Genomic DNA, 57,671 nt, shown 5'->3' on the forward strand with positions numbered 1-57,671 from the left:
ATAAATAAAGGGGCAGACGAACTTTACCGTTTTTGGCATAACTTCGAGAATCTACCCAGATTCATGAAACATCTTAAGTTCGTGAAGGTGTATAACGATAAGCGTTCTCACTGGATAGCCAATGCACCCTTGGGTCAAAGTGTAGAGTGGGATGCAGATATTCTAGAAGACCGGGAAAACGAGTTTATTTCTTGGGCATCGGTAGAAGGGGCAGATGTTGACAACTCTGGTTTTGTCCGTTTCACAAAAGCACCAGGCGATCGCGGCACTGAAGTCAAAGTTGTGATGGAATATAATCCGCCTGGAGGAGCGCTAGGAGCTGCCATAGCTAAACTTTTTGGTGAAGAACCAGAACAACAGATTGGTGATGAGTTACGCCGTTTCAAAATGCTAATGGAGGCAGGTGAAATCGCTACAACCGAAGGACAGCCAAAAGGGAATGGCTAATAGCTATTAGCAATCTAAAATTTAAAATCTAAAATCCAAAATTGATATGAAAGCAGCCTGCTGGCATGGTGCCAATGATGTACGAGTAGAGATAGTTCCTGATCCAAAAATTTTGAATCCGCGTGACGCTATTCTCAAAATTACATCAGCTACTATCTGCGGTTCTGATCTGCATATTTATGATGGCTATATCCCAACAATGCAAACTGGTGACATCATCGGTCACGAATTCATGGGAGAGGTAGTCGATATTGGTAGTGAAGTCAACCTTTTAAAAAAAGGCGATCGCGTTGTTGTCTCCTCAATTATTGGCTGTGGTCAATGCCACTATTGCCAACATCAAATGTGGTCATTATGTGATAACTCCAACCCCAACGCTTGGATGCAAGAAAATGTTTATGGGTTTGGAACATCAGGTATCTTCGGTTATTCCCACGCCTTTGGTGGTTATGCAGGAGCCTTTGCAGAATACGTGCGCGTGCCGTTTGCTGATTTTGGTGCAGTGAAAGTTCCAGAAGGGATTTCTGATGAAAAACTACTGCCTATTTCCGATGCTTTCCCCACTGGTTACATGGGAGCGGATCTGTGCGATATTCAACCTGGGGATATTGTAGCAGTTTGGGGTTGCGGTCCTGTGGGATTATTCGCCATGCGTAGCGCGTATATGTTGGGTGCAGAACGAGTGATTGGTATCGACCGTTTTCCTGAACGCCTACAAATGACCAAAGACTTTGCCAAAGCGGAAACCATTAATTATGAGGAAATAGATGCAGGCGAAGCCCTCAAAGAAATGACAGGAGGACGCGGCCCTGATGCGTGTATTGATGCAGTAGGATTAGAAGCTCACGGCACAGGTTTAGAAGGATTTTACGATGAAGCCAAGCAGGCAGTTCGATTGGAAACCGATCGCCCACACGTGCTGCGGCAAATGATGCTTGCTTGTCGCAAAGGCGGCACTCTCTCGGTAATGGGAGTTTATGGTGGCTTTATAGATAAAATCCCAATGGGTGCAGCCTTCAATAAGGGTTTAACTTTCAGAATGGGGCAAATGCACGGTCAGAAGTATATGCCCTTGTTGTTGGGTTATGTCTTAGAAGGCAAAATTGATCCGTCGCAAGTTTTTACCCATCGCTTACCTCTAGAAGAAGCGAAGCAGGGCTTTGAAATTTTCAAGCATAAGAAAGATAACTGCATCAAAGTTCTGCTGAAACCGTAAACAGATTTGGTTGGTGTTAATGACGAATAGTTAATGATTAATTGCAATTAGTTATTAGCTATTAACAATTAGCAATCAACAACTATCTACTAACTAGCAAACGATTTAATCGGAGGATATTTATGAACAAATTCATTTCTGTAATCAAAAATCTGTGCTTGCATAAAATTCTCATGATGCTTGTAGTCGCCCTATCTGTCTTGCTCATGCAGGCTTTTGGCAATACAGCACAAGCTTTCGCTGATGAAACCGTGAAATCTCCATACGGTTATTATTACAAAGGCACACCTGATGAAAATATTTCTACTCAAAACAGAAATATTCTTAATCAAGATAGAAATGCTTTCAATCAAGACAGAAACGCGAATAGATACAATAACCAACAGTTAGAACGTACTGAGAGATACTCTCAAGGTAGTTTTAATAAAAGTGGTGAAACCGTGAAATCTCCATACGGTTACTATTACAAAGGTACACCCGACGAAAACGTTTCTAATCAAGTAGTAGACAGTGCGAAAAGAAACTTGAAAGATACTGCTGGTAACGTCCGCGAAAAACTCAATCTTGATGAGCCCGTACCTGAAGCGACAAAAGACTTTATACAGTCAGCCAAACAAAAAGTTGGAGAAGCAGTTGAGTCATTAACTGGCAGTCAACAAAATCAACAAGATTATTCCCGACGGCAAGAGTATCAAGATCCAAGGTATTACCAAAAACCACTCGATAAATAATCTCGTTTCTTAGTGAAGTTGCGTTCTATATATAACCTCCAACTTCACTATACCCCCTGCTAGAGGCTACGGTTTACACACAAATGATTTAATTACCCCAAATCCCGTTTTTTCTCTTTACCCAGGCTGGAGCCTGGGGTAACCATGATTGAGGCTCTGCCTTATGAAGAGGAAGCGTAGCCCCCCAGTTTTCATTATTATGCAGAGCATGGTAATGAGAAAAAATAGACTTGTGTGTACACGGTAGCCGCAAGAGGGAGGTCAAATTTTGAAATTTACATATTAATTATGAAAGCTGTTTGCTGGCATGGTGCCAATAATGTCCGAGTTGAGACTGTTCCAGATCCGAAAATATTAAATCCTCGTGATGCAATTGTCAAAATTACTTCCACGGCGATTTGTGGTTCTGATTTGCATCTTTACGATGGCTTTATCCCCACGATGGAAAAAGGCGATATCCTTGGTCATGAATTTATGGGGGAAGTCGTTGAACTGGGTAGCCAGGTAAAGAATGTGAAAGTTGGCGATCGCGTGGTCGTTCCTTTTACTATTTCTTGCGGTAATTGCTTTTTTTGCAACCGTGACTTGTGGTCACTGTGCGATAATTCCAATCCCAATGCTTGGATTGCTGAAAAGCTGATGGGACATTCGCCAGCTGGTCTATTTGGCTACTCACATATGTTGGGTGGCTATGCAGGTGGACAGGCAGAGTACGCCCGCGTACCCTTTGCCGACGTCGGCTTGTTCAAAATTCCCGATGGTTTAACAGACGACCAAGTACTGTTTCTCACCGATATTTTTCCCACTGGTTATATGGCAGCAGAAAATTGTCATATAAAACCAGGAGATATTGTTGCAGTTTGGGGTTGCGGCCCGGTCGGACAATTCGCCATCAAAAGTGCTTTTCTTTTGGGTGCAGAACGTGTAATTGGTATTGACCGCATTCCAGAACGCTTGCGTTTAGCTGAGAGTTATAGCGGTGCGGAAACTATCAATTATGAAGAAGTCGATCCAGGCGAAGTCCTCAAAGAAATGACTGGCGGGCGCGGGCCTGATGCTGTTATTGATGCGGTAGGCATGGAAGCACACGGTACCAATTTCGATGCTTTGTACGACCGGGTTAAGCAAGCAGTGCGCCTAGAAACAGACCGACCAACAGCACTCCGGCAAGTACTACTTACCTGTCGTAAGGGTGGTCACGTATCGATTCCGGGTGTTTACGGTGGTTTCCTTGACAAAATTCCAATGGGTGCAGCTTTTAACAAAGGGCTGACATTTAAAATGGGACAAACCCATGTCCATAAATACTTGCGCCCCTTACTAGAACACGTTCAAAAAGGTGATATCGATCCGTCATTCGTGATTACTCACCGCCTACCCTTAGAACAAGCGCCCCACGGCTACGAAATTTTCAAGCACAAAAAAGATAACTGTATTAAAGTAGTGCTCAAACCATGAGGCAATCTCCCAACCGCAGAATTGGAACTCTGCTAGCTCGCAATTGGTGGACGTTAGCATTTCGTGGTGTGTTGGCAATTCTCTTTGGAGTGGCAGTTTTTATTTGGCCGGCAATTAGTATTGCTGTGCTGGTAGCATTATTTGGTTTCTTCGTGCTGCTAAGTGGTATCTTGGCTACGATCGCTGCATTGGGAAGCCGAGGATCAGAAGAAAATAAATGGCTATTGCTGTTTGAGGGAATAGTGGGCATTATCGCCGGTGTGCTGGTCTTCTTCTGGCCTAGAATTACAGCTCTAATACTGCTTTACTTTATTGCTGCTTGGGCTATTATCACTGGCATTCTCGAAATTATTGCTGCCATTCAACTACGCAAAGAAATTGAGAATGAGTGGTTGCTTGCGATCGCTGGAATCGCCTCAGTAGTTTTTGGCATTTTAGCAGCAATTTGGCCAGGTGCAGGTGCTTTAGCAATTCTTTGGGGTATAGGAGCTTATGCAATTATCTTTGGCATCACGCTCTTAATTCTTGCTTTGCGGTTGCGAAATTGGCAAACACCAGGCCCGCCAGTTGTGTAGTGAGATAGATGCAATTAAAAAACAAGAGGAAAAAAAATGTCTGATACAACTGTTACAAAGATTGACTCTGCTCATTCTCCCAAAGGTGAACATGGGGAAAAATATCTCGCATCTGGCAAATCTATTTCTATGCGTCTGTGGGAAGATGAACAACCCGGTGAACCTAAAGAGCAAACTGCGCGAGAGTATGAAACCGTTGGTTATGTGATTAAAGGTCGCGCCGAATTACATATCGAAGGTCAAACAGTTTTGCTGGAAGCTGGAAATTCCTGGGTAGTTCCGAAAGGGGCTTCTCACACCTACAAAATATTAGAACCATTCACGGCTGTAGAAGCAACTAGCCCACCAGCCCAAGTTCACGGACGAGATGAGAATTAAGTTGTAAAATCCGCCCTATCAGCTCCCCGACTTCTGGTAAAAAGTCGGGAAATTGTATTTTTTCGGATACAGAAGGGATTTTCAATCCAAAATCCAAAATTGTATAACCTCAGTCAGGATGGTTATTTTTACGTACTTTTTTATGTAACTAAAGAATGATGTCGAGCAAAGATTTAGTGGGTTTCCTATAAAGAATAGGCAGCACAAATTTCAGAGAAATTTCAGAATTTGAATTTGTGCTAGCCCAACAAGTTGTAATTAATTAAGGAATAATAATGTTTTACCACACAAAGAAGCTACAGTACTTCAAACCGCCAGAAAAACCAGATGCAGTCTACGCGATGAAGATTCAAGAACTCATCGGTGGCACCTTTGGGGAAATGACGGTAATGATGCAGTACTTGTTTCAAGGCTGGAATTGCCGAGGCCCTGTAAAATATCGGGATATGCTTCTTGATATTGGTACTGAAGAAATCGGTCATATTGAGATGCTGGCCACAATGATTGCTCACCTACTGGATAAAGCACCGGTAAAATTGCAAGAAGAAGGTGCAAAAGATGCAGTTGTGGGTGCAGTTATGGGTGGTAGCAATCCACGGGATGTAATCATGGCAGCAGCGATGAATCCTCAGCACGCCATTGTTTCCGGTTTGGGTGCCATGCCAGCTGATAGTGTTGGTTTTCCTTGGAATGGTCGTTTTATCGTTGCCAGTGGTAACCTAATGGCAGATTTTCGGTCAAATCTCCACGCAGAGTCCCAAGGACGTTTGCAGGCAGTACGTCTGTATGAAATGTCCGACGATCCTGGGGTGAAAGACACCTTGAGTTTCATGATCGCTCGCGATACCATGCATCAAAACCAATGGTTAGCAGCTATTGAAGATTTGAAAGCAGAGGGGCTAGAAGATACTCCTGTTCCCAGTTCCTTCCCATTGGAATTGGAAAAGCGCGAGTTTGCTTACCAGTTCTGGAATCATTCCGAAGGAACTGAAAGTGCTGAAGGTAGCTGGGCAAAAGGTGCTTCAATGGACGGTAAAGGAGAATTTCAGTACGTTAAAAATCCTCAACCGTTAGGCCCAGAACCAACACCACCCCAACCCGAACCAAAACTGCACGGTACACCCCAAGCTAGAGAAGTAGAGGCTAAGGGGCAACAGAATGCGAGCGATCGCGTGATTATCGGTGGTTAGGATTGCCGATATTCAAAATTGAATAACGCATTTGCTCAACAAAATACCTTATAAACTGGCAGCTATGAGTAGATGCCAGTTTTCTTATTACTGTTTTGTTTGCAAAGACTTTCAAGGTTCAATTAAGTAGGTTGGCGTTAAAAATTGTCGTTATGGCAAGGTTGAGGGCAGAAGGAAAGAGGGTTTTAGTTAAATTTACTTTTCGTAATATAGTTCTGTTTATTTGCACAATTCTAATTATATTATGTCCAGTTAATCAAACTGAATAAAAATGTTTGCTCGTAGTTAGGACTTTAGTCCTCAAGTCGGGATTGAAGTCCTGACTACAAACTGTTTATTATGGGTGATTTGGCGGACATCATACTTTTGCTGTAACTTGCCTGCGCTGCTTAATTTGGTTAAAGTCGAGTCAAACTTCAAAGCTAGTTTGGCAAGCATTATTTTGTTAACAATCTTTGCATACTAGAGATCTACAGATAAGTACCTAAACAAAATTAATTACACATTTTTTTGCTGTTCCCTTGCTTCCACCCATAACTTTAATTTTGCCTAACCACTTATATCTATGAGCGCTCAAACTATTACCCAACTTCCCATTCCCACCCATTTCGATGCTCGCCGTGTTGGTGAAGTATGGCGCGTTCCTTACCAACAAAGAGCAGCACAAGCAAAAGATTGGGCAAAGCGGCACCAACTCCAACCTGCTGCTGAGGATAAAACTCGCATCTTCCTAATGGCGATCGATGTCCAAAATACCTTTTGTATTCCCGATTTTGAGCTATTTGTCGGCGGACGCTCTGGTATTGGTGCGGTGGATGACAACGTGCGGTTATGTGAGTTCATTTATCGCAATTTAAACGTAATAACGGAAATTGCCCCGACAATGGATACTCACACGGCTATGCAAATCTTTCACCCGATATTTTGGGTGAACGATGTTGGAGAGCATCCCGCACCCATGACGATGATTTCCTTAGCTGATGTGCAGCAGGGTAAATGGCAGGTGAATCCAGCAGTAGCCTACAGTATTGCTGAAGGTGACTACATGGAATTACAATCTTATGCTCTGCATTACGCCCAAAGCTTGAGTAAAGATGGCAAGTACCCACTCACTATTTGGCCTTATCATTCCATGCTGGGCGGCATCGGCCATGCTTTGGTGTCAGCAGTTGAAGAAGCCTGTTTCTTTCATGCGATCGCTCGCCATAGCCAAACCAATTTTGAGATTAAAGGCGGTAATCCACTCACAGAAAATTACTCTGTACTTCGACCAGAGGTGTTAGAGGATATCAACGCTCGCCCTATTGCCGATAAAAATACCCGCTTTATTCAAAAATTACTGGAATTTGACGCGATAATTATCGCTGGCCAGGCAAAGAGCCATTGTGTAGCTTGGACAATAGATGATTTGCTGACAGAAATTCAAGCACAAGATCCTAAACTAGCCCAAAAAGTTTATCTCTTGGAGGATTGCACTTCTCCGGTAGTTGTTCCAGGTGTAGTAGATTTTACTGATCAAGCGTGCGCCGCTTTTCAACGCTTTGCCGACGTAGGAATGCATTTAGTGAACTCTACGGAGATGATCACATCTTGGACAGGTATCAAAATTTAGGGTCAGGATAGTGGTGATTAGGTACTGGGAAGAAGAGGACACGGAGAGGGGGAGAAGGGGAAGGATCGTGACTCACGTCTTCTCTCCTTCCAGATCACCTTCCCCATCCTCTTCCTTCTCTTCTGCCCTCTGCCTTTTGCCTCACTAACTCTGCCACGCGTTGAGAAACTTATTCACAACTCTATTGAAAGTTTGTTTGAGTTGATGCTTGCGATACCAATTTTGGAAAGCGATTTCGTACTCTTCGCCTTTAATTTGAAAAGTATTCCAAGCGTCAAGACCTATACCCAGTCCCCAAAATAGTAAAATATACAGTGACCAAGAAAGACCACCACCACCAACTAGATCTACAAGCAGCAAAACACCGTTGACAATGCTAAACTTGCCAAAACGCTTTTTGAATTTTTCTGTGCGGTAAATATTAAAAGCTTGTCGCTGTTGAATTTCTCCCTGAGTTACTTGCCAGTCGCGTTCTGCTAGTTTCAGCGTTTCTGGGGAAATTTCTAATTCTGCGGCAATTTCCAAAAGTTGTTCGTAAGAAAATTCTTTTTCTTGATCTTTAGATTGATGAGCGATCGCCAGCTTGAGAATTTGCTGTACATCTTCTTGGCTGTAGGAAGGGGTGGATTTAGCATCAAATGCCGTCATAGTTCTGTCTCTTTAGTTACTTTCAATAGAGTTTTGCTGCCTAGCAGATATCACGTACCTGTGCGATCGCGCCTCATGCGATTCCATTATTATTAGGCTAGCAAATCTTCCTTACGGTGGGAGAATAAAAAGGCAGAAGGCAGAAGGCAGTCCCAATGAAACAAGTTTCACAAGCCTTGCATGAAAAACCTCACCCCGTCCTGTCGGACACCCCTCTCCTTGCTAAGCAGAGGGGCAGGGGGTGAGGTGACTTTCAAGTCAGAAGAAATAGTTGATAAGGGATAGGGAGTAAGGGGCAGAGTTGTTTAGCCATAAAGTATTATATTGGCTAGTTGTTTAGCCTTAAGTGTATGCAACAGTTCACTATTTATGTTGATGTGGATGATACACTCGTGCGTACCTCTGGTAGTAAGCGTATTCGCATTCCAGCAACAATAAATCACATTCAACAACTCAAACAGCAAGGTGCTACGCTTTACTGTTGGAGTTCTGGAGGAGCAGATTATGCACGACTAGTTGCAGAGGAACTTGGTATATTAAACCTGTTTACAGGCTTTTTACCCAAGCCAAATATGTTAATAGATGACCAAGATGTAAATGATTGGAAATATTTGATCCAAGTTCATCCTATCTCTTGTGATTCTAAAAGTTTAGATGACTATCGCCAACAACTTCTTGATAAAGCATCAAGATACTCTGAGTAGAAAACTGTTCCTCGTTGAGTAACACACCTACTGCCTGTGTTGACTTGTATATACAAAAATGTATATTCATTGTGTGGGCATTAAAAATTATTGAAAAATGGAAGCGCGATCGCCCAAGCCAACTAATCGAAACCGTGATGTCACAATTAATATTCGGGTACACCAGGCGCAACGTGATTTAATCGACACTGCGGCAGAAGCCCTCGGTAAGAGCCGCTCCGATTTTATGTTAGAGACAGCTTGCCGAGAAGCCGAAGCGGTTTTATTAAATCGACGGCTATTTATACTAGATGATGAGAAATTTAAACTATTTTTAGAACTCCTTGATGCACCACCCTCTGCTAATGAAAATCTCCGTAAATTGCTGTCAACAAAAGCACCGTGGGATTAAAGGTGGATAACTAGCAGAATCAAATATTGCAACCACCTCAACCTATAAAACCAGAGCATCAGCTAGAAGATTTTGATTCTGGTAGTCTTGAATTGAATGATTGGTTGAGGAAACGTGCACTCAAGAATGAAGCTAGTGGCGCTTCCCGAAAATACGTTGTCACTGCTGGACAAAAAGTTATTGCCTACTATTGTCTGGCTAACGGAAGCGTAGTAAATACCCAAGCACCTAGTCGTGTTCGACGTAATATGCCCGATCCAATTCCTGTAATGGTGATTGGGCGGCTAGCTGTAGATTGTAACTGGCACTCTCAAGGAATTGGGCGTGATTTAGTACGTGATGCGGTGCTTCGCACATTGCAAGTAGCTAAAATTGCTGGCATCCGAGCCATTCTTGTTCACGCAATTTCAGAAAAAGCAAAACAATTTTACTTAAAATGCGGTTTTATCCCTTCACCAAAAGACGACGGGGAAGCCCGTTCCTTTAAGGGGCGCTCAGAATCGTCGTCCGTCGTCTTGGGGCAAGGGGCATTCATGCATTGGCCAATGCCCAATTCCCAATTCCCGATGCCCGTGAAATCCCCCAGACTTCAGTCGGGGGATGAGCTTAACTGTCGCTGCGATGACGCTGATGGTAACAATTGCAGATGCAAAAGACGCTTTAGGTATTGTTGAGTAATTCCTGCAACTTAGCAAGCACAGCCTGAACATGATTTTTGACTTTCACATTCGACCAAGCATAAGCTAGCTTACCATCAGGGGCAATCAAAAAGGTTGATCGCACTACGCCCATATATTCTTTGCCCATAAATTTCTTTAACTGCCATACACCGTAAGCTTCACATACTTGGTGTTCTGGATCACTTAATAACTGGATCGACAGGTTGTGTTTGTCTATAAATTTACAATGGGATTTTTCCGAATCGGGGCTGACACCGACAATTTTAGCTCCCAGGCTGCTGAACTGTTGATAAAAATCAGTAAATTCTTTGGCTTCAGTTGTACAACCGGGAGTATCATCTTTGGGATAAAAGTAGAGGACAAGCCAATTTGATTGGAAATCACCGAGACTAACCAAGTTACCATTTTGATCGGGTGCGGTGAAATCAGGTGCTTTTTGTCCTAGTTGAGGCATATCTTTGAGCGTCTAACTTCAGCAAAGAAATAGTATCACTTGCCTGGTAGGATGTGAAAGTCGAGGGCGATAGTCTTTCCTTCTGCCCTCTGCCTCTGGGCAGTCGCACTCGACGCGCTTAACCCGCGCAACGCGCTGGCTCCTTTATGCCGGGGAACCCGTCCACCCTCCGGGTTCAGCAGTCCCCCATCGCCGGGAACCGCCAAGACGGGGGCTGCTTCACCGCACTGGCTCCGCAAGGGCGCACTGGCTCCGCAACGCGCTGCTCTCTGCCCTCTGACTTGAAAGTCAACTCACCCCCTGCCCCTCTCCTTGCTAAGGAGAGGGGTGTCCGACAGGACGGGGTGAGGTTTTTCATGCAAGGCTTGTGAAACTTGTTTCATTGGGACTGCCTTCTACTCATGATATGTTGCCAAAGCGATAGAAATGGGCATGAAAAAGAATTATGCTGTTAAAGTTGACATCACTCGCCGAACAAATATACTCGAAATGTACTATTGGATGGCATAAGTGGTATGGGGTGGACACCGTTAAGAGAACGAATTAACCAGATACCACTCGTTCTTGCAGGGCCTATTTTACGACGTACCGAACCGAATGCCGTTACTGTCTGGATTGCCTTAAAAGAAAGTCGTACTGTGACTTTAGTTATTTTTGATACTAATAAAAAAGTATTAATTACAGGTAGAAAGAAGACAACGCAACTTGGAGATAATTTGCATATTGTTGCTGTTACTGCCAAATCTTCCCATGCCGTACTTTTATATGGTGAAAATTATCTCTATAATTTAGCTTTTGATCCTGGAGAAACACTGGCTAAGGCAGGAGTTTTAAATCTAGAAGGTTCGATTGCAGAGATTACCTATCCTGGATATGAATTGCCCAGTTTTGCAATTGTACCAAATAATTTAAAAGATTTACGCCTTATTCACGGTTCTTGTCGCAAGCCCCACGGCGAAAGCATGGATGCGCTGGCTACTGTGGATAAAATGATTAGAGAAGCTTTAGCAAAAGATCCGAAAAAACGACCGCATCAACTTTTTCTTACAGGTGATCAAATCTATGCAGATGATGTGGCAGATGCTTTACTGTTCATGTTAATGGATGCCAGCCAAACACTTTTGGGATGGTTAGAAATACTGCCAGTTGTCACAAACCCCGAACACTTAAACCCTGGCAAGCGTAATTATTTAGCAACTTATGTGGCTGGTTTAACAGCTAGTCTGAATAAGATTAATAGAATTTCTAATATTGCTAAAAGCCATTTATTCACATTTGGCGAATTTTGTGTAATGTATTTATTTGCCTGGTGTGATGTGTTATGGCCTCAATTAGAAGATTTACCAACCTTTGCAGATGTACATCCTCATGCATCACAATTTACAAAGGGTAAAGCTGAATTTAAAAAAGAACTGAAGTATTTACAAAATTTTCGGGAGACACTCAAAAAAATCAGACGCGCTTTGGCTAATGTTCCCACTTACATGATATTTGACGACCACGAAATTACCGATGATTGGTATCTAAACATGGCTTGGTGCGATCGCACCCTCAGTAAACCTCTTGGTAGGCGAGTTCTGCAAAATGGTTTACTAGCATATGCTATTTGCCAAGCTTGGGGAAATACACCAGATGAGTTTGAACATGGTAAATCAGGAGCGGCATTGCTGCAAGCAGCTCAAGTATGGGCAACTTCACAAGGACAAAACCCAGAATCCGAAGAGGAAATAACCCGGCTGATTGGTTTACCATTTCCTGCCAATATTCGCAATAGTCATCCCAGGCAAGTATCCCATAGTAAAGATTCATTAAATTGGCACTACACTGTAACAGGGCCAGGATATGAAGTTTTAGTACTCGATACTCGTACTTGGCGTGCATTTCCAGGCAAAGAATTTGATTTTCCCGGACTTTTGAGCGAGGAAGGTTGCAATCAGCAAATCTCAGCAGTGATTCCTCCCAAGGATGCAGAGGTGACTTTAGTAATTTCACCAGGGCCTGTCATTGGTGTGCCTTTTTTGGAGACAATACAAAAAGCTGCCAAAGCTTTTGCTGAAACAATTGGTTCTGCGGCTTGGGGTTTCGATCCAGAAGCTTGGGGTTTAGAAGCAACTGCTTTTGAAAGATTACTTGCTGCTTTGGCATTACGAACTTCACCCGCAAATAAAGGGCGTGTAATTGTTTTATCTGGTGATGTACATTATGGTTTTGCAGCTCGCCTACAATATGCAGCAACAAATCCTTTTCATTATTCACATAGTAGTAATACTGAAATGATTGTTGTTCAATTTACTAGTAGTTCCTTCAAGAATGAAGTGAGTGGAACTGGTGGTAGTCATTCATTACATAAAAAAGGTTTTTTCCCAATTGAAGCTATTAAACATCTGCCAACAGCAGAAATTTTAGGATGGAACAATCAACAAGAAAAGGAACTAGAAATTGGTGTCATAGATTTTTTGGCTGATGAGATATTTCAACGCATTCCTTGGAAAATTAAGGGTACACCTGCAAAAATAGATTTAGTTCAAGCACGCAGTTGGCATAGATTATTAGAAATTACTCAAAAACCCGAATGGTGGTACCGAATTGATTTTATCTTAGGAAAATACGAACAAGTTCGTGAACCACAAGATTCGGATTACATCAAACCTCAATATATATCTGCTCCCTTACCTGGAGAAGAACGCGAGCAATATTTAGAGCAGTATTTAGCGATGGCTAAAAATTATCGTGATTATCGTGGTAAAAAGGGACGCGGCAAAGAAATCGTAGGATTAAATAATCTCGGTGAAATTACTTTTGAGGTAGTTGATGGCAAGCAGGTAGCTGTACAAACTCTTTGGTGGCAACTGGAAAGTTGGGATAAAGGTACATTTTTGGAACCTTTTCCATTAACTAAATATGAAGTTTCCCTAGAGTTTGATGATCGCGAACATCCGATGAGTGATGTACTAAAAGATTGTTTGTAAATATTCCAGTATTGCTGTTGATATCAAAAGCGCGATCGCCGCTTTCAATCTTAACTCCCGTAACTATTCAACCGAACCTGAGATGAATGGTTGAAAACAGCATACGTAAACGATTATTCCACTGGCTGCGCTCAGTTTGATTAAGTACTAGCAACCATGCCATCACAAGGTAGAGTATTGCAGACACAGCCATTTCAGCAGCTAAACCTAACCATCCCAAAGGAGTGTGGCTTCTGGCAATACACCAAACTACTAAACCATAAGGTATGCCAACTGCCAAGGGTTTAGCGACTGCAAAGAAAAGCTGTTTCAAAGAAGTGCCAAAAACCTTTCGCATTAGTAGTGGTAACTGCCATAAGCTAATAGTTGTAAATGCAATAAAAGTACCAAGTAATGGCCCTGCAATACCCAAAAATTGGGTACTCATAATACTGACTATGAAATTGATTACAGATCCCAGCGTCGCAGGTAGCACTACGATAGCCTGCATTCCAGTTCCACTAAAACACCATGCCCAAAGGGACAAAAGCCCCAGCAGAAAACCATTGGAGGCAGCCAGTAAGGTAACTGCTTCTCCACCGAAACGGTCTTGTCCGACCCATAAACTAATAAAGTAAGGGTTATAAGCAGCGATCGCGATCATCAACGCTAATCCTATTACTGCTACCAACTTCGTCAATTCAATCAGACGAGAATTGAACTTTTCTCGCTCTCCTTTCGCATGAAGATCAGCAAGAGCTGCCCAAGTAGCATTACCAATGCCTTGTATTTGTGATTGTGCCAGCATTGCCAGACGTTGAGTGACAAAAAATGGTACGACGGTTGCCGGACTTAAACTGTAGGAGATGATAATATTATCAGTGAACAAACTCAACTGACCTGAAAGATTTATAGCCAATGTTGGCCAGTTAAGTTGCCAGAGTTGCTTTTTAATAGGAAGTTGAGATTTGCGATCTGTCAGTGCTGCAAAAACATCTGGAAAGCGACGAAGCCCATCCCAGCACATGACAAGTTGAAAGGACATAGTACCCAACACCATAGCCAAATATTGTCCAGTGATGCCAAATCCTACCCGTGCTAGTATCAGTGCCACACAGGTGATTAGCAGGCTTTGAAGCATCATAAATAGGTTAGCAAAATAACTCCGTTGGCTAGCATCTGCAAAGAGGCGAAAGGGGGTTAAGGGTAGCAAAAATATAGGCAGCAATACCAACCAGTAACCCCTTTGTAGTTCATCTGCTAAAGTTCCTTTCACTGGCACTAAGTTAGTGATAAAACAGCCTAATCCCACTGCCACTAGTATCATGACAGCCATTATGTTCAAGTAAGCTTTAATTCCTGTTGCTAGCGTCAGGCGAATTTGCTGGCGATCGCCAATCCCAACTGCCTTGGCTAAAAGTGCCATTAATGAGCCACCAATACCTAGTTCTAGGAGATTGAGATAATTTCCCCAATCACTAGCGGCACGAAATGATCCATAGCGATCATCACCCAGCCAATGCAGTAGCAGAGGTGTGCTAACTAAACCTATGCTCAATGAGGTGATCTGTAATAGAAGTCCACTGGCAAAGTTAATTACTGATCGTCCAGTTCGATGACTTTTCACTTTTGTTACACTCTACGACCGATTCTTCATTGAGTAAATTCTGGAAAATTTCTAAGTGTAAATTTGCCAATCGTTCCCAACTAAAATGTTTAGCTATTGAATGGCTACCAATGGCAAGCTGTTCCCTAAGTTGGCGATTTTGAAATACACTTTTGATTGCAGTACCCCATGCTTGTGAAGTAGATTCCTCTACTAGTAAACAATTTACGCCGTTTTGGATTTCTGGCTCTTTCGCAGATGGTAAAGTCGTAATTACAGGTAAACCAAAAGCCCAAGCAGCTTGCAATGAAGTACGCCGAGGAGATGCACCGTCTGCGAAAGGTAAAATCATGATATCTGTTTGTGCTAGAAGAGTTCGCAAAGTCTTATCATTTAAGTTGTTGAACTCTCCAGTAAACTCTACCCATGATACGTTAAAGCGCTCTGCTAGTTCAGAATGATAGGAATCAGTTTCTGGATGAAATGGCCCAATAATTCGCCAACGCAAGTTTAAACCTTGCTGGCGCAAGAACTGTAATGCTTCAAACACTATGGGAAGTTGTTTAATAGGAGAAATCAACCCAAAGGTTGTAACTAACCCCGTAATCGATTTTACAACTGTTTCTGGTTCTGGTAGAACATTAGCTGGACTCCATCCTTGTAAATCCGGAATTCGTCCAGTGTATTCTCGACAGCGATCGCTTGTCCGTGCATCATTAGCAATAACTATATTAGCTGCTTTCACTAGTTGAATAGTGTGTTGCACACTGGACAATTCATGATGAAATTCATGCAATGTAACTACCACCGGACATTTGGCAGCTTTTGCTATTTGCACAGCAGCATCAGTTTCAAAATAAGAGTGAATTTGGTCTTGGATATGAATTAAATCTGGTTTTAACCAACGAATAAGGGCTGTTGTCACTTCTGTGCCAAAAGGATTCCAGGTATGCGTAGAGCGAATCATACGCAATCCTTTGTAAGAGGATATTGGGCTATTGAACCAGCGCGATCGCCTACTCAACCAAGTCCAGTTCCAATCTGGACGAAGGTAGTGATAGGTGTGTAGCAAATTTGCCGTATAATCACCGATACCACAAATAATTGGTGGACTACTGCCACTAACCATTAGTAATTTAGGTTTTCTCATACCTTAGTTTCAGGTGCTTTCAAAGCTACCATTACAAAGCTATAGTTTTCCCCATGCCAGGTAATTGGGCATTCAGTATGAGTGTTCAGTACTCTATCTGGTTCTAAAAGATGGAAACCCACATCTATAAACTTCTGAATTAGCTCCTGCAAAGTTGCTTGATTAAATATTGTCCAATTCAAGCCAAATATTTGGAAATCTTCAGGAATTTTATGTTCCTGTCCTGTTGCATCATAATCTGTCGTTAAGATAAATAAACCACCAGGTTGTAAAATACGACGAACCTCTTTAACCAGATTGTCTAGTGGTACTCCATGCTCTATGACTGACAAACAAGTGATAGCAGCAAAATAGTGATTGGGATAGCTTGTTTGAGTCAAATCAGCTATGCAGTAGCGAATTTGATGCCAAAAGAACATCCAATGACAGATAGGATTAAGGTCGCATCCATGTAGAGATTTATAACCTAAAGCATGAAGTACATAAAGAATTTCCGAATTAAAACAGCCCATATCGAGAATAGGAGCTAACTTATTAGGAACTGTAGATGTAATTACTTCAACTGCTTTAGCCACATCCCAACTCTTAGTTACATCTGGTTGTGGTGGTAGCAATTGATAACGAAACCGCAGATCAAATAGAAAGCGCCAAAAACGAGTTTTCAGAGGATCTGTAAAATCTAGCCCCCTTTCTTGAAGTTGTTCTCGACTGTTTTGAATTTCTTGCCAAGATTGAAGTGTCTGTAGCATATTTTTCTATATTTTACATTACTTACCTATGTTGCATAAAATCTGCAATCAGTTGATATCTCTAGTAACTGTTTGAGTTGTTAATGATAATTATCTTTCTAATTACACTTTCGTCAATACTGTTTTTTCCGAATATTTAAAACATGAGTAATTCCACAAGTAATACACTTCATATTTTTGCTCTCTACGATTCCTTAACAAGATGATTTTAATGATAAATAAACATTTTGAGTAGCAACAGCATTATTAGACCATAAATAAAACTGTGATTTTAGTTGAGCGCGATCGCTCAAGTTTTCCCTAAATTTTGTATCAGTACATACTTGAATGAGTAACTTTGTTAAATCACTAAAATGATCCAAAGCAAAAGTTTCACCACCATCACCTAAAACCTCTGGCAAGCAAGTTGCTCTTGCTGCCAAAACTGGACACCCAACCGCCATTGCTTCACAAATTTGCAAACCAAATCCTTCATATTCGCTAGGATATACAAAACAAAGAGCCTCAGCATAAAGTGCTGGCAGATCTGCATCATCAACCCAGCCCAACAAATGTAAATGTTCTGAAATTTCCAGTGATTCTCCTAATTGCATTAGTGAATCACGTTGCTCATCTTTACCTCCAGCAAGGACTAAATCCACACCATCTAAATTTGCCTCAGCAAAGGCTTGAACTAAAAAAGGAATATTCTTACGCTTGTCCCAACCACCAACATAGAAAATATAAGGACGATTCAAACAATATTTACTGCGAATTAACAACCTTTGTTCTTGGGTTATCTGCTTATGAAAACTTGCATCAGCAGCTTCATAAATAACTGTAATTTTATCTTCGGGAATATGCAAAAATTTGCTAATATCCAGTTTCGAGTAATTACTAACAGTAATAATATGGTCTGCCCTAGTTCTAGCAAGCCAATGATATATTTTCGTCTGTATATGAGCTAAACTTAACTGTTGAGACCAAGGTGTATCTTGGGAATAATAAACTTGGTCTATTGCATCATGTAAAGTTAGTATACGCGGACAAGGGCTTGACCAAGGAAGACCAAAATTCATTGGACAATGTAATATATCCACTCTGTCTCTTTCACACTGTTTTGGTAACCAATATTGTTCCCAAGTAATATAGCGCATAGGCGGAGCAATGTGTACTTGATAACTATCTTTTGGTAATTTTGCTAAATGAGTTTCATGTAAAGGTTGATCGGAGTACAGAAAAAGCTCAATACCCAATGAAGATAATTCTGTTAACAGATTGATAGTATAACGATTCCATCCTCTTAGAGTGGAAGAGCTTAACAATCGAGCATTGAAAGCAACTTTCATAATTCTTAATAGTTACTAAACCTGATATATAGTAAATATCAATTAAATCTTTTCCCAGATGCCTATGACTGACTTTCCAGTAGAGAAAAATAATAATGGATCAATCATTTTAGAAAGAGGAACAAGAACTCTATCCCAAAATAAAATTTGTTTCAATGAGGGATCTGCACTTTTTAATAATATCTTATTTGCTATGGATGCTAACATTCCCACAGAGTCAATATAGCTTAATTTAATACATCTAAAACCTTTAGGCACAATAGAGGATAAACTTTTTTTCGTGTATCGTCTATGGTGTCCAATTTTTTGGTCGAATGGTGAATAAAGCCATTGATGTGCAGGTGAGAGAACAACTAGCTTTCCCCCGTTTTTAAGGCTTTGTAATGAGTTCTTTAATTCATTGTAGTCATTTTCTATATGTTCAAGTACATCAATATAAATGATTGTATCTAAAGAGGTTTCATGTAATTCAGAGAGTGTGCCTACTTTGGCTTCACAAAAGCTAGGAAGCTCATTTACCTCTATTAACTGTTTGATTTTTGCTAGTAGTAATGAATCAGGCTCTAAGCAAATCCATTTTTTACAGTTTGCTTGACATAAAACTTTAGTCGTCATTCCCATTCCTGCACCTACTTCAAGTACTTTACCACTTAAGTAGGGATGAATAATTGAAGCATAATAGTTTTTCCAATTAGTAGCATGTGCAAATATTTCTAACTCAGTTCCAATATATTTATTAGACATGAGAAACCTCTGAATAAAGATTATAAGACTGAATAATATAGCTTTGGTAATCTCTGCAAGGCAATGTAGTATACAAACTTCTAGAACCTAAAACAATAAACATTAACAATAAAGAAATTGTCATAGTTTGTAAAATGAAAAGACAGAGTAGTCCAATAGTAAAAGTTGACCAACCTGGAATAGCCAAATTTGTAAATAGTCTTATGCTAATAACAATTGTGACTAAAATAAATCCAACTAAAATTAATATTAAAGAGAAAAGTAATAATCTGGTTCCGATAACATCGCTATATACAGAAAGAGAACTCAACCCGTGAGTAACAAGAGCAGTAAAATTCATCTTTGACTCACCAGCAATGCGATCGCCTCGATCAGTTACTATTTCTGAATACTGTAAACGTGATCTAATTACTCCAGAAGCATAGTGATTCCATATTTCTGCCACCGCTACCAAACGATTCAAACTACGTCGAGGGACAATACTAAAGTTTCCAAAGCGAATTTGCCTACCTGTCAGTAGTTGAAAAACTTTTTTATAAATCAAGTAGAAAAATTTAAACTTCTGACTTTCAGAACGCTTCCGTCTGTAGGCAAATATAACTTTCTTCAGCTTCTCTTCACAGCATTTCTCAATCAGTCTAGAGACATCTTCTGGTTTATCTTCTCCATCTCCATCCATAACAACTACAGCATCACAACTGATATTTGCCTCTATATATGCTAAACCTATTGCGATCGCTCTTTGGCTTCCTAAATTTCGCTTCAATTCAACTACCAGCAAACTATCTATACATTTCCATCCACTCGTAAACCAAGAACTAACAGATACCACTGTAGATGCATCATCTACGATCACAACAGATACTTTGATATCCAGCTTCGATAAAAAATTATCAAGATTTTTCAACAGTATAAAAAGGCTTTCCCAATCATTAAAAACTGGAATTAAAATCACAACAGAACGAAGAGAAGGGATCATATTTTTGTCCACAAAATCCATTTTTTTGAACTGGAAAAAATTGTCCATATACCCCCTCTAACTGGTTTATATTCAGAACTTAACAGCAGATAATTAGGCGAGTATTTGATTAAAATTTCCTCTTGCCTTTTTCCTGAAAGAATAGATTCAAAGATATCTATACGTACTTTCCTTATAGACTCTGGTTGCCATTTTATCGGTTTTAAGTATGCATGACCTACTGTAAAATTCTGCTCAATATCTAAGTTTTTATATTCATTGAGTGTATAGCCCAACAGCCATGCATTGAGAGCATGACGCTCTAGTACTGTAGTGTCAGAAATCACAGAACTATGAGAAGTTTGATTAAATTGAAAAAGTTGCCCTCCCTTAGTAAACAAAGAAGCTACATTTGCTTCAAAGGAACCAGCAATAATTGAATTTTTATCAATTTGGGAAAGTGAAGAACGTAAGGGTTTCAGTTCTTCTAGAGTCTTAGTATATTGAACAGGTTCTGTGGCGTGAAGAGCTTCATAAGTTCTTCCCCAAACACCAGTTATAAGTATAGCTATTACTAGAACTTTAATAACTTTATCGAAAATCATTTTATCTTGAAATATTAGTACCAATGAGCCTAAAAGTAGTATTTCTCCAAATGGTCTGTTAACGTAGTTCCAGTGGTAATTTTCAAATTCTAAGCCTGTCACAATTGCACTATTTAGCAAAAGATAACTTGAAAATGTCATCAGCGAAATAATGACTAAATTAAAGTGACGAAAGTAAAAAATGGCGATTGCACCTACTATTAAATGCATCCACGTCCAAAGATTCACAATATAGTTTCTTCGGAAAGGGTCATCCAAGAATAGTTTTGCGCCTCGACTCATCCGTTCTAAAATAGGTTTAAATTCAGGCTTTGAGAAAATAACTGAATTTGAAGTTATTTGGGGAAAACCAATGATGAGACCACCTAGCAAAATTAGCCCTACAAACCATAATTCATGAAAACACCTCTCTCTTGAGATAATTCCTCGCCATCCTAAAAATAAATATATAAATCCATAAAGTGTCAGAGCAATAAATGCTGCCGTCCAGTAAAAAAAATATAAATGTATGCAGCTACCCAGAAGAATTCCACCAACTAGTGCTGTTTGCCAATTTCGACGAACAACAGGAAGAAATAGACAAGAAAGTAATAATAAAAATGGTAGATTGAGTAGAGGTGTCACAATTCGATATTGTGGCAGTACCGCGTTACCAATTGCGTTAGGTAAGACACCATTATGAATTACGCTCTTGAGATTAATAAAGTTCTCTAGGAAAGAACGACCTATAAATCCTCCATCACACAGGCAAATTATTGTACATATAAATGCCCAAAAAGTTGAGCGTTTAGTATTCTGAAATAGTAATCTAAACAATATGTAAAGTGATAAGCCAAAAAATACACCACCTAAAATACGCCAGACTATAGGAACAAGAATTAAAGGAACTCCTAGCCAACTTGCTAATTTAGCGATCGGTACAAACTGAAGCCAAGAATAAAGCGTGGGTATAGAATCAGAAGGTCTAGTGAAAGGATCTCGTAATAGCCATTCTCCATAGTAGGGAGCTTTTGTTATAGCAAGATAGAGTACATCATCCCCGTCTGCTAAGTACTCAAAAGTACCGAATTTAAAGAAAACCGCCAAGTGGGGCAATATGGACAAAATTACCCCAACTATACAACAGAAAACTATTGCAAATATATCTTGCTTTTTCCAAACATTAATAACAAATTTTTCAGGAGTTTGGTAATTTTTATGTGTAAATAGCATTTTAAAATCAAAAAATCACAGCAATCACATTTATCTACAAAACTTATAATCTTAGACACGGTAAGGCTAACAAGAATAGACTCTTTCAATTTGTTCTATTGTTATTTGGGGACTACAATAGTTTTCTAATAATTGTCTAGCTTGTACCCTTCGTTCCTGTTGCAAAGATGAATTATTCAATAATGCGACAGTCCGTTCAATTAAACCTTGATCATCTTCACAAATACCAGCATGAACTCCATCTAAAGCCGGGATACCTTCAACCCCATCAGATGTAGTTACAACTGGTGTACCTAAAGCAAAAGCCTCCATAACTTTGACTTTCATACCGCTACCTGCAATAGGTGCATACAGCATCACATCTGTCTTAGTGAAGTAGGGCAAGGTATCAGGTACATCCTGATAAATTTCCAAGTCTTCTATATCGGTGAAGGCTGCAAGTGCATTTTTAGCATTTCTCCCAACCATTTGCAGTTTGGCATTAGGAACACGACGTTTAATTTCTGGCCACAATCTAGTCAAAAGCCTTTCTGCCGCAGAATAAGTCGGTGTCCAGTTAAATCCACCAATGAGTCCTAATATTGGTTGCTGATTTATTTGCTTTTGTTCTAGAAATGGATAAAGTGAGAAATCTATACCTAATGGAACCGTATAAATAGAAGCTTGAGGATTAATTTGATTGATATGTTTAGCTAGGCGCTCCGACAATGTAATAATCCTAGGAAAAGCCTTCAGTAATTTCTGTTCTGCTCGATAAGTGAAAAACCGTCTGAGGCGAGTTCCCAGAGAGTTTTGATACTCAAATGCGCGATCTAATGAAAATAGATAATGAACATTAATAATTGCTCGTTCCTTGTGTTCGAGTCCTAGCCAACCACTCCAGAGCTGTTCGAGATGAAGGATATCGTGAGGTTTGGCAAGTTCTGATGCTAAATCTTGGCATAGATCTGAACTAAAGATATAGGAGTAAGGTCGTCGTAGGGTTTCCATCTTTGCTATCAGTCCATTTTTTCGGTTGGGAACAGGATAGCAGCGCAAGTCGTAATCTGATGCTGGAAAAAGAGCTTGAGCTTTGGCGATATCTTCTAATTTGCTACAAGTTGCAAACGCGGTAACATGATGTCCTTTGTTAACTAATCCTTTAAATAAAACATAGTACCACCTAGCATCAGCGTTACCAAAAGGTAAAGGTAGTGAATTTATTACTAACAGAACTCGCATAGATTTCATTTATTTAAAAATATTTATTCAATCTTGTTTAAAATTTTTCTTGCCATGTCATCCCAACTATAATCTCGTAATTTTTGCGAAAAAGAAGATACTAAATTGCTGTAATGGTGTTTATTGCACCACCACTTTTGAAGTCGTGCTGCTAAATCAATCGCATCTTCAGGATTAGGAATTAATAAATCTTGCAGTTGTGGTGGATAGCGTTCTGCTACTCCAGCCTTAGCACTAACTATACTTGGTAAGCCACAACATAGGGCTTCACATACTCCCAAACCATAGGCTTCGTAACGAGTAGGAGCAACCAAGCAATCAGCAGCCTGTAACAAACGAGGAACATCAGAGCGGAATCCCAAAAAATGAATACGGGAATTGATACCAGCAACTACAGCCCGACGTTGCCATTCTTCTAGTTCTGCTCCAACCCCAATGACTACCAAATCTGCATCCCATTCTGAAGAGGCACATAACTGTTGCCAAGCTGCAAATAGTGTATCGAATCCTTTGCGGCGATCGCCTAAAGCACCAATAAAAACTACTATTGGTTTGTCATCTGCCCATCCTAGTTGCTGGCGAAGTGCAGTTCGCTCTTGTTGTGTAGCTGGATAAAAAATTTGTGAATCGATTCCATAATAGACTACGTGCAGTTTGTGTTCAGGAATTTTTAGTTTCTCGATCAAATCTCGTTTTGTGTTGTTTGAATTGACAATGATAACCCGCGCAGATTTGAATGCTTTTCGTTCTGCATCTAAAAACATTTGATGAGAAACAGCTCCCTTACACTGACTTAATAAGCCAGCTTGATTATTAGGGTGGTAAACCGCATGAACATAATGTACCCAGTTAACATCTCCCCACTGGCAATTACCACCATTGACCAATACTCTACTACCATTGACAGCAACGCGCTGTGCTTGGAGGCGACCTATCCAGTCGAGTAAGGGGCTGCTAAGTAGATAAGAATTAGCTACCTTTGGTACACGATGAAATTTAACATTGGGATAAGCTAATAATTCATTCGCCACTCGGTGGGCTACTAGATATACTTGTTGTCCTTGTTTTGCTAGGTAATCAGCCAAAGCATAATTAGCTCTGTCCATCCCACCCGTCTTAACAAAATCACCTGTTACTAGTAGACAAGACTTCATAACTGAACAGTTGTCGAAAGTTTTTTATCTACCATCTTGCTATTGCCAGCAGCCACAAACAGTGCAGTATTTAGTAACCAAAATTCCATGCCGCTCTGGCTCATAAATAGAGGATAGTTAAAAGTGACTGCTAATGCTCCAATGTCGTAAGCAAAAATCAACGCACCCCAAAGAGCAAAGTCACCCAATTTGCGATTGATAGCAATTTTCCAAGCAGTTTGGCATGCTAAGTAAAGCGCAGCAATATATGCAAATATCAGAGGTAATCCTCCATCTAGTAGCCATCCAGTCCACTGAATTTCTACCCAAATCGGTTGGGACATCATGTCAGTGTTATCACCAAAATAGTTATTTATCATTCCCCAACGCCCCAGCCCTGCCCCCAAAGGATATTGAGGCAATAGCTTTTCAAAAGTATGCTGTAAAAATAGCCCCCGGTGTTGCTGGTAAATTTCGTGAGGGGATGCAGCAAACAAGCTATATATGCGTTTTAGTGTAGACTGTCCTCCAATAGCGATCGCCCAAGAAAATGTTGCCGCAAACAAGGCTGTTACACCTGAAACCATCACTATTAAACGCGTGATTTGTCCTGTTCTGAGCAACACGGCTGCGAAAAAAACCATAGAAATAGCAGCCAATACCAAAATAGAACGCACTTGAGATAGATAGATACAAAACAGACCAATACCAGCACTACCTATACAAGCAATTCGTAAAATCGGGTTTTTGTATTTAAGTGCGATCGCGACACTAAATAAAAGAGCATAAAAACCTGCTGTTGCTGCTCCTCCTGGCATATCAGTTAAGCCCATCGGTCTGTAGACTTGTTTACCATTAGCTAAAGCAATTAATAATCCCTGCTTTTGAAAGATGCTATTTTGAATAACTGTGGACAAAGATAGTTGAAATATTGTTGGAAAGTACATCTGTAGTACCCCAAAGCCAGCGCTTAAGGTGTGAATGCCCCAAATCATAAATATTAAGCTCTGAAAACTATTGGGTGTAATTTTTAAACTTCTCACCCAAAAGAGGGGGCTGAGAATGGCAAGATACATAGCCCATTGAGCAGCCCCTGCCGCTATAGAATTAATATAGGGATGTAAACAAAATTGTAAAAGCATAATTACCAGCACTATAAATGCTGGGTTAGTGGCAGGATGTTTGCACCCTTCTGGTTTCAAATGTACTAATAGAAATAAACCCAGGGCAAAAGATGCAATCCGTATTGGTACACGAAAAATACCGATTTGTGGAAATAACAGCAATATCTGCAAGCTGAATTGTAGCAAGATAAAGGTATGGGCCCATGTCCAGTTTAATTTTGTCCATATAGAGGAAGAATTTGAGAAGTTCTGACTTGTTTTTAGAATCACTGAATCTACCTAACAAACTTTTTTAATAATTCCTAATATAAAATTTAATAATTTACTTCAAGTTTAGCTAAAGTTAGTCCATGTTCTTTATCAATAAGATTATGAAACTCAATTACTCTTTAATTTTAGAAGAAAGTTAGAAGCTCCATAGAAGCATTCTAAATCTAGCTTATATTCTTTTATTTCAATCAAACCTTGATTCAAAATAAGATAGAAATCATATAAATCGCTTAACATTCTCCATATATCAAACAACATAGATTTAGTGGTAATTGAAGCTGCACCAATCTCTAATTGTATAAATTCAATTTTTTTGTTTATAATCATTTGATAAGCACCTTTGAGTGCTAAAAATTCAAATCCTTCAATATCAAGTTTTAAAAAATCAACTTTCTCAATCCTATTTTGCTGACAAAAGTCATCCAATTTAATAGTATTTACTATTTCATGTGGTGGAGAATCTGCTAAATCTGCCATCATTATATTCAAATAATCAAGTTTAACAAGGCTGGCTCCAGGAGAGCCTCTCCAAGGCGAATATAATCCAGAACAACTGTTCTCTTCTGAAATAGCTAGTTTGTGAAGTTTAATATTTTTGAAATATTTATTACTTTCTAATAAATAAGAAAAACAAGATGCAGATGGTTCAAAAATATATAAATCAAAGTTTTTTTTTGCAGAATCACATACCTTTTTAATCATGTCTGAATAATGGCCATAATTTCCACCTACATCAAAAATAATCAAATTCTTATTATTGTTTAATGTCTTTAGTGCAAATTTGAATGCTATTTTTTCGCCAGTACAATCAGGAGCTAGTTGAGAAGCGGCGATTCTATTCATTGCATTTAAACAGATTTTATTCAACCCATAAAAAAAAATAAATAAAGATGGTCTTGAGAAAATAAATAGAAAAACTCTCAGTAGTTGAATTTTAATACTGTATTCCCATTTCATACGCTACCTAATTGATTTTAATTCCTTAAAATTTTATCAAGTCTCCTAAGATAAAGTTTTAGGTTTTCCTACACAAAGAATATTGTCGCTAAATGCACGCCCACGAAAACCTAGATTTTCTGGCCAGTGCCACGGTGTAAAGGGTATACGTCCATAGTTGCTGTATTGTATTTGAATCTCAGTAATTTTACACTCCGTAAAAATACGGAAAATATCAATCTCTAGCAAAGCTGTTATGTGTGCCGGATAAAGACCAGGTGCTTCCTGAAATGCATTGAACTGATTTTTCAAAATAAAGGTTAACTTGCTTAACAAGCTTAATTGATTTGGTGTGGTGACAATTACTAATCCTCCAGGCTTGGTTAACCTAACCAGCTCTCGTATAAAAGCCCGTGGATTTTCCAGGTGTTCAATAGTCTCAACCGCACAGACAACATCAGCGAAACCCTCTGGTAAAGGTGCTTTCCCAATATCTAAGTCAAAGGCGAGAAATTCTATTTGTGGTGGAAAGTCAGGATAGCGTACAGCATCTACACCAATATAACGATCAAAGCGATCGCGTACAAATGGCCAAAGCTTACCTTTACCACAACCAACATCTACCAATACACCACCACCTGAATGTCTTTGCGCTACTGTTCTAGCCACCATTTGGTAGATAGGATCACTACTACTGCCAAGGCTTTGTCGCGCTCTGTTGTCAACATTTATTTGTGTTTGCGTCATTATTTGCTTGTTACTCTAGTAGTTCAAATATCGTGCTGTTTCCCTACCCAACTAAATCATGCTTGCATTCAGTAATGTTCAAAGCGCCATAACACAAGACTTGATATCCCATTGTTGGACAAGTCTAATATTGATGAGTGTAGCTATCTTGTTTTGCCTATAGTTTGTCCACACACCCTAACTTTTAGTCTTTTGAATATGACACTTGCGTTTCCACCAAGATAGTCCAAACATGATGCCAACAAAGGAACCAATAGCTACATTGGAGGAGAACTCAAAGGGAACGGTGGGAGGGTTAGAAGTGCCATTATATTCTACTGTGATGCTTGCTGAAGCAAGTGTTGTAATGTTGGTCGCAACGTTACCACCCCCACCACTAACACCAGTGAATATTTCCGTAAAAGGCTCAAAAGAAAAAGTCCCTGTTCCTAAAAAACCTGCAATGTCTATTGGTTGACTAAAAGTCACTATCATCGGACTAGCGTTATTATTGATTGTGAATGGGCCAAACTGTGTAGGTGTGTTAGGAGCCAAATTAGTGTACCTCGTTCTCCCTATTTCGGTATAAGAAGCCAGAGGTGAATAAGTTTGTAGTGCGGCAGGAGCATTTGCACCTGGAGTCAAATCAAAAAAAGTTGGTTCAACCCTAACAGTAAAAGTCTGAGGATTTGCGGCTGTATTTGTAACTGTACCACTACTGCTTAAAGTAGCAGTTATAGTAAATTTGACATCAGTTACTATTTCTCCTGGTTGTGGATTATACTTATCTAGTGTTAATACAGGAGTTCCAGCAAGTTCAGTCACTTGATTACTGAACGAAGTAGTTTGAGTGAAAAAAGTCAATGCATTAGCTTTTGGAGCTACAAACAAAGAACTTACAGAAATCGAAGCGGCTAATCCAGCTACATAAGTTAAGTTTTTTGCACGTTGCTTCAGTGTCATAATTTTTTCACTGTTGGTTAGAACAAAAGAACAAAAAAGCTAGTTTTTTCCTAACCTTGTATAAGGCTTGCTATCCCTTTTTGAGTGTTTCTAATCAATTCGGTTAAGTTATCACAATTAGCTCTAAGGAAATACGGTTTCCAATGCAGATTTTTATCAAATCATGCCACAGCCTTTTGTTTATCAAGTTGAGAAAGCAGATTGTAAAGCCGATTCAGCTGGCTTTCAGGATTACAAAGATAAGCAGCTCGTGACTTTCCAGCGTCTGCTAGATATTTTCTTTCATGAGGATTTGCAATCAATTTACCCAAAACCTCACTCAAGGCATTAGTATCATTGGGTGTAACCAACCGTCCGCAGGAGTCATCAACAATTTCTGCTCCTCCCCCCATAGCAGTTGTAATGACTGGTAAACCTGCATAAAGAGCCTCTACAAAAGCAATTCCAAATGGTTCTGCCCCTGTGTTCGGTTGACAATAAATATCAGCTGCAACCAACAAGCGTGGCACATCAGTTCTTTGTCCCAAAAAGCGCACTCGCTCACGAATACCCAGATGTTGCGCTTGCACTTCTAGTTCTTGTAGGTACTCTGACTCATGAGGACGTTGCACTCCTCCAGCCAGCCAACATATCCAATTTGGTACTTCGCGCAATTGCCCCAAAGCTGAAAGTAACACATTTTGCCCCTTCCATCGCTCTAGACGAGATGCCTGGATAATAGCGATCGCATCATCAGGAGTATCCAGTTCAGTTCTGACAGCATGGCGAATCAAGGCATTATTGCCAATATCAGGACAGACTACAGGTAGATAAAGAGTATCACTGTAGCTTTGATAGAGCTTTGGTACAGTAGCTTGGGTGTAACGACTATTAGCAATTACCAAATCTGGCGGCACCAACTTCGCCAATTGCTCTAAAGGATGTCTGCCATTTAGCACGTCATGACACCAAAATACCAGTGGTATATGATTTGCTCTAACCGTCGAACCAAAAATCGCTTGCGGCCAGCATGCATGACAAATTACTACATCAAATTGCTCTTGTCTTAAGAGTTGCTGGAGTTGCAACCTCGCTCTCCACACTGTCCAAGGATGACTTACTCTTACATGACCTAGCATATGTACTGTAGCGCCCAAGCTTCGCAGTTCATTCACTAATCTACCTTCAAAGCACAAGGCAAAGTGAGGCTGCATTTGTGTGCATAAACTTTGCTCTTTTGCCAGAGTTAGTAGCAAAGTCTCAATTCCACCGAACAAATTTCCGGCAGAGATATGTAGAAGTTTCATAGTAAATCTACTGCTTTGGGTATGACCGGATAGTTCCATCCTTGACTTAGAACTTTGTCATAAAACTCAAAACTTCTTTGAGCCATATTTGTATGGTTGAAATACTCAGCTCGTTTTTGGCTTGCTATTATCAGTCGTTCGCGCAGATTAGGTTCCGACAGAAGACGCTTCGCAGCCCTAGCTAAAGCAAATGGATCGTTAATTGGTACAGTCAAACCTTCCTTTTCATCTCGGCTCACCCAAGGGACACCACTACAGAGAATGTTGGCATTAATTACAGGACAACCACTTGCCATCGCTTCTACCTGAACTAAGCCAAATCCCTCACTGCGTAAGTTAGAAGGAAACCAAAGAGCAGTTGCAGTATGATAAGCTCCTACCAGCTCATCTTCATTCACACGACCTAACCAAATAATGCGGTTTTCTACTCCCAGTTTTCGCGCTAAAGTCTTTAGTTGCGCTTCCAAAGGACCAACACCAATTACAACCAATTTCCCTGGCACCAAAGTTAGGGCTTCAATTGATATATGCAATGCTTTGTAATAGACAAGTCTACCTACTGCTAACCAGATTATTTCTCCATATTTATCCTTCAGACTACGACTAAAATCAAGTGCTTTTTGATTAGGGTTACTGTATATTGCAAGATTTAGACCAAGTGGCAGGTCACTTAATTTATCATAATAAAACCGCAAAAATTTTGAGCCTTGAATATACTGCAAACTAGTTGTTAAGATTTGCGAACTTCGGCTGTAAACTAAATATTCAAATGGTCGCAATGCATACTTTAAAATTTTTTGCTTAATTACGTCGCTGTGGTGTGTAATTACTAAAGGTATAGTCCTATCCAATATAGTTAAAGCCATCAGCATTGTTGGATTAGGAGTATGAAGATGAAATATAGTTTTTGGTTCGTTAGCCAATCTACGAAGTTCTTGACACAGTCCAAAACATATATCAAATCGTGCTAATGAAAAAAGGCGACCGAGACGGGTAACTTTAACATCACCATCTATCTCGTAAACGGTGTTTGTTTTAGTAGATAAATGTCCTTTTTCATCAAACCCATTTACACAAATTACGCTAACTTCTGCACCCAAAGCAGCTTGGGAACGAGCTAGAGTTTGAACGTGCGTCTCCATACCTCCTCTATCTGGAGGATAATATTTAGACAAATGAACTATCCGGTAGTTGAGTGTTGTTGACATCTATAAATAAAGGTAATTTAGCTGTTTTTTGTAAATATGAAAAATCAGCCTCAAGCTTTGAATAAGAATGATTGAGTTTAAAATATAGTTAACAAACTATTTGCTTTTTATCCCTAAAGCAAACAAGTATATTTTGTTTATTTTTTATGCTTTATACATCAGTAAATATACGCAATTAATGCAGAATTGATTTTATTTTTTAAAATAAAAGTTTAGAAATTAAATTACTTTGCTGGAAATAATATAGACAAAGCTTTTATTTTAATTACAATCAATAAATTTAAGATTTCGTATTATTTATATATAGTGTTTTTACAAATATTTCTATGAGGGAAATTTAATGACTTTTATGCCCTCTAATCTATTTTATTAATAAATAGGGATTGCCATGCAGTATAGTTCCTGCTCCAGATAGCTTCCAAATCTAGGTAAATATTAGAAGCTGAGACTCCATTCAAAGGAAGAGATAACTGGGCCCATATACAACGGTCATCTCTAAGTACTTCCTTTCCCAAAACCCAAGGTAATATGCGATTCCAAACTAAGTCATATTTGTATCTATTTTGCATAAATTGAGCTGAAGTAACAGTACTACCTCCACGAGGATTAATACAAGCTGTGAGGTAAGCTTGTTTGCTGTCGCTATAGAGCGTATAGAAGCCAACTCCTTTGACGTATTTAGGTTGTTGCTGGCTATTTTTAATTAAGTTTTCACTTAGCTTCTCTAAAAAAGGATTTGGCTCGCCTCTAGTATTAACGACATAGCGCATTTGCAACTTCAACTGCTGAGTGTTTTTCAGATAGCTATAATCCTTTCTAGATAAAACTACAGTAGACTTTACAGTGTCTTGAGTATCTTTTTGTTGCTCAATCAGGGGTTTGACATTTACTTGCTGCCAGCTATTTAAAGCAAGTTGATCTGGCAAAAGAGAGGTGGTTAGCAACCGTTTATTCGTTATTAAATAGATAGCAGTTAATATCATCCCTACCCAGGTAGCAGCAAGAAAAAAGCCCCGTTTCGGCGTAACTGTCGCTGTGGTAGCAGGTTTACATTCTTTTGTCAGAGGAGATAAATATTCTAATGGCAGTATCCAATTACATAGGGCAGCATAAGTAATAGTTGCAATTGCGATAAAAATAGAGCCACCTGTATAGCTGTGCCAATATTCAAAAATACTGCGGTTATTCACGACAACAGCTAACAAAGCTACACGAAAACAGCCAACTAAAAAGCCAGTACCCATAGCAGATATAACTAATCCCCATCTCTGCTGCCAACTTAAGGGAAAAACGACTACCATAATCAAGAGGCTGAGTCTGAGTAACCATACAATCAAAAGACCACCAGTACAGTAATAAAGAACTTCCACCTGGCCTGTAGGTAGTATGACAAAGGCACCTTGGGCAGTAGCTTGCAATCCTAAATAGTGGAGAGAAAAGGCAGATATAGTTGCAGTGAAATCACTAAAGTGCAGCCAGGAAGCAAAAAAATTATTGATGTGACCAAAAGGAAACAGCATCAAGCATAACAATAAAAATAAGCGCCAATGCTGCTTTAATCCCGAAAATCCAAAAGATAGCAATCCTAAGCCTAAACCAGCAACAATAGGGCCAAACCTAAATAAAATTAAATCTAAGCGCCATAAGTACAAGGGTCTAAATATGACAAGAAAGAGTAACCCTAAACCCAAGCAACTAGCAATCCAATTGGTAGCTATTTTATGATGTCTATTTTGCCACAATAAAAATAAAATTCCTGTCCAATAAACTCCATCTACAGCTATTTCTTCACGTTCAATTTCATGACTATTAATTATACTTAAATGTAAAATAGCAAGAGTAGAAAAAATACCTAGTATGTAAAATAAATGTGATTTAGGTAAATGTTTGAAATAAAACGATGAGCTTTGTACACCTTGGTTATTTATCTTACTAATCTGAATATTTTTATTCACTATTCTTACCCAAAAATTTTATCGATAACGCGTACCCAGTCAGTTAGCTTCCACAAGGTAATAAAGCAAAATCCCGATAATAAAAGTCCTAAGTTAGTCTTCACAGAAGCTTTGATCAAGTTTTTAATCTGTTCTTGCCTGGCTGCATTGGCAGCACTTGAAGCATTGTTAGCGAATGTTTTAAGTTGCTGAGATAGTTTGTGCTGCAAATCTTTGGACGATTGATTAGAATCGGCTTCATTAGGTAGATTTAAAATTTTCGCTAAGTTATTTAGTTCTTGAGCAGAGTTTAGTGTATTAACTTTGGTAGTTAGTTGTTGTAGCTGTTCTTGTTGTTGTACCTGTTGAAGAGTAAATTGATTATTAATGTTTCGGTAGAGTGTGAGGCTATTATTAATAACCAAAGGCAACATTAAGATATAAGCTATTCCTAAAAATAAAGCAGACCAAGAGAAAAATCGCAAGATTGAGAGTTGCCGATAACTAACTATAGTTTTTCGATTGTATAAAAATATAAATGTCATTCCCAACAATGGCGCCCAAACTATATCTACCAATCTTCCAATAACTTGAAATTCCCAACTAGGATCTGTTAAACGGGGAGGAATTAAGGCAGCACAGTAGTCGATGAGCGTAAATATTAGAAGTGCATAGCCAATCACACGTAACAAAGCGAAGACCCGCTGTTCTATAATTTCTGTGATTTCTATTGGCTGTCTGGAAATTTTTGCTTGTTCCTTGGTTTTCATTATATGGTTTAGATTAATATTTTCTACTCTGAGTTAGACTTTATCTAATGCGATCGCATATCTAGGCGCACGTGCAGAAAATAAATAAAGTCGCTCGCTAGTAAGCTGTAAAGCCATAATTTCTACCTAACTTGGATAGTAGCAACAGTATATGTCTGCATGGCAACAATCAGTGCTGCATTACCCAAGATTGAAAGTTAGCTCTTACTCAACGATATGTCGTATATTAATATATTAAATTGAAATTACATCAGTACTAATACGTAGAATAAAATTCAAAGCCTCTTCACTATATTTTTGTTCAGTGGTGATTTTAGAATTAGAAAGTTCTTAGTTTTGAGATAAATCATTCTAATGAAGCGATCGCACTGATGAGATCGTAAATAATTCTCAAAATTAGAGCTACACATAGTTTTGAGTCAGCACAAGAGGTGCTTACTCAAAATCATCAATATTTGTAGCCATTTTTCGAGAAACAACACAAATTTATTGCAATCAGGCGATCGCAGTGTTCTATAAACGGCAAGTCTGAAGGTGGAAAAATTAATTCTAGCTAACTTTCCTGCTTTCAGGGTTAAGAATGCAGATATTAGATGCTACTCTTTTCTTAACTTTTCTCATTGCGCCTAGCAATAGGAGACTTCCCACAGGAATTGCAGCAGTTGCATCAGTTGACCAAGGAACTTGTGGTGCAACAGCAATCCCACTGGCAGACGGATTTAACTCAATTCCAGGAGATCTTATTTGAGCGTAAATTTGACCGTACGACAAAGCTAGAGGATTAGACCAATCTGAATCGCGATTATTTTGGAGATAAAAAAAATCGCTTCCGCCAGAGTTTTGCACAGCAAAGTTATTGCCAGCACTGCCAATTAGATCCGCATCATTGAAAACTTTTCCAGCAGCAGTAGTTATTCCTCCAATTACAGTAACATTTATATTTGAGTAAATACCACCATTGTAATCAAATGAGCCAGTAGCAACGGCTCCATCGTTGAAATTCAAATTGAAAGTCCAAGTCAGAGCATGGGCTGGAGATGTGCTGGCAACGATACCAATAGCACTACAACAACCTAACATCAGGGAAAAAATACTACTTAGTTTCATCAAAATACCTTTCCTTTAAAGGAAACGAATATAGTATTACAACAGTTTTCGTTGCAAACAATATGTTCTTACTACCATCAGACATCAGAACGGCAACAATCAGCACCGCCTCATTTGAGATTGAAAATAATTCTGCACCCGATCATAATACCGTATATTTATATATAAATTTTTCAATATAACATCAGTATTAATACGTAGAAAGAGAAGTCTTCACTTAATATGCGTAGGTTAACCAGCTAGGATAGTTAGAAAATTCAGTCACTTCATTTTCTAACAGTCATTTTTGCCATTGAGATTATGCGATCGCATGAATAATAGAGGTATTGTTTAACAGTATCCAAAATTGTGTTTATTTAGTGCTAGCTTATACAGTTTACTCAAAAAAAGTCAATGACCAAGTAATGAAGGTTATTTTTGGAATAGAGTAAATTTTTACACATTTATACGCATTTTACTTAATATAAGCTTTTCAACTCAATAATGTTCAGAAGTGAAAGCTTAGGAAAGAGAAACTTACAGTTCTATTTCTAGCTACTCTAATTCCCACACCATTCATTTTTTTGCAAATGAGTTGACAGTGTAATTATTAGCTTAATAAATTTTTTCATTAATTACGTAGTTATACTGAGAAAAATCAGTGTGCTTTTAAGAAGATTGATAGTAAAATAAGCCACAATCTACTTTAACTAGTACAGGGTAGCAGTTATCTTTTTTTAAAATTTTCCCATTCCTTGCTAGAGAAGAAAGAACGATTCAAATTGTTAATTAGCTAACAGTAGCTAGAAGGGTATTATATGGAAGAAAATTTGCAATATTGGATGATTCTGAAGCGTAGGTGGGTACCTGTTTCTATAATTTTCTTGGCTGTATTGGCGTTAAGTATAGTGAAAACTATACTAGAAACGCCTACTTATCAAGCAACAGGTCAGCTTGTACTGAAAAAAAATGCTACCTCTTCACTTACAGGTGTAGGTAGTCAATTAGGACAGTTGGAGAGTTCAGTCAGTGGTAGACCGATGGGAACTGAGGTAGCAGTTATACGCTCTTTACCCGTAGCCGAAAGAACAATAAAGGCCCTGTATCTAAATATAAACCCTCTAGTCTTTTTAAAAGATCTGCAAGTAAAAAATATTGAAGAAACTGATATATTGGAAATTTCCTATACAGATATAGATCCTGGAAAGGCCGCTTCAATTGTTAATACCCTGATGAAAATCTATATAGAAAATGATATTGATGCCAATCGCGCTCAAACCAGGTCTGCAAGAAGATTCATCGCTGAACAATTACCGTTAAGTAAAAAAGCATTACAAGCCGCCGAAAAGAAATTGCAAGATTTTAAACAACAGAATAGGGTTTTAGACCTCAAAGCTGAAGCTACATCAAGTGTAGGAATTTTGACTGAGCTTGATAAACAAGTAGCTGCAACTAGCTTTGAACTAGCATCTCAAACTGCAAGGATGCAATCAATCAAGCAATTTTTTGGTGTCAGTTCACAGCAAGCTGTCATTACGGGTTTTGTAGGTGAATCACCATCAACAAGTTCGGTTTTAAGCCAGTTACAAGAGATCCAACAAAAACTTGAAATGGTCAAACTGCGTTTGACAGATAATCATCCTACAGTGGTTAACCTTAAAGAACAGATAGCTGTTCTCAAAAGTGAACTTAGACAGCGCATAGAACAAAGTTTTGTTGGTAAAGCAGGACGTTTCAATCAAACCAAAGATCCTGAAAATATTGTGCAGCTCAAACCTCAAGGTCTACAACAAAGCATTCTTGCTAATTACGCCACAGCTGAAGCAGAGCGTCTTAGTTTGCAAGTACGGCTGAGAGCATTAGCTGAAGTCATCGGATATTACAGACAAAGGGCTAATACCCTACCACAGTTGGAGTTGCAACAACGTCAGCTAGAGCGAGAAATAGCTGCTACTGAATCTAGTTACCAAAATCTTCTGGCTCGCTATCAAGAACTGCAAGTAGCAGAAAATCTGCAAATTAGTAACGCTAGGGTGATTACACCTGCGTTAATTCCATCAGTACCAATTAAAAGTCGTCAGTACGTAAATTTATTGCAAGGATTGATTGGTGGGATTTTGCTAGGTGGAGCGACTGCCTTTATTTTGGAAAAAATGGACAAAACTATCAAAACACCTGAATCTGCGAGAGAATTGCTGGGGTATAACTTACTAGCTTACATTCCACCTTTTAGCAATGGTAGCCAGATTCCAGAGGTAATAGTAAAAAGTAAACCAGATTCCCCTGTTAGCGAAGCTTTTCGGATGTTACAAACCAATTTGAGATTTTTTAATTTAGAACAGCCTAAGGTAATTGTGGTATCGAGTGCTGTACCTAGAGAAGGAAAATCAACAATCGCTGCTAACTTGGCTTTCTCCATATCTCAAATCGGACGCAGGGTATTGCTGGTGGATGCAGATTTAAGGAATCCTAGCCAAGACAAAATCTGGGAACTTCCAAATGAAGTTGGCTTAAGCAATATCATCAAAAGTAAGTTGGATCTAGAACGCGCTGTTACTGAAATTGCACCTAACTTGCAAGTTATGACTACTGGCGATCAGACTAATAACCCATCTGCGCTAGTTAATTCTAGTCAAATGGCTGTATTTGTAGCTCAAGTTGCACAAAGGTTTGACTTTGTTGTCATTGATACTCCACCATTGACTGTTGCTGCTGATGCAACAGTTCTAGGCAAACTGGCTAATGGAATTTTATTTGTAGTTCGACCAGGAGTAGTTAATGCTAATAGCGCTTCTCTTGCTAAAGAATTGTTAGAGAAAGCTGGTCAAAATGTTTTGGGTATAGCCGTTAATGGTGTTGCTGCTAAACAACAATATTACGGCTACTATACAAAGAGTAGCGTTTGAGTAATGTCCTGTTTAGTAATCTTTTTTGTCAGTCTAGCGATCGCACACTTGATTTCTCTCAATCAAACTGCTGCGAGAATTTTACTTGCTGCTCAAAACAGAGTTATAAACTGCGATAACTTGCTGACTTAAACGTTTGTGACTGAAATGTTCAATAGCTGTTTGTCTTGCTTTTTCTGAGATGAATTGCCGTTTTTCGGCATGATCGAGTAAATCTAGAATAGCTGCTGCTAAGGCAATAGAGTCACCAGGTGGTACACCAATTGCATCATAGTTATGAGTAAATAACTCAGCTGCACCACCTGCTTGAGATACTATCACAGGTCTACCACAAGCCATAGCTTCTACTATTGCCAAACCAAAGGGTTCTGGCTGGGTGCTGGCATGAACCACAACATCTAATGAACGGTAAATTTCTGCTATATTTTGTTGAAAACCAAGAAAATCAACTTTATCTGCAATTTCTAGTTGCAAGGCTTTGCTTCTTAATTCTTGTTCAGAAAATTGAGAACCGTGAGTTTTATAAATTGCTCCACCAACAATACAGAAACGAACATTCAAGTCAGGATGTGCTTTCAATATCCGATCTGCTGCCTCTAGAAAAACATCATGTCCTTTCCAACGGGCAAAAGTCGCAACTAATCCTACCCGCAGAGGAAGATGAGCACAGGAGTCTTCTTTAGGGTTGGGGGCTGTAGAAAAAGTAGGACAGAAGTAATTGACATCTACAGCATGGTAAATTACTTCTATTGGTAAGCCTGGTAGTGTTGCTCTTGCGTCTTGAGCGATCGCTTGAGAAATAGCAATTCCTAAGTTAGAACTAGCGCTCATCCATTGTAAAACTTGTGCCATGAATGGTCGTGATCCATAGAAATCCTGGATGTGCCAAACAACGGGTACATCCCTGACTCTAGCTAGCGCAACTAATAAATGAGCTTTAATCCCATTGGAGTGAATTAAGTCTGGCTTGAGTTCACGCAGAAATTGGCGAAATTTCCAAAGATATTTGCTGACCGCAGGTAAGATTTCTATTATTCGTAATAACGATATTAATGAAACTAAAACTTTATTCTTACCTTTGAAGATGCTATCACCAAGTAGGTTCACCCCTGCTGGTAGTGCCAGTAATTGCACCTGTACTCCCAATTTTTGAGCTGCTTCTATCATAGGCCCCTCTGTACCCACAATTAAGTGCAGTTGAATATCGGGTTGTGAGTTTAAGAGTGCAGCAAAGATAGTCAGCAGAGATCTCTCAGCACCACCAATTACTCCCACTGGATTCACAAAGACAATTTTCATACAGTTTCATCAATCAGCTAATTGTAAATAAGATTGAGCAATTATTTGGGTGTGAATAGACCAAGAATATTTCTGCGCCTGACTCACACGCAAATTCAAAGCTGGAGCATTTGTTGGATTCACCAATAGTTGCTCTACAGTTTTCACCCAGGCTGATACATCCCCCATCGGGCAATATACTGCGGCTTTTCCACCCACTTCACGCAAAACAGGAATATCGCTAGCAACTACGATCGCTCCACAAGCTAGGGCTTCAATCACAGGTAATCCAAAGCCTTCTGCTTCACTTGTTAGTAAAACAGCTGCTGCTTTTTGGTAAAGACTGGCTATGGTTGAGCGCTGCAAATCTTGTAGATGAATAATTGACTCACCGATATTCAACTGATCAATTTGCTGTTGCTGGCTTTGTGTCCATTCACCACTGACTTTGACAAGTCGTAACTCTGGATGGATAGCTCGTACTTGGGCAAAAACTTCTAGCAGAATGTCAATGCGCTTACGGGGAATACAACTACCAACGTGTAATAGGAAAGGTACTGCACCTATTTTTTCTAATATCTTTTGGTCAGCAATACTGACGTTATCAGAATTGAGCATGAATTCTGAGGCGATACCTAAGGGAGCATGAACTAGGTGTGATGGTTCTACTAGTTGGTAACGCTCAATTTGCTTTCTTACCTCTGCGGTGGAATAAAAGACAATAGCACATGACTGCAAACCACGTAAGATTCTGTGAGACATAGCTTGATACCAATTAGGTCGAGGTTCTTGCTCTGGCTCTACAAGAGAGCGAAAGGTATCAATATCATGACAGTATACTCCTGTACGCTCTGGTGGTAAGACATGGGCTAACTGCGCGTAGGAGTGGTCAGCAATGTGATAAAAATCAAAATCTTTGACTCTGTTCTTGAGATACTGGGGATAGTCCCAAAATCGATTGAGTAAGCGATCTGCATTGTAAGCAAAATGCTTTTTGCCAAGCCAAGGAATTTGTTTGCAACGCCAGTTAAATTTTGGACAGACTTGTATAGCTTGAATAGATGTAGTGTGTTTGGTTTGCAACTGCTTGAATAGCATCTGAGCGCACAAATCCATACTGTGCCAGTTTTCTTCTGGATAATCACAGATAATCGCGAGGCGTAGTTGAGCCATGTTATTGATTCTGCATAGTAATTGCCAATTTAGATGAGAAAATTTATTATTTTGACATAGTTTTGAAAATGTCTAAATTACACTCATGAAATTGTTTATAGACTATTGCACTATATTTAATTTCGATAAGATATGAGGTAATTTTTCTTTAGGAACCATTAGTACATCTGAAATACCCGTTTTTATTTCCTTAATTTCAATAAAGTGATTACGTCCTACTTGTTGGTACAAATTATATTCCCAAGGGATTACTAACTTTGCCACATCTACAAAGGAATACCCAAAATGTTTTACCCAGTATGGATTAAATTCACCGTAAATGATTGGTCTGCTTTCTTCAGAAAATTCAGCCCTCCTAACATAAATTCCATCTCAGCGCCCTCAATATCTACTTTGATAATGTCGCATTTTGAAATGTTATGTTTTTCAACAAACTTATCTAACTTAGTAATAGGTGATGAACAAGTAGGCTTCTCTTTATTAAATATACTTTCCTTGAGTAAAAAAGCATTACCTGTAGATGAATTATTTTGTTCATCTACCATACAAAGTTGCACTTCTCCCTCTTGGTTTCCAAGGGCAGTATGCACTGGATAAACAATATTTGTTAAGTGGTTAGCTTCAACCAGATTAGCTAGGCGGTTAAAATTAGATATTACTGGTTCAAAAGCCCATATTTGAGATTTATCAGCTATTTTTTTAAGTTTTGTTCCTAAAGATATAGAATAAAGTCCAATATTTGCACCAACATCAAAGATTACTACTCCTGGTTCTAAAATTCTAGATAGTATTTGAATAATTCCACCATCATATTCTCCCGAAAAAAAGACTTTTTGCTCTAGCATACTACGCAAATCAAGACGCATTATGCTACCGTCCTGCATTTTAATTTTTACAAGGCAATCTTTGTCAATCCGATAATTAGTCATCCTTGGTACAAGCGCTGTACCTAATCTATACTTGCCTTTAAAGTAGGGTAAAGAGCGAGAAAAATAAGCAAGTGAATCGCGTACAATTGTTTTCATTGCAATTATCCAAAAGTTTGGTGAAAAATTGTAAATCTTGATTAGCAAGAGATAGCCAAGCATAAAGTATATGCAATCGCTTCTAACCTCTATTAGCCAGTTCTTAAAGTTGAGAGGGACTGTTGAGCAAGTCTAAAATAGCTGCAATATAACCACCCTATTTTTTTTCGCTAATTACCATACATATATCTTGAATCACATCATTCTATGTATCTTCAATAACATTAGGCATTTCACTAGTGTCTCCGTTAGTTACAGAAATACCTTAATCGGCTTTAATTAAAACTATAATTGCCAGTCAGACGGTGTATAGTATATCACTTATTACTAACAGAATAGGGTATAGTATATCACTAAATATCAATCTCCTTGCTTAAGAACTGCCAAATGAAAGATGCAGAAATTTTGGTCTTTGCTACCAAAGGTACAAGATCGAATGAGGAAGCTCGAATCTTAAAACTTTTACAAAACTTTAAGTTTCAAGTTGTTCCCTTTGATCGAACTGATAAATTCAAAAGCTTCATTAGCATTATTCGACAAGCTTTGCAGACAAAACCCAGACTAGTAGTTATGGAAGGTACTGGAGTCTTAGGGGGTGTAGCGTGTTTACTTCTGCAATGGTTTTTTGGTATTCCCTATATTTTCAGCAGTGGGGATGCGATCGCACCTTTCATTAATTTAAATTATCCACTCCTTGCACCAATTGTCAGTGTTTACGAGCAAATTCTCTGCCACTTTTGCGCTGGGTTTATCGGTTGGACACCTTATTTAGTTGGTCGTGCGCTAACTTATGGAGCGCCGAAAGGAGTAACTGCTGCGGGTTGGGCATATTTTTCTCGCACTACTGAACAATTGGCTAATAGTCGAGTTAATATTCGTCAGCAACTAGGAATTCCCCATGATGCTCTTGTGTTTGGGCTACTGGGATCAATAGCTTGGAATCGGCAATTTCAGTACTGCTATGGTTATGAATTAGTCAAAGCTTTCCAGAAAATTAACTCCAAGAACATTGCTATTTTAGTGGTTGGGGATGGGAGTGGACTTGCTTATTTAAAGGAGTTGGCAGGTAAAGATTTAGGAAGTCGAATTTTTCTGCCCGGTAATGTACCTTATGAGCAAGTACTTGACTACATGGCAGCTATGGATGTAGCCAGTTTACCTCAGAGTGTGGATGCAGTTGGTAGTTTTCGCTATACAACAAAGCTAAGTGAGTATGTAGCAGCAAAATTACCAGTGGTAACGAGTCAAATTCCTATGGCATATGACATTGGTGGGGATTGGGTTTGGAGGCTACCAGGAGCTAAACCCTGGGAGGATAGTTATATTGATGCTTTGGCTAACCTGATGCAAGAGATTACAGATGAAGAAATCAAAACTAAGAAAAAGGTAATTCCAGAAAGGTTAGCAGATTTTGAGGAAGAGCAACAAATTCTCAGGGTAACAAATTTAGTTGCTGAGATTATTAACCCAATTTGCTAGTTAAATAAGAAAAGACTGGTAAATAGAGTAAAGGCCCATGTGGAGATAAGCTCCGCAGGGCTTTTATCTTTACCTTAGAGTATGCATTTTTTAATTAATAACTTAGGTGATTAATTGCTCATAACTTTAATATCATTACTACGATCCTGTATGAGTTTACGAGCAGCGATAAAAGTTCCTGAAGCAATTAGCGTTGTCCACTGGAGCCTTCCATAAAATCCATTTTGGATCACTACACAATTTTGAGTAGGTAAAAATTTCACAAAATCGATAGGGTTACACATATAGCAAGCATCATTATCAGCATGAAAGGGTGGGTTGATGTCTGGTTCCCGCATCGTGAAAGTAGCTTTGCTATCAATAAGCTTTCTAGTAATGAGAGTAAGCATCAGGGGAAAGGACACCAAAGCTTCTGGTAAAGTATTGCCCCAAGGATGCTTAGGCATATGAGGCGATCGCCAGAAGATGTTTTTAATGGGACGATTTTGCCAAGCATATACACTAATTGCTTTAATTAAATGACCAATACTGAGAAGATTTGGCCCGACAATGCACAGGATACCGCCTGGTTTAAGAACTCTAATCATCTCCATGATTGCTTTTTGTGGCTCAGGAATATGCTCAATTGCTTGATGAGAAGCTACCACATCAAAAGAAGCATCCTCAAAAGGCAAATTCATAGCGCTGCCCGATACTAAAGTCAAGTTGGGTACATTGGGACATTCAAAGGCTTCAGCATTTAGGTCAATGCCAACAACTTGATAACCTTCCTGGCTGAGAAGATAAGAAGACCACCCTGAACCACATCCTACATCTAGTAACCTTCCATGTTGAGATACTGACTGATTAATAAACTGTACATATTTACCATAAACTTCACTTGCCAACTCCTGACTTAGCCCTGTAGCTCGAACTGATTCAGAAGATTGGGCATAAATTTCTTGTAGTGTTGTATACATGATTTTTTAGGAAATAGGTGAAACAATACTCATCAGTAAGCTAGGATAACTCAATTTACAACATTGAGATGAAGACCTCTAGTGAAGAATAATTAATAATAGATACCAACTAATTTCAGTATTTGAGGAAAGACAAGCATGAACGAGTTAGATTGGATTACTGCGATTGTCCCTCGCTTACCTCCGGCTGTTGATGGAGTCGGAGATTATGCACTGAATTTAGCTAAACAAATGCGTCAGGATTTTGGCGTCAATACTACCTTCTTGATTGGTGATCCAAATTGGTCTGGGCAAGCTATTGTAGAGGGGTTTCCAGTTCAGCAAGTTACGGAACAATCTACTCAAGCTTTATTAAAGTTACTATCCAGTCACGAACACTCAACAAAGGTAGTACTTCTACATTACGTGGGTTATGGTTATGCCAAGCGCGGTTGTCCGGTTTGGTTAATAGAAGCCTTAGAGGATTGGCGCAAAGCTGCGATTTCCCAACATTTGATCACAATGTTTCATGAAATCTATGCTTTTGGCCCGATTTGGACAAGTCAGTTTTGGACATCACCACTACAAAGAAATTTAGCTACTCGTCTGGTGCGTTTGAGCGATCGCTGTCTTACCAGCAAGCAACTATATGCTGAGATAATAGGTAAATTGAGTCAAGGAAAACACTCTCAGATTCCGACTTTACCAGTTTTTTCTAATGTAGGTGAGCCAAAAAATCTTACTCCTCTATCAAAACGTCCTCGGCGTTTGGTAGTATTTGGTGGTGGCGGGCCGCGTTCTCGTGTTTATCAGCACTCACAATTAGCTTTACAGCGCACTTGTCGCGAGTTGGGAATTGAGGAAATATTAGATATTGGCCCTGCTTTGGATTTTGAGATTCAGCCAATAAATGGTATTCCTGTTGTCAAATTGGGAATTAGATCAGCTGATGATATCAGCAACTTATTAGCAAACTCAGTGGCAGGTTTTTTTAATTACCATACTGAATTCCTGACAAAATCAACAATTTTCGCTGCTTATTGTGCTCACAGATTACTACCTGTAGGTGTATGGTATGAAGGTAAAAATGGAGATGGTCTAGAAGCAAGCAAACATTACTGGTTGGCAGATAGATATCATAACAAGATGAACTTATCAGAAGGGCAGATAGTTGCAGATAATGCTTATGCTTGGTATGAAAAGCACCAATTATCAGTTCAAGCTCATACCTTTTTTACTTATCTAGGTAGCAACTTGTCGGGTGGTGATAATGTTAGAAACCAGGTATCATCGGTTGGGTTTAACTGATGTATTCTTATGATGTATCTGTATAAGGATGCTCACGAAAAATTAGCTTTGTATTTCTAATTTAAATTGCTGAAGATGTAGCGATCGCCGATCAAACCATCCAAGTAATTTTGTTGGGTAAAGGTAGATGAAAAAAAAGGTGTTAGTCACTGGTGGAGCGGGTTACATTGGCTCCCATGTTGTCCGTCAGCTTGGCGAGGCAGACTACGACGTGGTGGTGTTTGACAATTGCTCAACTGGTTCACCACAGTCAGTACTACATGGTGAGTTGATTGTCGGCGATTTAGCAGACGTAGACAGACTTTACCAGATACTAGCCCAACATGAATTTAGTGCAGTACTACACTTTGCTGCTAGTTTGATTGTGCCAGAATCTGTCGCTCGTCCCCTCGACTACTACGCTAACAACACCCGCAATACTCTGAACTTGCTTCGTTGCTGTAGTGTGATGGGCATCAACCAATTTATTTTTTCTAGCACGGCAGCAGTTTATGGAGAAGCCCAAGAAAATCCCGTTACTGAGTCTACCCCAACCTTGCCTATTAATCCCTATGGACGCTCAAAGCTGATGAGTGAATGGCTGATTCAAGACTACGCAAAAGCATCTTCTCTACGTTATGTCATTCTTCGTTACTTCAATGTCGCCGGAGCCGAGCCGGGGGGAAGATTGGGGCAAATGTCACCAAATGCAACTCATTTAATTAGAGCAGCTTGTGATGCGGCACTCAAGCGCAAACCAGAAATGCGGATTTTTGGTACTGATTTTCCTACACCAGATGGAACAGGAATCCGAGACTATATCCACGTTGAAGATTTAGCAGCTGCGCACTTAGATGCATTAGGCTATCTAGAGCAAGATGGGGAAAGTCAAATTCTCAACTGCGGTTATGGGCAAGGCTACAGTGTGCGGCAAGTTATTGAACGGGTGAAAGCAATTTCCGGGGTGGATTTTCCGGTAGTTGAAAGCGATCGCCGTTCTGGCGATCCAGCTTGTGTGACGGCTTGTGCCGAGCAAATCCGCAAAGTTTTGGGGTGGCAACCTAAATATAATGACTTGGATCAAATTGTCTATACAACCCTAGCTTGGGAAAAGCGCAAAGAAGGTTTGATCTCGATTTAGTTTGGAGACGAAGTAGAAGGCAGTCCCAATGAAACAAGTTTGATCGCCAGGCATGAAAAACCTCACCCTGTCCTGTCGGACACTCCTCTCCTTAGCAAGGAGAGGGGCAGGGGGTGAGGTGACTTTCAAGTCAGGAGGCAGTAGACACGTTCGCCGTAAGGCGTTGCGTTAGCTAGTGGCGTATCCGTTGGTAGGCAGTTGGCAGAAGGGGAGACAAGGAGATAAGGGGCAAAACGTCATTTTATATTCCCCGAATAATTTTCTTTATCAAAATAGATTCTGAACAAAAATTTATTCTGACTCGTGAATTTTGTATTCTGACTTCTTTTGACGGTTAATTTTTTTCTTGTTTAACGTCTAATTTATGATCCGAGACATTGCCACTATTTGTTTGCGGCAGAAGATAAATTGCCCCAGATACTAGTGTCAGTACAACAGAAATCCAGAAAGCAACAATAGAAGGCAATTGCCATTCCTGTGGTAAAGGTGCAATTAAAAGCGCGATCGCTATTATTTGACTAACTGTTTTGAGTTTGCCCCAAATATTCGCTCCACTAATTTGAGTTTGACTGACACGCCAACCAGCGATCGCCAACTCCCGCCCCAGGATCAAAAATACTCCCCAAGCAGGTATCTGTCCTAGTTCAATTAAAGCTAGAAGTGGCGCGAGTACCAGCAATTTATCTACCAAGGGATCAAGAAATTTACCCAAGTCACTAACTTGGTTCAGTTTTCGCGCCAAGTAGCCATCTAACCAGTCGGTACCAGCAGCAACGAGAAAAATTGCTAAACACACCCACCTACTAGTTGGCGTAGGATTATGTAAACCGTAAAGCAAGAATGGCAATCCTAAAAGACGGGAGAAAGTAATCCAATTAGGTATAGTCATAAACAATTCAAAAATTAGATATTTGTAAAGCGATACAGCAAATAAGCTAATCTAATATGTTTTTTATACTGTCCAGCTTCGTATAAACTAACTAGGGCTTGGTTTGTAAGAGGTGGTTTTACAGTTTTGCATATGCATTACCGTGATTTTATAAAGATTGCGGTTAAACACGCCTTTAAAGTGGTTATTAGTAAAGATTAACAACCAACAATAACTCAATTTAAATCCTTATGACTCAACAAAAAGATTATCAATACAGAATAGAACGCGACTCAATGGGCGATCGCCAAATTCATGGTAGTGTTTATTACGGCATCCAAACACTGCGAGCCACAGAAAACTTTCCAATTAGCGACCTTAAGCCTTTGCCTACTTACGTAGATGCTTGTGTATTAATCAAAAAAGCTACAGCTATAGTCAACGGCGAACTAGGTTGTATTTCTCAACAGACAAGCCAAGCCATAGTCGAAGCAGCAGATGAAGTTTTAGCCGGAAAATTTCGCGATCAGTTTGTGGTTGATATTTATCAAGCGGGTGCTGGTACTTCCCACCACATGAATGTCAACGAAGTCTTAGCAAATCGGGCATTAGAAATTCTCGGCGAGGAAAAAGGTAACTACAAGCGCGTTAGTCCCAATGACCACGTTAACTACGGTCAGTCTACCAACGATGTGATTCCAACGGCAATTCGCATTGGTGGTTTACTGGCTTTATCTAGAACATTACATCCAGCCTTAGAAAAGGCAATAGCAGCACTGTTTGCGAAAGCAGAAGAATTTCAAGACATTGTTCGTTCTGGCAGAACTCATATGCAAGATGCCGTGCCAGTACGTTTAGGCGAGAATTTTCGGGCTTGGGCATACATTCTCAGCGAACATCAAAATCGAATTTATACTGCCAGTGGGGATTTGATGGTGCTGGGTTTGGGAGGTAGTGCAGCAGGTACGGGGATGAACACCCATTCTCAGTATCGCGCGCGCGTGGTAAGCGTACTTTCAGAGTTGATTGATTGTCCGTTAGAACCCGCACCCCATTTGATGGCAGCCATGCAAAGTATGGCACCATTTGTAAATGTTTCTGGAGCTTTGCGTAACTTAGCCCAAGATTTAGTCAAAATCTCCCACGATTTGCGATTAATGGATTCTGGTCCAAAAACTGGTTTAAAAGAAATTCAGTTACCACCAGTACAACCAGGTTCCTCAATTATGCCAGGAAAATATAATCCGGTCATGGCAGAAATGACATCAATGGTTTGTTTTCAGGTGATGGGTTACGACAGTGCGATCGCATTAGCGGCACAAGCAGGACAATTAGAACTAAATGTGATGATGCCCTTGATTGCTTATAACTTAATTCACAGTATCGAAATTCTCGGCAATACCATCGCTGCACTTACCGAACGGTGTATACAAGGAATTACCGCTAACCAAGAACGTTGTTTGGCTTATGCAGAAGGAAGTTTAGCTTTAGTTACGGCATTAAATCCTCACATTGGCTATTTGAATGCAGCAGCAGTAGCGAAAGAATCATTGGAAACAGGCAAATCCTTACGACAAATAGTACTAGAAAAAGGATTGATGAGTGAAACAGAATTAGCTCAAGTTTTAAATCTCCAGCAAATGAGCCAAATTGTACCTCTTGAATAAAATAATTATTAATCATTAATTGCCAGTTTTCCATTAGCCATTAGCCATTAATCACAATGCAAATTCAAACACCCTCTGTCAGCTTAATTCGGGCTACTTCCTACGAACTAGATATTTTAAGGGAGTCAATCCAAACGCTACTAGAACCCTTCGGAGGAATAGGGGCGTTTGTTAAAAGTGGCGATCGCGTTTTACTTAAACCCAATTTACTTACAGGAGCGCGTCCTGATAAAGAGTGTACCACCCGTCCAGAATTAGTTTATGTAGTGGCGCAGATGGTGATGGAGGCTGGAGGGAAGCCATTTTTGGGCGATAGTCCGGCTTTTGGTAGCGCTAAGGGAGTAGCTATAGCAAATGGCTATCTACCAATTATAGAAGAACTCAATCTGCCAATTATCGATTTCCAAGGAAAGCGTTACCAAACCATCAGCGCAGATTTTAATCATCTGCTGTTGTCTAAAGAGGCGATCGAGGCAGATGTGGTGATTAATTTACCTAAAGTAAAATCCCACGTCCAACTGACGCTAACTTTAGGAGTGAAAAACCTTTTTGGTTGTGTTCCTGGCAAGATGAAAGCTTGGTGGCATATGGAAGCCGGAAAAGATGTCAACAGATTTGGGGAGATGTTGGTAGAAACCGCAAGGGCAGTTAATCCTAACTTAACCATACTAGATGGTATCATTGGTCATGAAGGTAATGGCCCAAGCGGTGGTGAACCACGTTCATTGGGAATTATAGGAGCATCAGCAGATGTATTTGCTCTAGACAGAGCAATGGTAGAAATACTGAATGTTCTACCTGCCCAAGTGCCTACCATTGCTGCATCTATGCGTTTGGGAGTTTGTCCAGAATTAGATGCTATTTATTATCCTCATTTAGATCCTGACTTGCTCCAGATAGATGATTGGCGGTTACCAGACAAGTTAGTTCCTATCGATTTTGGTATGCCCCGCGTGATTAAGTCTACATTCAAACATCTTTACATTAGATTTATTAAGGAACCAATCAGTGCTTATGGCAGACGTTAATTGCCTCCAGCCTATCTTTAAGTTAGGATGCGAAAAATAAAAAAATTTATCATTTATCGTCTGAACCCAACTTTTATGTGCTAACAAGACGAAAATGGCGCAAGCTATTGACAAGTGCAAACTCCGCTACAACAATTTCAAAATTAGCAGAGTAAGCTTTAAATACCCTCCGATTGCTTAACCAGACCGCCCTACTCTACTAGCGGCGGTTTTTTTAGTTTTAGCTAGCTAGTAATACTATTTCACGAAAAGGCTGATATGGATGTACCCCACCGCCTACGGCACCTCCCCTTAGTAAGGGGAGGTTGGGAGGGGTTGAATAGAATCACTCAAAAAGTGAAATGGTATAAGCAGGGAACAGGCTTGAAAGCCGCTTAATGTCCTTATTTGATGATTAGGCATTGTCTTAATCTATCCGGCAACTGCCATATTTTAAAAAATTAGTTTTTATCTACCTTGGTACAGATGACAGATTAAAAATAAAACATAATCATATGTTTTTTACTCTTTTAATTGCCAATTATTATTGGGTATAATCACTGGTTTTATCATTAGATACGGTACTTATATCTGTATTTTCTCGGTGTATATTTATAGATAAAAAGCTTTCCTAGACTGCTTTTATAGCAAAGGCTAAAAAGTATAAACATAAGATTTGAAATAAATTAGTATCAAAAGTTGCAGTAGTAAAAAATAGTAGGGACAGTTGTCAAAGTGGTTCTCATCCTTGACTATTAGAAAATTTACTGTTAAAAAATAGCTAAAATAGTAGCTAGGCTCTTAACTACAGAGCCAACTACAATAGAGTGTAATCAAATTGATTTTTTATGGACTCAAACAGTCAGTCTGCCAATTCAACAGACCCTTATCCACATCGTTTGGCAGACATTGCGGGAACAGCGATCGCCTTATTAACCTTAACCCTACCTTTGTTTGTGATTGCCAATTTCTCTTCAAATAATGTTCCGATTAACCAGGTACCCATTGTCCATAACATTAAAAACAAGTAAAGAATAGATTATGAGTTTGCAACGAAAATCTACCATTAGACATAGCTCTGAAGTAAGAAAAAGAATTGTAAGTTTCAGAAGTTGAAAGGCTTTTTAATTACTGCAAAATAAAGACCGTCTAAAAAACAATGAGAATGGTGAGGATAAAAAGCTCCTCACCATTTTCTATTTGTACATTTAGGCAAACTCTTGAGGCAGAGGAAGCTCTCTTTCCCTGTACCCCTTCGGGTACTCTAACGAGAACCCGCTTCGCGTGTACGCAGTCCCCCTACCCTGGCGGGAAGCCGTACCTACGCTCTTGCGCTTCGCCGTCAGGCGTTGCGTTAGCTAGCGACTTATGTAGACGGGCTTTGCCCGGCTTCCCGTCGGGTAAGTAGCTGCTTTGCATCTACCGCGTCTACGTGACGGGAACCGCCAAGACGGGGGCTGATCTCACCTGTCACCTGTCCCCTGTCCCCTATTTTCAAGACAGGCGGATTTTTTTGGGGATGTGTCCCTATTGGCCCTAAAATTCTACACGGGGAGCCAAAGATTGCGGCTCTCATGATGTTTCGCTGTTAACTCAGGAGTGTTGTTGTGGACTTATCCCGTATTCCTGCCCAACCCAAACCGGGTTTGATTAACGTTCTGATTGAAATTTCAGGCGGGAGCAAAAATAAATATGAATTTGATAAAGAGCTACAAGCTTTTGCTCTAGATCGAGTGCTTTATTCATCAGTACAATATCCATATGACTATGGATTTGTTCCCAACACTTTGGCTGATGACGGCGATCCATTGGATGGTATGGTACTAATGGATGAGCCTACCTTTCCAGGCTGTATAATTGCTGCACGGCCAATTGGGATGTTAGAAATGATAGATGGTGGCGATCGCGATGAGAAAATTCTTTGTGTTCCTGACAAAGATCCTCGTTACGCCCACGTCAAATCTCTCAAAGATGTAGCTCCCCACCGATTGGAAGAGATTGCTGAATTTTTCCGTACATATAAAAATCTTGAGAAAAAAGTAACGGAAATCCTTGGCTGGCAAGATGTGGATCGGGTAATGCCTTTAGTTGAAAAATGTATCAAAGCTTATAGATAGAAGGCAAAACAGGACAAGGGGAAGGGAAGACAAGGATTTGAGGGAGTTGAGGGAGGTGACGAAGTTGAGGAAGTGTAAGAGTAAATTCTTCCCCATCTTCCCTATCTCGCTCATCTGTTCCTCTCCCCCTCTGTCTATCCTCTTGATGTACGCAGTTCATCACGGCTACTTAGCTAAAAATCAGCAAAGCTAATTAATTTCCATCAGCTTAAGAAGAGGGCTACATGATGAAGAATGCAAACGTCTGCAAGGATTGGTTACCTTAAGTTAAGCTGAAACAAATCTATCAAATGAACTCAACCTTGAAATCAGGGTGCTATGCCTTTATTTTTTCCCAGATGCATATTATAGATGTTTTCAACAAATATTCTTGAGTTCATCCTTGATTATATTTTCTGGGAAGCCCACTTTTGGCGGGCGTTTACAAACTTCTATATTTTTTTAATACCCTCTATTCCACAGGAATCTCAATAATGCAGCGCACGCTTCTTTTGGCAAAAATTCATAACTGCACTCTTACAGGAGCTAATATCAACTACGTGGGTAGCATCAGTATAGATCAAATGCTGATGGATAAAGTTGGTATATTACCCTACGAACAAGTGCAAGTAGTAAACATTACCAATGGGCAGCGTTTCATTACTTATGCAATCCCGGCTCCAGCCTACTCAGGAGCGATTGAATTAAATGGAGCTGCTGCACGTCTAGGCATTACTGGCGATCGCCTGATTATAATGACTTACGGGCAGTTAAGTTTGGAAGAGTTAAAAAATTACTCTCCGACTGTTGTCATCGTGGACGAGCAGAACCAGATTTTAGAGGTTCGGCGTTATGATGAACTGCTTAGTAAGACGTAGCAAGCAGAAAAATAATGTCAAATTTTAAGCTTTCGCCTCCAGATAATCACTTAAGTGAGAACCAAGCTCAATCAATTCCTAACCAAGTTAAAAAATTTATAGTGCAATTTTGGGGTGTAAGGGGTTTAATCGCTTCCCCAAGTAACAAAACTAACCTTTACGGTGGTAATACTGCCTGTGTTGAAATGCAGGTAGCTAATAAGCGTTTGGTTTTTGATGGAGGTACTGGTTTACGCATTCTAGGTAAAAGTTGGCTAGAACTAAAACAACCTTTACAAGCGCATTTATTTTTTACTAACTCCCAATCAAATCGTATTCAAGGATTTCCATTTTTTGGCCCGGCATTTCTTCCAGAAAATAGTTTTCATATTTACGGGATAGCTGCTTCAAATGGAGCTTCTATTAAGCAGTGTTTGTGCGATCAAATGCTACTGCCACATTTTCCTTACCCTCTACAGGAAATGCAGTCTGAATTGCAGTTCCACAATTTGACGCCAGGTAAAGTGATAAAGATAGATGATCTCACAGTCACAACAGCATTAATTAATCAAACTCAAAAATCTATTGGATACCGAATTGACTGGCAGAACTATAGTGTTGCCTACGTAACGGATTTGCACGATCGCGCTAATGAAGTGGAGCAAAAATACATTCAACAGCTTACCAAAGATGTTGATTTACTGATTGCCAATCCCACTACTCCCCAAAAATTCTACAGAACAGATCGTGATTCACACTGGCAAACAGCTGTAGATTTAGCTCATGTATCTGGCGCTAAACAACTAGTAATCTCTCATCATCACCCAGATGATCATGATGATTTTCTTGATCGCATCCAAACGGAAATTAAATCTGCTTTTCCCGCAAGTTTAATTGCTCGTGAAGGTTTAACTTTAGTTGTTGCTGAGTAGTTATTTAATAGAAGGCAGGAGGCAGTAGACACGTAGACGCGGAGCGGCTTCCAAAGGTAGTGGCGTATCCGTTGGTAGGCAGAGGGGAAGAAAGTTTTTTCTTTGTTCTGGTGAATGCAGTTCAGCAAAGGCTACTTAACTTTCAATAGTTAATAATTTTGAATTATGAACTGGAGAAAGATTATAAACTACTTGAGTAAGTTGTTGGAGCTTTGCAGCTACCGCACCCTGAACTAATAATTCTTCTGCTTTGGCTATACCCGATCGCAAACTATCGCAAATACCGGAGCGCCACAGGTAAAATCCTCCGTTCCATAAGGCTGTTTGCATTAATTCTGAAGATATACCTTGTAATACCTCTTGCATCTGTGCCACGAGTTCTTCTATGCCAAGCAAGGGTACATTTTTACTGCTAAAGCCGTATTCGCGAGCAACCAGATGTAACCTTTCAATTGGGGCTATTGTCTGGGTATTATCAAGCACAGATAAGCCAATAATGGCGGTGCGATCGCGTGGCAAGTCACAGCTACCTTCTAATCCCTTGACTGTTGTAAATTTTGTTACTCTTCGCTGGGCGAAGGCTGCTTGAAACATTGCTTCGGTGGGAGGATGAACAAATCCCCCAACAATGTGAGCATCACCAGCATAGGGACACCAAATTAATTCCATTGTGGCAAAAGGTGGGCGCTTACCTAGTTGATCGCGGTACTCCCAAATTCTTTTGGTGAGAGGAAAATGACGAGGAGTATAAACAAAGCCAATACCAGTTTGCTCCAGTACCTGCTGAGTCGTTTCTAGGGGTAGCTTAGTCCAATCAACTCCCATACCCTGCCAAACCTCTACTAAGGGTAAACCATATTTTGTGGGTAGGCGATCGCCACCGTGCATCAGTACAGGTTGTCCAGCTGCGGCTAATAATAAAGCTATGATCGGGCTAATTGGTGCAGTACGGGTTCTGCCATCATAAGGTATGCCCAAGACTATTATCGGTCGCGGCGAGGCGATTGGTTGCAGTTTAGGACCGATCTGATCGTAAGCATCCAACATCCCAGCTAACTCTTCACCGGTTGGACGTTTGATGCGGTGCGCAATCAAAAACGCTCCGATTTGGGCTGGTGTCGGCTCACCTAGCAGCATCATGCTAGTTGCTGTAGCAGCCTCCGCACGAGTCAAATTTTCTCCCGTATGGTTACCACTGCCTACTTTTTTCAGTAATTCCCGAAATATATCACTCATAACACTCAAGAGTAATTGGTTAGTGGTTAATGGTTAGTGGATAGTGGTTAGTGGATAGTGGCTACCTACTATACTGTACGGGAGGCAGCGCGCCCTTGCGGGATAAGCGCGTCGTGGCGACTGCCGTGCGGGTTTAAAAGAGAAATTGTCGGTTTTAACCGTTCATATCATCAATGAAACCTGCCCCTACTAACTACTAACTATTTACTAACAAGCCGATCGCTCCAAAGAAACTTGTGGTGGTATATTTTCTCGCACTAACTGCCAAAAATGCTGAATCGGAGGAATTTGCAGCCGATCTTGAGTCGTCACCATCACAACTCGGCGAGTCAAAGCAGAATTGTCAGGTACTCCACCATTGCTAGCAAGAGGGCGAACCGCAAGTGTAGGATCTTTACGTGCTTCCACTAAGGCTGAATGAGGTAGTAAAGCCACCAGTTCTCCCTGACGCACTACTCCTCGGAAAGCATCTAGAGTGTTTACCTCCAAAACTGCTTGCAATGTAGCTTGCAGTCGTTCAAATCTATCTTGTACCAGCCGTTGCATCCCATAACCATCCTTAAAAACCACTTGCGGATAGCGAATCAGCTCCTGCCAAGGAACGCGTTCATATTGCGCTAGCGGGTGATTGACTGCTGTTAAAACTTCTATTGGTTCATCATATAGGGTTTCCACCACGATTTCTTTGCCAACAGTTAAAAAGCGATTATTCATGACAATTGCCATATCCACCAGCCCATCTTTAAGGACTTTTAGGGCGCGATCGCTGCCCAAGGATGTAACTCGCAACTGTATATCTGGATAGTCATGACAAAATTTTTGCAGTACTGGTGGTAAATAATAAGCACACAGCGAGTGAATCACAGCTATACACAATTCAGGCTGCTTTCCTGCTACTAAATCTGTTATTTCCTGCGTAGCTGTCTGCCACTCTTGGCAAATTTTGCGGGCGCGGGGAAGCAACCGTTCACCAGCTAGCGTCAGTTTCGCCTGACTTGTTCTATGAAATAACTCCAATCCCAAATCTCCTTCCAGTGCCTGGATTTGGCGACTGATAGTCGATTGGGTAACACCACATTTTCTTGCTGCCCCTTGGAAGCTACCGGTTTCCGCGATCGCCAGAAAGGCTTGCAACTGTTCTAGTCGCATTTTTGTGTAGCCTGAATTACATTTATGGCTGGAACTAACTTAACGTATTTCCTGTAGCATTTTAGTAGAGTTTGTTACATCTACCTTCTTCTTGCAGGGCATGAATTTTAAGTTACTTTTTGATAAAAGACCCATCCTCGCGTGTGAACGGGAGTTTTAGCTTGTTGTATCCTGAACAATTATTTGATGATTTCTTAAAAAAAATGAATATTGAAATCTTATCATTCTCATAACATTTTATAGTTAGAGGAAGGAAAGAAGACGCAAAGACAACCAGACGCGGTGAGGCAGTCACAGTCCTGGCGGTTTCCGTCGGTTGCGAACTGTCGAACCCGGAGGGCGACGCGGAGAAATTATCAAAAATATTCCCCGTGTCCTCTTGATTCTCCGTGTCCCCGCGTCGATCCAAACGCGAAATCTAAAAAATCTATACCTATCCCCTGTCCCCCGTTCCTCCTTTACCACTCAGCTAAAGCAGTAAAGACAGCTTGTTGCAAATCAGGTGTTAAAGCAGCACTGTTTACTAACTGCTGCAATTTTCGTCTTCCTGTTTCTGGAGCAAGATTTTTTAATGCGGCGATCGCGTGCAGTCTTACCAGCGCATCTGCATCTGCCACAAATTGAATTAGAGGTTCAACAGCTTCTTTTTTGCCTAATTGTCCTAAAGACAGTGCGATCGCTTTTTTAACTGTGGCGATTTCAACTGCTGGGTGCCTTTGTTGCAAGATAGTTAATAGTATTTGTGCTGCGATCGGGGTTAACTGCGGATTGGTGACTCGCCCCAAAACCGTAACGATTTCCTGCCACAGTGTCATTGCTCCCAGTTGGTTGAGTGCGGTTTGAAGATATTCAAGAGCCTTGGCGTTCTCCATCCAGCCCAGAGCGCGGATAATTTCCAATTGCAATTTTTCTGGTGTATTGGGAGATATCAGCACTTCAAATAAGTACATAGCAGCATCGTTACCACCAATCCGAGACAAGGCAATTGCCGCTGCACAACAAACCTCAAGATTAAAATCATAGAGCTTGGTTTTGAGTTTGTTTGCTAAATCTAACGAACCGCACAAATCAGGACGAAAACCTAAACCTAGCACTGCTTCTCGTCTCACAGAGGCAGCGACATCATCCAAAGCTTTTAAAAGTGTCGGTGGTACACGAAGATCATGAAAGCTAGTGAGGGCTTCAATGGCGACGACACGGACGGCTACTTGTGGATCTTCTACTACGCTCAACAGTGGTGCGATAGTTTCTTGGTGTCTAATTAAGGAAAGCGATCGCGCGGCTAATAAACGTGTACTTTCTTGTGCAAGCAATTCTGTGAGAGCGTTAATAGCAAGTGTACCACTTTGACCCAATGCTGCTGTAGCTACAGTCTTTAGTTCTTCATCTTCTTCCGTTTTCAGCAATTCGATCAAAGCAGCTATTGCTTCTGGATGTCGATACTCTCCCAATACACGTGCTGCATACCAACGTAATTCTTCTTCTGCCTCTTCATCTATCAGGATCTCAACCAATGAGGGAATAGCGATTATTCCTAAATTTACAAATACTTTAGCAATCTCCCAGCGCTGCTGAAAATCTCCAACTGCAAGGACACATAGTGCTAAACTCAGCAGTTTTTCTCGATTTTCTACTTCTTGTGGATTTTTTAAATTTTTTTCTAAAACCAACTGTTGCAGGCATTGAATTAGCAACTGCCAGTCACCTGCATCATGTGCTGTCTGCGCTTCCAGTAAAAGCTGATGGAAAGTATTCACAGTTTGCTCAATTCCCTGCGATTCCAAGGTGGATTTTTGGAAATTTACTCTATGTTTTACCAATTTCACTGAAACTTTAGGAGATTACAAGTAATACTCACCTTCAGAATATCTGCGATCGCCTGTAGTCAAAAGCGTTAACTGTAACTTTTCGCTCAGTTTTATGCAAAAAACGCATTTTTATCATGCATTTTATACAATTTTGCTTACATTTCGTAACAACGTATACGAAATTTATGTATTTACAACTTTAAGTTTAACTTAAGCAGATGTGAGTCATCACAAAATCAATATTCAAACTTAAAGATTGACCAAACTTCCCTCATTTTAGGGGGCAGGGTGAATATAACTTTTTCCTTATACCTCCTAAATTTAAATCACCGGGAAGATATGAGGCGAAAGGTTGATCGATGATTAGTCAAAAATCCAGAAAA

At 39.9% G+C, this 57,671-nt stretch carries 52 protein-coding genes (1 of these 52 only partly in view); 22 read left to right on the forward strand and 30 right to left on the reverse strand.

Annotation, left to right across the window (positions count from 1 at the left end; all coding sequences use genetic code 11):
* From QUB80_RS21415 to QUB80_RS21450, 8 genes are all read left to right on the forward strand, one after another.
* On the forward strand, positions 1-447 hold the 3' portion of the coding sequence (locus QUB80_RS21415) for an SRPBCC family protein (RefSeq protein ID WP_289791534.1). Its footprint begins 252 nt before the window's first position; only the last 447 of its 699 coding nucleotides appear in the window; its start codon lies off the left edge, out of view; the stop codon is at positions 445-447.
* 46 nt (positions 448-493) lie between these two features.
* Complete coding sequence (locus QUB80_RS21420; RefSeq protein ID WP_289791535.1) at positions 494-1,663, forward strand: zinc-dependent alcohol dehydrogenase; 1,170 nt, start codon at positions 494-496, stop codon at positions 1,661-1,663.
* Positions 1,664-1,785: 122 nt separating this feature from the next.
* A complete protein-coding gene (locus tag QUB80_RS21425; protein ID WP_289791536.1) occupies positions 1,786-2,394 on the forward strand; it encodes a hypothetical protein in 609 nt (202 codons plus the stop codon).
* A 288-nt stretch (positions 2,395-2,682) separates the two neighbouring features.
* A complete protein-coding gene (locus QUB80_RS21430; protein WP_289791537.1) occupies positions 2,683-3,852 on the forward strand; it encodes a zinc-dependent alcohol dehydrogenase in 1,170 nt (389 codons plus the stop codon).
* Complete coding sequence (locus QUB80_RS21435; protein ID WP_289791538.1) at positions 3,849-4,427, forward strand: HdeD family acid-resistance protein; 579 nt, start codon at positions 3,849-3,851, stop codon at positions 4,425-4,427. The genes QUB80_RS21430 and QUB80_RS21435 overlap by 4 nt, the downstream gene beginning before the upstream one ends.
* Positions 4,428-4,463: 36 nt before the next feature.
* Positions 4,464-4,805, forward strand: coding sequence for a cupin domain-containing protein (locus QUB80_RS21440; RefSeq protein WP_289791539.1), 342 nt, complete (start codon positions 4,464-4,466; stop codon positions 4,803-4,805).
* Between the two features lie 275 nt (positions 4,806-5,080).
* The gene (locus QUB80_RS21445) at positions 5,081-5,995 is read left to right on the forward strand and encodes a manganese catalase family protein (protein WP_289791540.1); all 915 of its coding nucleotides are present in this window, start codon (positions 5,081-5,083) and stop codon (positions 5,993-5,995) included.
* Positions 5,996-6,560: 565 nt separating this feature from the next.
* Positions 6,561-7,607, forward strand: a complete 1,047-nt coding sequence (locus tag QUB80_RS21450; RefSeq protein WP_289791541.1) for a cysteine hydrolase family protein — start codon at positions 6,561-6,563, stop codon at positions 7,605-7,607.
* A 144-nt stretch (positions 7,608-7,751) separates the two neighbouring features.
* Here QUB80_RS21450 and QUB80_RS21455 read toward each other — a convergent pair whose 3' ends face one another.
* Positions 7,752-8,255 (reverse strand): 2TM domain-containing protein, encoded by a 504-nt coding sequence (locus tag QUB80_RS21455; RefSeq protein ID WP_289791542.1) that lies wholly within the window; start codon positions 8,253-8,255, stop codon positions 7,752-7,754.
* Between the two features lie 350 nt (positions 8,256-8,605).
* Between QUB80_RS21455 and QUB80_RS21460 the strand changes: the two genes are divergently transcribed.
* The 3 genes from QUB80_RS21460 to QUB80_RS21470 all read left to right on the forward strand — a co-directional run bounded on the left by QUB80_RS21460 (position 8,606) and on the right by QUB80_RS21470 (position 10,024).
* Positions 8,606-8,959, forward strand: a complete 354-nt coding sequence (locus QUB80_RS21460; protein ID WP_289791543.1) for a DUF705 domain-containing protein — start codon at positions 8,606-8,608, stop codon at positions 8,957-8,959.
* Between the two features lie 97 nt (positions 8,960-9,056).
* Positions 9,057-9,350, forward strand: a complete 294-nt coding sequence (locus QUB80_RS21465; RefSeq protein WP_289791544.1) for a type II toxin-antitoxin system TacA family antitoxin — start codon at positions 9,057-9,059, stop codon at positions 9,348-9,350.
* A gap of 26 nt (positions 9,351-9,376) precedes the next feature.
* Positions 9,377-10,024, forward strand: coding sequence for a GNAT family N-acetyltransferase (locus QUB80_RS21470; RefSeq protein WP_289791545.1), 648 nt, complete (start codon positions 9,377-9,379; stop codon positions 10,022-10,024).
* On the opposite strand, the gene bcp is transcribed toward QUB80_RS21470, so the two are convergent.
* Positions 10,011-10,484: a thioredoxin-dependent thiol peroxidase gene (gene bcp, locus QUB80_RS21475; RefSeq protein ID WP_289791546.1), complete on the reverse strand. Its 474-nt coding sequence runs from the start codon at positions 10,482-10,484 to the stop codon at positions 10,011-10,013. The two genes, QUB80_RS21470 and bcp, sit on opposite strands and share 14 nt — an antisense overlap.
* Before the next feature lie 515 nt (positions 10,485-10,999).
* On the opposite strand from bcp, the gene QUB80_RS21480 reads away from it, so the two are divergent.
* On the forward strand, positions 11,000-13,453 hold the full coding sequence (locus QUB80_RS21480) for a metallophosphoesterase family protein (protein WP_289791547.1): 2,454 nt from the start codon (positions 11,000-11,002) through the stop codon (positions 13,451-13,453).
* A 67-nt stretch (positions 13,454-13,520) separates the two neighbouring features.
* Here QUB80_RS21480 and QUB80_RS21485 read toward each other — a convergent pair whose 3' ends face one another.
* The 18 genes from QUB80_RS21485 to QUB80_RS21570 form a co-directional block, all read right to left on the reverse strand.
* Positions 13,521-15,059, reverse strand: a complete 1,539-nt coding sequence (locus tag QUB80_RS21485; protein WP_289791548.1) for a lipopolysaccharide biosynthesis protein — start codon at positions 15,057-15,059, stop codon at positions 13,521-13,523.
* Positions 15,025-16,188, reverse strand: a complete 1,164-nt coding sequence (locus tag QUB80_RS21490) for a glycosyltransferase family 4 protein (RefSeq protein WP_289791549.1) — start codon at positions 16,186-16,188, stop codon at positions 15,025-15,027. The genes QUB80_RS21485 and QUB80_RS21490 overlap by 35 nt, the downstream gene beginning before the upstream one ends.
* Entirely contained in the window at positions 16,185-16,937 is a 753-nt protein-coding gene (locus QUB80_RS21495; protein ID WP_289791550.1) for a class I SAM-dependent methyltransferase, read from the reverse strand. Before QUB80_RS21495 ends, QUB80_RS21490 begins: the two co-directional genes overlap by 4 nt.
* 194 nt (positions 16,938-17,131) lie before the next feature.
* Entirely contained in the window at positions 17,132-18,265 is a 1,134-nt protein-coding gene (locus tag QUB80_RS21500) for a glycosyltransferase family 4 protein (protein WP_289791551.1), read from the reverse strand.
* A gap of 42 nt (positions 18,266-18,307) precedes the next feature.
* Positions 18,308-19,009, reverse strand: a complete 702-nt coding sequence (locus QUB80_RS21505) for a class I SAM-dependent methyltransferase (RefSeq protein ID WP_289791552.1) — start codon at positions 19,007-19,009, stop codon at positions 18,308-18,310.
* Complete coding sequence (locus tag QUB80_RS21510; RefSeq protein ID WP_289791553.1) at positions 19,002-19,988, reverse strand: glycosyltransferase; 987 nt, start codon at positions 19,986-19,988, stop codon at positions 19,002-19,004. Before QUB80_RS21510 ends, QUB80_RS21505 begins: the two co-directional genes overlap by 8 nt.
* Positions 19,985-21,784 (reverse strand): hypothetical protein, encoded by a 1,800-nt coding sequence (locus QUB80_RS21515; RefSeq protein WP_289791554.1) that lies wholly within the window; start codon positions 21,782-21,784, stop codon positions 19,985-19,987. Before QUB80_RS21515 ends, QUB80_RS21510 begins: the two co-directional genes overlap by 4 nt.
* A gap of 66 nt (positions 21,785-21,850) precedes the next feature.
* Positions 21,851-23,005 carry a glycosyltransferase family 4 protein gene (locus tag QUB80_RS21520; protein WP_289791555.1) on the reverse strand — a complete coding sequence of 385 codons (1,155 nt, stop codon included), beginning with the start codon at positions 23,003-23,005 and terminating at the stop codon, positions 21,851-21,853.
* A gap of 23 nt (positions 23,006-23,028) precedes the next feature.
* Entirely contained in the window at positions 23,029-24,159 is a 1,131-nt protein-coding gene (locus QUB80_RS21525; protein WP_289791556.1) for a glycosyltransferase family 4 protein, read from the reverse strand.
* Positions 24,156-25,532: a hypothetical protein gene (locus QUB80_RS21530; protein ID WP_289791557.1), complete on the reverse strand. Its 1,377-nt coding sequence runs from the start codon at positions 25,530-25,532 to the stop codon at positions 24,156-24,158. Before QUB80_RS21530 ends, QUB80_RS21525 begins: the two co-directional genes overlap by 4 nt.
* A gap of 108 nt (positions 25,533-25,640) precedes the next feature.
* A complete protein-coding gene (locus QUB80_RS21535; RefSeq protein WP_289791558.1) occupies positions 25,641-26,375 on the reverse strand; it encodes an FkbM family methyltransferase in 735 nt (244 codons plus the stop codon).
* A gap of 159 nt (positions 26,376-26,534) precedes the next feature.
* On the reverse strand, positions 26,535-27,215 hold the full coding sequence (locus tag QUB80_RS21540) for a class I SAM-dependent methyltransferase (protein ID WP_289791559.1): 681 nt from the start codon (positions 27,213-27,215) through the stop codon (positions 26,535-26,537).
* 177 nt (positions 27,216-27,392) lie between these two features.
* Positions 27,393-28,157 carry a choice-of-anchor E domain-containing protein gene (locus QUB80_RS21545; RefSeq protein WP_289791560.1) on the reverse strand — a complete coding sequence of 255 codons (765 nt, stop codon included), beginning with the start codon at positions 28,155-28,157 and terminating at the stop codon, positions 27,393-27,395.
* Positions 28,158-28,318: 161 nt separating this feature from the next.
* The gene (locus QUB80_RS21550; protein ID WP_289791561.1) at positions 28,319-29,443 is read right to left on the reverse strand and encodes a glycosyltransferase family 4 protein; all 1,125 of its coding nucleotides are present in this window, start codon (positions 29,441-29,443) and stop codon (positions 28,319-28,321) included.
* The gene (locus QUB80_RS21555) at positions 29,440-30,651 is read right to left on the reverse strand and encodes a glycosyltransferase (RefSeq protein WP_289791562.1); all 1,212 of its coding nucleotides are present in this window, start codon (positions 30,649-30,651) and stop codon (positions 29,440-29,442) included. Before QUB80_RS21555 ends, QUB80_RS21550 begins: the two co-directional genes overlap by 4 nt.
* 356 nt (positions 30,652-31,007) lie before the next feature.
* Positions 31,008-32,606, reverse strand: a complete 1,599-nt coding sequence (locus tag QUB80_RS21560; protein ID WP_289791563.1) for a cyanoexosortase A system-associated protein — start codon at positions 32,604-32,606, stop codon at positions 31,008-31,010.
* Positions 32,607-32,611: 5 nt separating this feature from the next.
* Positions 32,612-33,355 carry an HpsJ-like protein, cyanoexosortase A-associated gene (gene hpsJ-A / locus QUB80_RS21565; RefSeq protein WP_289791564.1) on the reverse strand — a complete coding sequence of 248 codons (744 nt, stop codon included), beginning with the start codon at positions 33,353-33,355 and terminating at the stop codon, positions 32,612-32,614.
* 549 nt (positions 33,356-33,904) lie between these two features.
* Complete coding sequence (locus QUB80_RS21570) at positions 33,905-34,462, reverse strand: hypothetical protein (RefSeq protein WP_289791565.1); 558 nt, start codon at positions 34,460-34,462, stop codon at positions 33,905-33,907.
* A 797-nt stretch (positions 34,463-35,259) separates the two neighbouring features.
* Between QUB80_RS21570 and QUB80_RS21575 the strand changes: the two genes are divergently transcribed.
* Complete coding sequence (locus QUB80_RS21575) at positions 35,260-37,347, forward strand: GumC family protein (protein WP_289791566.1); 2,088 nt, start codon at positions 35,260-35,262, stop codon at positions 37,345-37,347.
* An 81-nt stretch (positions 37,348-37,428) separates the two neighbouring features.
* Here QUB80_RS21575 and QUB80_RS21580 read toward each other — a convergent pair whose 3' ends face one another.
* The 4 genes from QUB80_RS21580 to QUB80_RS21595 form a co-directional block, all read right to left on the reverse strand.
* Complete coding sequence (locus QUB80_RS21580) at positions 37,429-38,646, reverse strand: glycosyltransferase family 4 protein (RefSeq protein ID WP_289791567.1); 1,218 nt, start codon at positions 38,644-38,646, stop codon at positions 37,429-37,431.
* Positions 38,647-38,655: 9 nt separating this feature from the next.
* Entirely contained in the window at positions 38,656-39,798 is a 1,143-nt protein-coding gene (locus QUB80_RS21585) for a glycosyltransferase (protein ID WP_289791568.1), read from the reverse strand.
* A 102-nt stretch (positions 39,799-39,900) separates the two neighbouring features.
* Positions 39,901-40,062, reverse strand: coding sequence for a hypothetical protein (locus QUB80_RS21590; protein WP_289791569.1), 162 nt, complete (start codon positions 40,060-40,062; stop codon positions 39,901-39,903).
* A 26-nt stretch (positions 40,063-40,088) separates the two neighbouring features.
* Complete coding sequence (locus QUB80_RS21595; RefSeq protein WP_289791570.1) at positions 40,089-40,823, reverse strand: FkbM family methyltransferase; 735 nt, start codon at positions 40,821-40,823, stop codon at positions 40,089-40,091.
* Positions 40,824-41,210: 387 nt separating this feature from the next.
* On the opposite strand from QUB80_RS21595, the gene QUB80_RS21600 reads away from it, so the two are divergent.
* On the forward strand, positions 41,211-42,302 hold the full coding sequence (locus QUB80_RS21600; protein ID WP_289791571.1) for a glycosyltransferase: 1,092 nt from the start codon (positions 41,211-41,213) through the stop codon (positions 42,300-42,302).
* A gap of 110 nt (positions 42,303-42,412) precedes the next feature.
* Here QUB80_RS21600 and QUB80_RS21605 read toward each other — a convergent pair whose 3' ends face one another.
* A complete protein-coding gene (locus tag QUB80_RS21605) occupies positions 42,413-43,261 on the reverse strand; it encodes a class I SAM-dependent methyltransferase (RefSeq protein ID WP_289791572.1) in 849 nt (282 codons plus the stop codon).
* A 138-nt stretch (positions 43,262-43,399) separates the two neighbouring features.
* Between QUB80_RS21605 and QUB80_RS21610 the strand changes: the two genes are divergently transcribed.
* Both QUB80_RS21610 and galE read left to right on the forward strand, forming a co-directional pair.
* Positions 43,400-44,548 carry a glycosyltransferase family 1 protein gene (locus QUB80_RS21610; RefSeq protein ID WP_289791573.1) on the forward strand — a complete coding sequence of 383 codons (1,149 nt, stop codon included), beginning with the start codon at positions 43,400-43,402 and terminating at the stop codon, positions 44,546-44,548.
* A 127-nt stretch (positions 44,549-44,675) separates the two neighbouring features.
* A complete protein-coding gene (gene galE / locus QUB80_RS21615; protein ID WP_289791574.1) occupies positions 44,676-45,668 on the forward strand; it encodes a UDP-glucose 4-epimerase GalE in 993 nt (330 codons plus the stop codon).
* Between the two features lie 334 nt (positions 45,669-46,002).
* Here galE and pgsA read toward each other — a convergent pair whose 3' ends face one another.
* A complete protein-coding gene (gene pgsA, locus QUB80_RS21620) occupies positions 46,003-46,557 on the reverse strand; it encodes a CDP-diacylglycerol--glycerol-3-phosphate 3-phosphatidyltransferase (RefSeq protein ID WP_289791575.1) in 555 nt (184 codons plus the stop codon).
* A gap of 230 nt (positions 46,558-46,787) precedes the next feature.
* On the opposite strand from pgsA, the gene QUB80_RS21625 reads away from it, so the two are divergent.
* From QUB80_RS21625 to QUB80_RS21635, 3 genes are all read left to right on the forward strand, one after another.
* A complete protein-coding gene (locus tag QUB80_RS21625; protein WP_289791576.1) occupies positions 46,788-48,203 on the forward strand; it encodes an aspartate ammonia-lyase in 1,416 nt (471 codons plus the stop codon).
* Positions 48,204-48,259: 56 nt separating this feature from the next.
* Positions 48,260-49,231 carry an Npun_F2552 family protein gene (locus tag QUB80_RS21630; RefSeq protein WP_289791577.1) on the forward strand — a complete coding sequence of 324 codons (972 nt, stop codon included), beginning with the start codon at positions 48,260-48,262 and terminating at the stop codon, positions 49,229-49,231.
* Between the two features lie 827 nt (positions 49,232-50,058).
* Positions 50,059-50,241, forward strand: coding sequence for a TLTLP motif-containing protein (locus tag QUB80_RS21635; protein ID WP_289791578.1), 183 nt, complete (start codon positions 50,059-50,061; stop codon positions 50,239-50,241).
* 335 nt (positions 50,242-50,576) lie between these two features.
* On the opposite strand, the gene QUB80_RS21640 is transcribed toward QUB80_RS21635, so the two are convergent.
* Positions 50,577-50,786, reverse strand: coding sequence for a hypothetical protein (locus tag QUB80_RS21640; RefSeq protein ID WP_289791579.1), 210 nt, complete (start codon positions 50,784-50,786; stop codon positions 50,577-50,579).
* Between the two features lie 31 nt (positions 50,787-50,817).
* Between QUB80_RS21640 and QUB80_RS21645 the strand changes: the two genes are divergently transcribed.
* The 3 genes from QUB80_RS21645 to QUB80_RS21655 all read left to right on the forward strand — a co-directional run bounded on the left by QUB80_RS21645 (position 50,818) and on the right by QUB80_RS21655 (position 53,095).
* Positions 50,818-51,327, forward strand: a complete 510-nt coding sequence (locus QUB80_RS21645; protein WP_289791580.1) for an inorganic diphosphatase — start codon at positions 50,818-50,820, stop codon at positions 51,325-51,327.
* A 473-nt stretch (positions 51,328-51,800) separates the two neighbouring features.
* A complete protein-coding gene (gene panD, locus QUB80_RS21650; RefSeq protein ID WP_289791581.1) occupies positions 51,801-52,184 on the forward strand; it encodes an aspartate 1-decarboxylase in 384 nt (127 codons plus the stop codon).
* A gap of 14 nt (positions 52,185-52,198) precedes the next feature.
* Entirely contained in the window at positions 52,199-53,095 is an 897-nt protein-coding gene (locus QUB80_RS21655; protein WP_289791582.1) for an MBL fold metallo-hydrolase, read from the forward strand.
* Between the two features lie 135 nt (positions 53,096-53,230).
* Here the strand turns inward: QUB80_RS21655 and QUB80_RS21660 are convergent, their stop codons facing one another.
* From QUB80_RS21660 to QUB80_RS21670, 3 genes are all read right to left on the reverse strand, one after another.
* Positions 53,231-54,331, reverse strand: coding sequence for an anthranilate phosphoribosyltransferase family protein (locus QUB80_RS21660; protein ID WP_289791583.1), 1,101 nt, complete (start codon positions 54,329-54,331; stop codon positions 53,231-53,233).
* A gap of 207 nt (positions 54,332-54,538) precedes the next feature.
* Complete coding sequence (locus QUB80_RS21665) at positions 54,539-55,480, reverse strand: LysR family transcriptional regulator (protein ID WP_289791584.1); 942 nt, start codon at positions 55,478-55,480, stop codon at positions 54,539-54,541.
* A gap of 458 nt (positions 55,481-55,938) precedes the next feature.
* On the reverse strand, positions 55,939-57,237 hold the full coding sequence (locus tag QUB80_RS21670; protein WP_289791585.1) for a HEAT repeat domain-containing protein: 1,299 nt from the start codon (positions 57,235-57,237) through the stop codon (positions 55,939-55,941).
* Positions 57,238-57,671: the final 434 nt, after the last annotated feature.

Origin of the sequence: Chlorogloeopsis sp. ULAP01 (genome assembly GCF_030381805.1) — a bacterium.
Classification (GTDB): Bacteria; Cyanobacteriota; Cyanobacteriia; order Cyanobacteriales; family Nostocaceae; genus Chlorogloeopsis.

What these genes read in the sequence shown, in the direction of transcription:
- QUB80_RS21420 (WP_289791535.1), top strand. Translation starts at nt 494, where the DNA reads ATGAAAGCAGCCTGCTGGCATGGTGCCAATGATGTACGAGTAGAGATA.
- QUB80_RS21425 (WP_289791536.1), top strand. Translation starts at nt 1,786, where the DNA reads ATGAACAAATTCATTTCTGTAATCAAAAATCTGTGCTTGCATAAAATT.
- QUB80_RS21430 (WP_289791537.1), top strand. Translation starts at nt 2,683, where the DNA reads ATGAAAGCTGTTTGCTGGCATGGTGCCAATAATGTCCGAGTTGAGACT.
- QUB80_RS21435 (WP_289791538.1), top strand. Translation starts at nt 3,849, where the DNA reads ATGAGGCAATCTCCCAACCGCAGAATTGGAACTCTGCTAGCTCGCAAT.
- QUB80_RS21440 (WP_289791539.1), top strand. Translation starts at nt 4,464, where the DNA reads ATGTCTGATACAACTGTTACAAAGATTGACTCTGCTCATTCTCCCAAA.
- QUB80_RS21445 (WP_289791540.1), top strand. Translation starts at nt 5,081, where the DNA reads ATGTTTTACCACACAAAGAAGCTACAGTACTTCAAACCGCCAGAAAAA.
- QUB80_RS21450 (WP_289791541.1), top strand. Translation starts at nt 6,561, where the DNA reads ATGAGCGCTCAAACTATTACCCAACTTCCCATTCCCACCCATTTCGAT.
- QUB80_RS21455 (WP_289791542.1), bottom strand. Translation starts at nt 8,255, where the DNA reads ATGACGGCATTTGATGCTAAATCCACCCCTTCCTACAGCCAAGAAGAT.
- QUB80_RS21460 (WP_289791543.1), top strand. Translation starts at nt 8,606, where the DNA reads ATGCAACAGTTCACTATTTATGTTGATGTGGATGATACACTCGTGCGT.
- QUB80_RS21465 (WP_289791544.1), top strand. Translation starts at nt 9,057, where the DNA reads ATGGAAGCGCGATCGCCCAAGCCAACTAATCGAAACCGTGATGTCACA.
- bcp (WP_289791546.1), bottom strand. Translation starts at nt 10,484, where the DNA reads ATGCCTCAACTAGGACAAAAAGCACCTGATTTCACCGCACCCGATCAA.
- QUB80_RS21480 (WP_289791547.1), top strand. Translation starts at nt 11,000, where the DNA reads ATGGGGTGGACACCGTTAAGAGAACGAATTAACCAGATACCACTCGTT.
- QUB80_RS21490 (WP_289791549.1), bottom strand. Translation starts at nt 16,188, where the DNA reads ATGAGAAAACCTAAATTACTAATGGTTAGTGGCAGTAGTCCACCAATT.
- QUB80_RS21495 (WP_289791550.1), bottom strand. Translation starts at nt 16,937, where the DNA reads ATGCTACAGACACTTCAATCTTGGCAAGAAATTCAAAACAGTCGAGAA.
- QUB80_RS21500 (WP_289791551.1), bottom strand. Translation starts at nt 18,265, where the DNA reads ATGAAAGTTGCTTTCAATGCTCGATTGTTAAGCTCTTCCACTCTAAGA.
- QUB80_RS21505 (WP_289791552.1), bottom strand. Translation starts at nt 19,009, where the DNA reads ATGTCTAATAAATATATTGGAACTGAGTTAGAAATATTTGCACATGCT.
- QUB80_RS21510 (WP_289791553.1), bottom strand. Translation starts at nt 19,988, where the DNA reads ATGATCCCTTCTCTTCGTTCTGTTGTGATTTTAATTCCAGTTTTTAAT.
- QUB80_RS21515 (WP_289791554.1), bottom strand. Translation starts at nt 21,784, where the DNA reads ATGCTATTTACACATAAAAATTACCAAACTCCTGAAAAATTTGTTATT.
- QUB80_RS21520 (WP_289791555.1), bottom strand. Translation starts at nt 23,005, where the DNA reads ATGCGAGTTCTGTTAGTAATAAATTCACTACCTTTACCTTTTGGTAAC.
- QUB80_RS21525 (WP_289791556.1), bottom strand. Translation starts at nt 24,159, where the DNA reads ATGAAGTCTTGTCTACTAGTAACAGGTGATTTTGTTAAGACGGGTGGG.
- QUB80_RS21535 (WP_289791558.1), bottom strand. Translation starts at nt 26,375, where the DNA reads ATGAATAGAATCGCCGCTTCTCAACTAGCTCCTGATTGTACTGGCGAA.
- QUB80_RS21540 (WP_289791559.1), bottom strand. Translation starts at nt 27,215, where the DNA reads ATGACGCAAACACAAATAAATGTTGACAACAGAGCGCGACAAAGCCTT.
- QUB80_RS21545 (WP_289791560.1), bottom strand. Translation starts at nt 28,157, where the DNA reads ATGACACTGAAGCAACGTGCAAAAAACTTAACTTATGTAGCTGGATTA.
- QUB80_RS21550 (WP_289791561.1), bottom strand. Translation starts at nt 29,443, where the DNA reads ATGAAACTTCTACATATCTCTGCCGGAAATTTGTTCGGTGGAATTGAG.
- QUB80_RS21555 (WP_289791562.1), bottom strand. Translation starts at nt 30,651, where the DNA reads ATGTCAACAACACTCAACTACCGGATAGTTCATTTGTCTAAATATTAT.
- hpsJ-A (WP_289791564.1), bottom strand. Translation starts at nt 33,355, where the DNA reads ATGAAAACCAAGGAACAAGCAAAAATTTCCAGACAGCCAATAGAAATC.
- QUB80_RS21570 (WP_289791565.1), bottom strand. Translation starts at nt 34,462, where the DNA reads ATGAAACTAAGTAGTATTTTTTCCCTGATGTTAGGTTGTTGTAGTGCT.
- QUB80_RS21575 (WP_289791566.1), top strand. Translation starts at nt 35,260, where the DNA reads ATGGAAGAAAATTTGCAATATTGGATGATTCTGAAGCGTAGGTGGGTA.
- QUB80_RS21580 (WP_289791567.1), bottom strand. Translation starts at nt 38,646, where the DNA reads ATGAAAATTGTCTTTGTGAATCCAGTGGGAGTAATTGGTGGTGCTGAG.
- QUB80_RS21585 (WP_289791568.1), bottom strand. Translation starts at nt 39,798, where the DNA reads ATGGCTCAACTACGCCTCGCGATTATCTGTGATTATCCAGAAGAAAAC.
- QUB80_RS21595 (WP_289791570.1), bottom strand. Translation starts at nt 40,823, where the DNA reads ATGAAAACAATTGTACGCGATTCACTTGCTTATTTTTCTCGCTCTTTA.
- QUB80_RS21600 (WP_289791571.1), top strand. Translation starts at nt 41,211, where the DNA reads ATGAAAGATGCAGAAATTTTGGTCTTTGCTACCAAAGGTACAAGATCG.
- QUB80_RS21605 (WP_289791572.1), bottom strand. Translation starts at nt 43,261, where the DNA reads ATGTATACAACACTACAAGAAATTTATGCCCAATCTTCTGAATCAGTT.
- QUB80_RS21610 (WP_289791573.1), top strand. Translation starts at nt 43,400, where the DNA reads ATGAACGAGTTAGATTGGATTACTGCGATTGTCCCTCGCTTACCTCCG.
- galE (WP_289791574.1), top strand. Translation starts at nt 44,676, where the DNA reads ATGAAAAAAAAGGTGTTAGTCACTGGTGGAGCGGGTTACATTGGCTCC.
- pgsA (WP_289791575.1), bottom strand. Translation starts at nt 46,557, where the DNA reads ATGACTATACCTAATTGGATTACTTTCTCCCGTCTTTTAGGATTGCCA.
- QUB80_RS21625 (WP_289791576.1), top strand. Translation starts at nt 46,788, where the DNA reads ATGACTCAACAAAAAGATTATCAATACAGAATAGAACGCGACTCAATG.
- QUB80_RS21630 (WP_289791577.1), top strand. Translation starts at nt 48,260, where the DNA reads ATGCAAATTCAAACACCCTCTGTCAGCTTAATTCGGGCTACTTCCTAC.
- QUB80_RS21635 (WP_289791578.1), top strand. Translation starts at nt 50,059, where the DNA reads ATGGACTCAAACAGTCAGTCTGCCAATTCAACAGACCCTTATCCACAT.
- QUB80_RS21640 (WP_289791579.1), bottom strand. Translation starts at nt 50,786, where the DNA reads ATGAGAGCCGCAATCTTTGGCTCCCCGTGTAGAATTTTAGGGCCAATA.
- panD (WP_289791581.1), top strand. Translation starts at nt 51,801, where the DNA reads ATGCAGCGCACGCTTCTTTTGGCAAAAATTCATAACTGCACTCTTACA.
- QUB80_RS21655 (WP_289791582.1), top strand. Translation starts at nt 52,199, where the DNA reads ATGTCAAATTTTAAGCTTTCGCCTCCAGATAATCACTTAAGTGAGAAC.
- QUB80_RS21660 (WP_289791583.1), bottom strand. Translation starts at nt 54,331, where the DNA reads ATGAGTGATATATTTCGGGAATTACTGAAAAAAGTAGGCAGTGGTAAC.
- QUB80_RS21665 (WP_289791584.1), bottom strand. Translation starts at nt 55,480, where the DNA reads ATGCGACTAGAACAGTTGCAAGCCTTTCTGGCGATCGCGGAAACCGGT.